The following is a 57,671-nucleotide window of genomic DNA, read 5'->3' on the forward strand; positions in this document are numbered from 1 at the left end:
TGCAGTGAAATCGTCGAACTCCTCACCATTGAGCACATCATTTTCTTTGCGTTGGTTATACTGCTCAACTAAGGCTTGGAAGCGTTTGGAGAAGTTAATCCCTTGCAGCTGATTGACCTTTTGGAAATCACTAATGGCCTTTTGGAGCATCTTTTGCAACAGTTGCATTTTGGTATTCGGCAACTTGATTTTATTGATACGAGCCATGTATTCATCATCAAAAATATCGATATTTTCAGCTTTTTCGTCCCCTAAAGTGAAGATCTCTTCCACGCCTTCGGCTTTGAGGGCTTCCGCTATCATCTCACGTACTTTTTGATTCATCTGCGCCGTATCTGGGGCATCACCTTTGGTTAATTTATAGACTATAGAGCGTACAGCCAAATAAAAATGGATATGTTCACGTTCATCTTGGGTGATATCTTCACTGCCCACGCAAATATCATAAGCGGCTTTCAACCGCTTTACTAAGCCCATAAAGCGCAGTTCAACTTTCTTGGTTTGCAGGACAAACTCAGCCGCCCGATTAAGGCAGTCTAATTGCCGTGTTGGCGAGCCTGAAAAGTAATCGCGACTATCGAATTGATGAAATACCTGTGAAAGCAAATTGAGGTGATTACGGACTTCTACAATGGATTGCTGAACATCTTCAAAGTTAGATTTATCGGCTTTAGAATACATCGCCAGCGCCATATTCATACGGCTTTTAATCCCGATATAGTCAACAACCAGCCCCTTCTCTTTCCCCTCAAAACGACGATTCACTCGAGAAATGGTTTGAATAAGGTTATGCTTTTGCAGCGGCTTATCGATATAGATGGTATCTAGCTCAGGCACATCAAAGCCCGTCAGCCACATATCCACCACAATGGCGATTTTAAAGTTGGATTTCGGGTTCTTAAACTGTTTATCTAACTCTCTGCGGTAGTCTTTTGTTCCCAGTAAGTTGTACATCGCCTCATGATCATCTTTCCCACGAGTCATCACCATATTGACCATTGGTAAAGGCATTAACTCGCTTTTCTCTTGTTCGGTGAGTTCCACACCGTCAATTGCTTGTTTCGCTTCAAACCACTCTGGCCGTTGTAATTTTAGGCTCTGATAAAACGCATAAGCAATATCACGGCTAGCACAAACCACCATCGCTTTCCCTTTGATGGTTGAGCCTTCTTCTACACGTTTTTCATAATGTTGCGCAAAATCTTTTGCTAGCGCATCAATACGATCAGGATCACCCAAAATAGAGTTCATGTTCGCCATGGCTTTTTTGCTTTCTTCTATCTGATATTCGCTAGTGCCTTGGGCTTCACATTCTTGATAATAACGTTCGATCTCATCCAGTTTGCTGTTATCAAGGGCAATTTTAGCCGCACGCCCTTCGTACACAATGCGCACGGTGATTTCATCATTCACCGATTCAGTCATGGTGTAGCTATCGATAGTTTCCCCGAAGACATCTAAGGTGGCGTCAATAGGCGTTCCGGTAAAACCGACGTAAGTAGCATTCGGCAGTGAATCATGTAGATATTTGGCAAAGCCGTAGGTCTTTTTAATCGTACCGTCTTCTTGGTTGATGATAATTTTTTGGTCGAGATTTGATTGGCTACGGTGAGCTTCATCTGAGATACAGATAATATTACTGCGCTCAGAAAGCAGTTGGATATCTTCAGTAAATTTATGAATAGTGGTGAGGAATACCCCGCCACTAGCACGCCCTGCTAGCTTATCACGTAAATCTTGGCGACTGGTGACAGGCACAATAATTTCATCGCCAATAAAGGCCTTTGCATTGCAAAACTGTTTTGCCAACTGTTCATCAAGATCGGTGCGATCAGTGATTAAAATAATCGTTGGGCTGGCAAAATCGACGCTTTTCATCAATAGACGCGCTAAAAACTGCATGGTGTAGCTTTTACCACACCCTGTGGCGCCAAAGTAGGTGCCCCCTTTACCACTACCACCGATATTTTCACCATCCGCAGTGATCTGTTTACGCTCTTTCTCAATGTTGTAATAGAGCTTACGAGCCGCGTAATACTGTGGGTAGCGGCAGCACACTTTCACTTCATGCTTACTGGTATCTGGGAAGAAAACAAAGTTTTTTAGTACGTCCAATAAACGAGCGGGATGGAATAACCCTTCAATTAAGGTGTACAGGCCGTTGATGCCTTGCTTTTCCGTTGATTCGTTGCCGTTAATTTTACGCCATGCGTAGTAGAATTCATAAGGAGCAAACAGGTTACCCATCTTGTTATTCACGCCATCGCTCAAGATACACAAGGCGTTATAGACAAATAACTTGGGAATATCGCGACGATAACGCACACAAAGCTGTGTCCATGCATCAAATAGCGTTGCCTCTTCCTCACGCACTGCCGATTTGAATTCAAAGACCACCAGCGGTAGCCCATTGACGTATAAAATCGCATCAGGGATGCGCAGTTGCACCCCGCCGTCTCGCGCCTGACCTTCTATTTCTAACTGATTAACTAGCCGATAGCGATTATTATCTGCTACGGATAGCACTTCTTCCCCTGCAAATAATTTTACTAATTGGTCGGGCAAGGTTTGAGTATCGATAAGTTCGATATATAGGTCTTTTTGGTTGCGATCTTCACGCTTAAGTAAAAAGCCGTTACTGAGCCAATGGCAGAAGGTTTTGTTGCTTTGGTAGAGATCACTCGCAGGGAGAGATTGCAACTGCTGTACAATCTTAGTGATCTCACCGTCGGTGATGCCATCTGCTTGATACTGTTTAGCAAGATACTGGCGCAAATCATCCACTATCAATACTTCACTGTTGTTTTTGCGAGGAATAGTAATGCCGAGATAATGCGGATAGCAGGTTTGCCCAGCATTGTTTGTATGTTGTCCTAACAGTTCTATTATCGCCTGTTCCAATTTGGCTTCAGTGAAGATATGACTCATATCAGTGGCTTCTTTTTTATTTTTAGCGAATTGTTTTAATTAAGATAGTTTAATTGATTCGATAACAAAAACCGCCTCACAATAAGAAAAATGTGAAGCGGTCGAATAATTTAGATTAAGATTTCTTCTGTAATGTCTGTTTTTATATCACTAAGAGATAATTCGCCGGATATCAGTTTGGGGAGAAGCGTGTCGCGGAGTTTGGTTAGTGTAACAATTTCATCATCTATTAATTTCATTTTTCTAAATAGTGGCTCGACCTTTGTTTTGAAACAATTCAAAATACTTTTTGTCGGCACTAGTATTGGCATATTTTTAATAATTTTTGAATTGACAGCAGTTGCGATCGAAGATGTGCTTCCCAATGAATTGAAATCAAAGCTAGTCAGGTAACAATATAAATATGAAGCACTAATATCATGCTTAGGTTCAACAAAATGAGCTATCGCTTCATTAGTTGTAAGTTCTTCACTTGCAATAGCTACTCTACCTAGAGTTAATTTAAAGCTCAGTAAAATAGAACCTTTTGGTACTAGTTTTATATTGAATTTTTTTACTGCATTTGCAGTTAAATACTCGCGACTACTTCCTGTATAAGTACCAAATTCCCCCATATCCCTGATAGAAACCCACGTAATATTACTTTCTTTTTGTTCACTAAACCATTCACTTTCTTTACGTGGTGGTGTTTTTCCTATCGATACATTTGCAATGTTTTCCGCAGCCTTATACACCCACCCCTTTGGCATCCATCCCCCAAGCCCTAATGCAGACTCTACACATTCTTCAAACGCATTAGGAAATAACCGCCGAATATTCTCTGATAACGGTTTAAAATTATCACTTTTACGCACCGTTTTACGCACTTCAACTCGATGCAGTAATTCTTCAGAAAAGCCTAAATCCTGCTCAAAAAAACCGGCATCTAGCGCGTTATCAACCACAGGATCAAAATCCACAAACCATGATTTAAATAGAGTTTGCGCCATTTGTTCTAGAGTTTGGTTGATTTGGCGGTTGAGGGTAATTTTTTTATCAAAATGGTTAAGAAAGTTGGCAATTCTATGCTGTTCTTCAACATGAGGTACTTTAAACTTCAATCGTTCAAAAGTCTGGAGATTAATATTATCTTGAACAGAGCCAGTTGCTTGCCGCTGAATATCTTTCCTTAACTTTCTAAATACATACTCAATATAGTAGACATCTGCTTTATTTTTATCAGCAATAAAACCAATAACACTATCAGGAAAACATGCGGGATACTGTAGAACTCCCGTCTCTGCTATGTTCGCTGCGATTGTTATACACATTGTACCTGCTGGCCAAAGACGGCTTTGAGCCAAACCAGCCTCAGAGTATGTCTGCTCATGAGAAGAAATACGACCTTCAGAAGCTTTTATATCTCCTGTCTGGATAAAAGGATATTCTCCCCCATATAGGTGTTCAGCATATCTAGGTCGATGTCTTGAACGACCTCGTGCAACCTCACCTAAATCAGATAGTTTTACTTCCCGCCAGCTATTACTCCCCATAACCCAACGCCTCCATATTTTTACGGATAGCCTTATCCAAATTTGCCGCTTCATCCATCTGGCGATAAAGGGTTTGGGTCAGTTCCTGCATCTTGGTTTCAAATGCCACACCATCATCTTTAACCTCCGCAGCGCCCACATAACGCCCCGGCGTTAACACAAAATCATTGGCCTTGATATCATCAAGGGTAGCTACTTTGCAAAAGCCTGCCTTATCTTGATACTGCTCAATACCGATTTCTTTGGCAGCAATACGACGTTTCAATTCACTTTCACTACTGCGCCACGCATGGAAGGTATCAGCGATAGTGGCGATATCCTCTGCGGTAAGCTCTTTTTGGGTACGGCTAATCATAGTGCCAAGGTGACGGGCATCGATAAACAAGGTTTCCCCTTGGCGATCACGATAACCATATTTGGCGCTGGCTTGTTTACTTTTACTGATAAACCACAAGCAAACAGGGATTTGTGTGGTAAAAAAGAGCTGACCGGGTAGTGCAATCATGCACTCAATACGATCATCTTCGATAAGTTTTTGGCGAATTTCACCCTCACCGCTGGTATTCGAACTCATCGAACCGTTGGCTAACACAAACCCCGCAACACCATCTTCACTCAGCTTAGACAGCATATGTAAGATCCACGCATAGTTAGCGTTGCCCGTCGGTGGCGTGCGGAAGCCGGCAAAACGCGGATCATTAGTCAGTTCGGCTTCATTGCGCCAATCTTTTAAGTTAAACGGCGGATTCGCCATAATAAAATCGGCTTTTAGATCAGGGTGTTGGTCGGCAAAAAAGGTATCCGCAGGGCGCTCCCCTAAATTGCCTGTTAGCCCCCTTACCGCCAAGTTCATTTTCGCCAGTTTATAGGTGGTGCTAGTCAGTTCCTGCCCGTAAATTGCAATATCTTTGCTTTTCCCTTGGTGGCTTTCGACAAACTTTAGTGACTGCACAAACATACCGCCGGAGCCACAGCACGGGTCATATACTTTGCCTTGATAAGGTTCGAGCATTTCAGCAAGTAATGTAACTACCGATTTTGGCGTATAGAACTCGCCCCCACCTTTACCTTCGCTGGCGGCAAAACGCCCTAAGAAATATTCATAAACGCGACCAACTAGATCTTCTTCCCCTACCCCACATTCCGTGGCGAGGGTATTGATGTTTTCAATGCTGTCGATAAGTGAAGCGAGCTTTTTCGGCTCTAGCCCTTGGCGGGAAAAATAGTTATCTGGTAATGCACCCGTCAATGATGCGTTACTTTTTTCGATGGTGGATAATGCAGTGTCAATAATCACCGCGATATCGTCTTGTTTCGCACGCTCTTGGACGTAAGACCAACGGGATACTTGTGGCAAAAAGAAAACGTTATCTTGTTGATAGAAAACATCCATATCAACAAAAGCTTCCTGACCATTTTTGATTAATTGGCTGCGTTTGGCTTCGAATTTATCACTGATAAATTTCAGGAACACCAAACTTAGTACCACATGCTTATACTCAGAAGATTCAACACTGCCACGCAGTTGATTAGCAGTATCCCAAAGGGTTTCTTCAAAGCCTTTGGTTGTTTTCTTCGCGGGTGATTTAGCCATGTCGATAGATTCTCTTTTTTATCAGTTATTATCGGCAAGCGCTAAGTTAGCGTCGGTTATTTTTACGCTAACTGCCGATAATATATACAAAATAGGTTTGGTTAAGATTATCTCATAAAATCAGGTTGGTTTGGGTGGTAAAAGCTAAATTATATCAACCTAGATACCCCATATTTATTGCTGAGCGTTAGGAGGGTAAAACTGATAATCAACAATATCTGCACCAATAGGCCCTGTTTTTGCTGTAACCCATACGGTTCCCGTATTTTCCTTGGTTTTCGATTTTGGATCTCTAATACACCAAAAAACCCATTCCCCGGTATAAATTTCTTTTATCCGTATACCATATTCACATTGAGGGGCTTTAAGACGTTCAGGCCCTGGCGAGACGATATGATATTGTGTTTGGTAGTGAATTGTTTGGTCTAATGATAAATAAGCAAGCACATTAAAAGTTGGAATAATTATCATAAGGCCAAGAAAAGCCCCCCAATAATAATCACTGATAACATACTTTGATGGGCGAAAGAAAGGGTGCCATATTCCCCCAATAATCCCTGTGAAAATAGCAAAAATAATAATAATCGTCCATTTAGGAAGCCATTCAAATAATACAATGTTATCGCCTAAATAAAGCGACAAAAATAGATAAGCTAACCAAGAGCAGTACAGGATAACAAAGATGTAAGAAGGTAATGATTTTTTCTTGCTACCTTTACTGTATGATTTGAATTGGTATTCCATAAAAACCTTAATTTATTTCCCTAAATTAATTATTTATAGTTCGAACTATCGACCTATTTATTGCCATAACCTTTCGTGAAAACAATAAGAACTATTATTTCAAACTCTAAAATGGCATCGATTTACTGATTAATTACATAACCAATACTGGAAAGTTTGGTTTATCAATGTCAGATAAAGTAAAAAGTGTGTTGCTGAACGCTAAAAACTATAATAAATCAGATGAAGAAATTCTACATCTACTTGTTCGAGAACTACAGTATGTTGACGGTAGAACATTAGCGAATACGATCCCTCGTAACGGTATTAAATAAGCCGAAATTGTAGATGATGTAGCTAAAAAATTTAAGATTAAATGCCCCAAATGGTTATATATTTATATCTATTTAGCTAAATCTTTTAATGCAAACAGACCTTGTTCTGCTACTATAGCTGTTTTATCGGATGCCAGCAATTGTGCTAGTTTAAACGCATCATCCCCAATATTTTCTAACTGCTTGGCTAGTAATCTAGAACTGGCTAAGGTGTCGGTGGCTAGGGAAAGATAATAATTTTTAGACATCTATCGAAACCATTGGATAATTGGACTCGACTAACTCCCCCAGCAATTGGAGTGAAGCGTTTTAATGCGTTTATTATCTTATCGTTTTTATATTGAAACACAAAACACTCTAAATAAGAGTATTGCATTATAAATTTCAACCATTAAATATAAACATTACATATCTATTAAAAATTAAAATTAAAATTAAAATTAAAACTCCATTTTAAATTATCTTTTTTAGATAACATCTAATATTAAAATATAATCAGTTTAAGAAAGTCTAAATTAGATATATTAAAAATATATTCAATTATCATTAAATAAATAAACAAAAGGTGTAATATATAATATTGCTTTGTTATTTATCCTCTAAAAAAGAATAAAGGAATAATGATATGAAAAAAGTATTACTCAGTCTTGCTATGCTGAGTGTAATATCAACGCCGGTATTGGCTAAAGCTCCTGTAGCTAACTTAAAAATCAATGGTGATATTAAGCCACCAACTTGTACTATTAATGGGGCGACACAGCGTGATGTTATTTTTGATTACGGAGTCATAAGCCCAACACTTATCCCTCAATCGACTGTCTACTCTTATTCTGACATTGGAGTTCAAAATACAGTTACGATTGAATGTGATGCAAAAACATATTTAACATTTACTGCATCTGACACTTATGCTGATACAGAATTAAGTGTTAATAATACATCAGGCTGGTTTCATTTAGTTGATAAAGCAAATCCTGAAACCGCGGTTGGTGCGGCATTCTTCGCATGGGATAATGTGACTGTCGATAGCAAACCTGCGTATATTTCACGAGCAAACGATGTGTCTATTACAGGAACCAGCTACAATAACGCCCTATACAAAGGGCCAACCAATGGTTGGACATCAGAAAAACAAACAAGCGTTGATAAAAACGCCCTGGCTCTAATTTCAGGTGAAATTTTCCAAGCAAGTTTTAGACAAGGAATGACAATGAGTACTTTTATTTTATCTAGAGATGAATTAAGTAAAAAAGGAATAGATTTATCTAATGGTTTAGATTTTATGGGAGAAGCTGTTCTCACTTTTAACTTTGGTGTCTAATTTTAAAGTAATTGATAATCACAATATCATTAATTTTTATATTGTGATTATCTTTTACGTTAAAAATTTAACAGTACTTAACAGTACTTAGCGCGCTATCAATGTTCTGAATATCAAATTAGTACATCATTCAATCAGGAACGATACATCAATACTTCCTTTATAAGTATTCGTAGGTATATTTCCATTGGCACAAAGGTTGAATGATAATGACTTATAAACAGTTCCCCCATTATATTTTCCCAAAGATTGTCCTGCATAAAACTCTAAGGCCTCGGCAGAATTGTTATTACATACTGCATTAGTTATTTTTTTAGCTACATCAGATACCGTGATATAAGGTGCGACTTCTTTATCTTTCAAAGGGATATTGGGAGACATTGTCATCCCCGTTTTACTTGCATTGACTAGCTCATTATAGGGTTTTAATGTCACGTACATATTTCCTGAATGAGGGCAAGAGACAAGCATACTAGCGACACTTTGCTCAAGTAACTTGGCTGACTTAAAATTTTGTGCTAGTTGAGCGGCAAATTGTATATTTGTTGAGCTAGCAGGAGAAACATTACATGTTTTTAAGACGTGAATAGGACCATTACCAAATGAAAAAGGAACTGAAGATAGATCTGGATTAGCCCCGCCTGAGGTTGCTGTTTGAGCTGTAGTAAAATATATTGGAGCTACAAAATCGTAAATACCGGGTTTAACATGGCCTACTGCATAAATAGAATAAGAGCTTATTCTCAAGCTAGTATTACTTACACGTGATAAATTACCATACCAGCACATTGGGTGACGATAGACAAATTGATTAGAATATTCCTCTGTTCTAGAAATTTCTTTTCCTCGACGCAGGGTAATTCTTGTCGGGGAAGGTAATCCATTCTGATAATACAACGCATCGATAGATACTATTCCATTGATAGCTGCAACTAAATAATTTTCCCTATTTTCCTCTTCACTTACGTTTTTATTATATAATTTTAATCCGTACTCCCCCTCTTGACTTCCTGGGAATGGGAATAAAAAATTCTGCCATTGCGCACTGTTTTTACTACAATAATCTACAACATTATTAACACCTACAGCCGCTCCATAGTAATTACCACTACTACGAAGTGACATATATGATTGAGGAGGCGTTAATTCACCTATATACCCCATTCCATTATCTGGAATAACAAGTGCTTTTGTTAGGAGAGGGAAAAACAGTGACAAAACAAAAAGACTGATTTTAATAGTTATCGTTTTCAATTTTCACCACCAAGCATAATGACAGATAGAACCATCTATATATTATTTATTATATGATTATTATTGATTTTTATCTCTAACAATAAGAATAAAAATCATTATTCCATATAAAAACTAAAATAAAAACAAAGTAAAGAAAAGCATTCTAAAAAAGAATCATTCCCGCTATTTTTAGTAAGATAATATTTTCAATAACTGTTAACAAACATCATTTTAAGATTTTCTCCTGCGTTCTTTTTTCACTTTCTATGCTTATTCCATTTCACGTATTCTCACCTTATAGCTTGATTGCTCTGACAATAATCTGCACACAAATGCACTTGAAAAAAAATAAAATAGCTATTAGCGATATAAAAGGTCTATTTTTAATTATCACTTTTAGATAATATTAGACATTAAAATAAACTCAGTTTAAGAAAGTCTAAATTAGATATATTAAAAATATATTCAGATATCATTAAATAAATAAACAAAAGGTGTATTATATAATATTGCTTTGTTATTTATCCTCTAAAAAGGAATAATGATATGAAAAAATTATTACTTAGCCTTACTATGCTGGCGATAATATCTACGCCAGTGTTGGCTAAATCCCCTGTAGCTAACTTAAAAATCAACGGTGATATTAAGCCCCCAACTTGTACTATTAATGGAGCAACACAAAGTGATGTAATTTTCGATTACGGAGTCATAAGCCCAACACTTATCCCTCAATCGAAAATTTATTCTTATCCTGCCAGTATGGTTCAAAATACAGTTACAGTTGAATGTGATGCAAAAACATATTTAACCTTTGTTGCGTCTGATACTTATGATAATACAGAATTAAGCGTTAATAATACGTCAGACTGATTTCATTTAGTAGATAAAGCAAATCCTGAAACTGCGGTTGGAGCAGCTTATTTTGTATGGGATAATGTGACTGTTGATGGCAAACCTGCGTATATTTCACGAGCAAACGATGCTGCTATCACAGGGACTAACTACTATAATGTCCTATATAAAGGGCCAACCAATGGTTGGACATCAAAACAACAGACAGAATCGGTTGATAAAGGCTCTCTGGCTCTAATTTCAGGTGAAATTTTCCAAGCAAATTTCAGACAGGGAATTGAAAGTAATCCTACTCAAACCTTTATTTTATCTAGAGATGAATTAAGTAAAAAAGGAATAGATTTATCTAATGGTTTAGATTTTATCGGGGAGGCTGTTCTCACTTTTAATTTTGGTGTCTAATTTTAAAGTAATTGATAATCACAATATAATTAAAATTTATATTGTGATTATCTTTTGCTATCAATAAGAACCCCTCAAAATTTAATATAATTAAGGACTTCTCATATAACATAAAATTATTTTTGTATTTCTTTTAAATAATCAGCAACACGATATTCAATATTTTTACGCTCAATGTCAGATAAAGAATAAAACATAGCGACATTATTCACATCATAATTTAATAGTAAACCATAATAATATGCTTCTTTCACATCACCTTTGAGTAGAAGTGCTTCATAAAGTTTGTCAAAAGAAGATATTGCAAAATTCATTTTTCCTAATCGAATATTCATATCTAAAATATAATCGTTATGATTTTTTAGTGTAGATAAATACACATTCACGAAAGGATCCTTACTTATGTATTTTGGTGCATTAGTATACATATTATTTAATTCAGAATACAAAAAATCATTTATTTCATATGGATAATCTAACGATAATTGATACCACTCAATAGCCTTATCAAGGTTTCGTTCAACTAAACACGGTGACTCTAAATAATAATCAGCAATGATACTAATACTAGAATATTTGTATTCATTAGAAGAGCTGTATTTACTAGGTTCTTCTCCTGTTGTTAGCCATTCTTTAAGATAGTAGTCTGCTTTATTGATATTATCTTTATCTTCACAGATATTTTGCATATAGTACCAATAAATTAACTCAGCCGCTTCTTTATTTCCTAAATCATATGCTTTTTTGGCATAAATTAAACTTCTTCCACTATCTTCAATACTATAAAATCTTGCTAATTCTAGTTGTTGTTTACTACTCTCTTTTTGGTTTAGTAAATAATCAAGTGTATTATCTCTTTTTTCCTTCCATCTTCTATCTATTTCATATTTTTCTGATTCCAGCTCAAAGTGAGACGAATTGATGCTAATACGTCGTTCATATTCAGATGCTTTCGCAATGTTCTTTCTAACCCCCTCTTTACCGTCTCGATAAATTATAGCTAATTCTTTTAAGCAAATAAAATCACCTAAATCTGCACATTTTTTTCGCCAAGCCAAACGTTCCTTAATAGTGATATTAGTTAACTTATCAAAAGAATAGTCTTGATAAATTTCATCACCAGCACTCTTATCTTTATACTCTTTTGTAATAATAAATTTAATTGCATCAATAGAACCTATTTCAGCTAATTTAAATATATCCTTATAATATTTTTTTAAATTATCTTCATTAATATTGTTAGCTGAGTTCTCATGTATTATATTCTTTATTGTATATTGAAATGCAAGATTTGTATTTTGACTTAATAATGGTTGAATAGCCTTTCTTATTTTATCATCATATAGCGAACGTTCCACAATAAAATCAATTACATACTGTGAATCCATTCCATATCGGAAAAGAATACTATATCCTTCCTGTCGTTTTTTTTCTGTCAACCTTCTGCTTTCTAAATCATCTTTCAATTCTGAAACAATATTAATAAGAGCTTGATCATCTATTATATTTTTATATTTAATAGTCGCAATTGCTTGATGAAAAGTAGCTTCATAGGCATAACCTCGTGCTTTTTGATATAATGAAAAAGCATATTCTTCATTATTGGCGACATCTTCTTCTAAAAGAAGATCTGCATAAAAATGAGCTAAGCTATAGTTTTGATTAAATGTACCAGCTGATTTATTTTTAATTACACTCTCTCTTAAAATATTCACAATCTCTTCTTTTTTAAGATAATCAGAAGCACCAAAATCAAAATATATTTTTACTAATTCTCTTTGGCTTTTACCTGTCAATTTATCACTAGTTATGTTTTCTTGCAGAAAACTAACTGCTTTTCTAATATTCTGATGAACGCCATCACTATTAGAATATAATTTAGCCAATAATTTGCTTTCAGGAGATGGCTGTATATTATATGATCTCTCTACCAGCTTAAGTGCTTTTTCAAAATTATAAAAACTACTATTTGGTTTTAAATAGACATTAGCGAGCGCTAGCATGGCTTGTGGAGAGTTTGGATATTTCAATAATAATGTATTAATATATTTTTCAAGCAAGTTTCTAAAATAATTTGATGATAATGTATCACTATTATTTAATTGCTCTATTATTTTAATTAGTCCATCATGATGCGCTAAATCAGCAGATTTTTTTAAATATATATTAGCTAAAAAAGAATTTTCTTGAAGGGGATAGTTTTTCTTATCACCCTTGTAGATTTGATACAGAAGATATGTTGCCTCAGGATAGTTCAAATATGCTGAATCAAAAAGTAAGTTAATATCTTGACTTATTAACTTATATTTTAAATACATCATTTTAGGATCTTTTTCTTCAATAAAAGGACGTATCATATTTTTAGTCTTTTTTGATTGTTTTACTGAATCCTTATTCTCTAAATATTGATATACAGCTTCTTTATTGCCTTCTTCTGCTAATTTTTCTAATTCTTCAAGTGTTCTTTTTTTTCAGACCAAGATTGCTCACCATAAATAGGGAGTAGCGTATATTCTTTTTGATCATAATAAATCACTGGAAAATTAAGGTCATGTAAAAAATCTTTCGCTATTGAAGAGCCTAAATCAGCAGCTTTAGTTAATGACGTTAATCCTTGAGCATCATCAGTAGGACTTTGGATTAATCCTTTGTTACGTAAATATCCTAAATTATAAAGTGCATTTCTATTTTGTAAGTTTGCTGATTTTATTAACCATTTTTGTGAAGCTAAGGCATTTTTATCAACCCCTATGCCATCCCAATACATCATTGCTAAACTAAATGCTGCTTGCGGATCACTTTCCGCATATTGTGTAAAATAATTAAACGCCTCTTTATAGTCACCTTTTGATAATAGCTATAACCATTTGGCTTTGACTGTGGTTGGATTTGATTTTTATTGAGATAAAACCCCAAGGCCATAAATACTAAAAAAATGGAGATAAGTATATTTTTAATTTTACGAGACATAATATTCCTTTTAAAGCTCATTCTTTTTATATAAATATAGCACAATAGTAAAAATTAAAATCAATATAATTGCTATTCTTTTATTTATATTTTTATATTAATTTATTTAGATTTGTTATAAAAATTGATTGACATTCAATACTCCACTCTATAATCAGCCCTCGTTGTGTCGTATTATTCAGCAGCTTGGGTAGCCAAGGGATTTTGTTAGTCCTCAATAAAAAACTAATAGAGGTCAGCGATTGTTATGGACATTAATCAAGATATTAGACGTTTAGGTGAAAATCTGAAAGGGCGTTTGGCGCCTGATATTGTTGATTTTGACTTAGAATATATAGACCACTCAGAAAGTATTTTAGCTTTTGAAACGTTATGCGATCACATAGCTGACTATGATGTCGTAATAACCAGTGATGAGTATAAGCAGATCATTGGTATTGTAAATAAGCTAAATCTTGAGTTAGATGATAGATATTTATATATAAATCCAGATAATATTAAGTGAATTAGGGTCAATGAAAAGATCCTAGTTCAATACTAGGATCTTTTGTATTTATCTCATCCCTTCAGCCACTTACCGATAATAGTGAGTTGTGGGCTAGGGTTAGGTTACCCCCCTGTTCGGTAAGTAACCCACTGTATATTGTCTGGTTTTACCCCCTTCTTCTTCTTTAGCTGTCTAGCTTTTTACCTTACAACTGCGCACTAATGCCAACCGTCGAAAAGCGAAACCCACACCGACAGCCACCAGTCGCAAGGCAGTACCTTATTTACCGATATGAAGACCGCAGACTGAGTAATAGAAATGGTGTAGCTGCAAATCAAGATAAAATATCTACTTTTATGGTTGAAAGCGATACTCGAATAGTCCTTAATCATGGTTCGTCTACAAATATAAATAGAGTTATCTATAAAGAACAAATATTAATAAATAATTAACTTACCATCATCAAAAAAATAACAATTTAATTTTTAAAATTACTCTACACTTACTCTAAAAAAGATAAAAATTATTTTTATCTTTAGTAATATCTATGATAATTGGATAGCTACAGTTTAAAAATAGAATAAATATAAAATAACAATCACTTTAAGAATATCTTAATTAGATAAATTAAAAATATATCAATTTGTAATTAAATAAAATTATAGATTGTGTATTATAGAGTATTATTTATATTTTTAAATTTATAAAAAGGAATGGCTATATGAAAAAATTGCTATTTAGTCTTGCTACGCTGATTGTAATGTCAACACCAGCATTAGCTACTCCACCAGGCGCTAACTTAAAAATAAACGGTGATATTACTCCCCCTACTTGCACCGTTAATGCTGGTGATAATGATATTATTATTGATTATGGTGTAATATCCCCCTCTTTTATTCCTGCTGAGGAAAATTACGCACTAGGAGCTAAGAGTGCCAATATCAAAATATCCTGTGACGCAAGCAATTATTTAACACTTAAGGTATCAGATACTTATAAAACAAGTTCAACAGATTCAGCGAAAATTAGCGTTTTTGGATTAGTTAATGCAAAAAATACAGAACAAGAGATTGGTGGATATATAATTGATGTCATTGATATCAAAGTTGATAATAAACGAGCTTATTTAGGAAGAGTGGCTGATAAGATTTGGACTGGATCGTCTGCAACTATTTTTAAAGATACCTTAACAGCGTTAACTAGTGAACCTCAAGCCCAGGTTGATAAAAACAATTTAAAACTTATAGCTGGAAAAGTGTTTAATGCAAAAATACAAATAGGAGCTTATAACGAAAGTAGGTATGCGTATATTTTATCAAGAAAAAAATTGGCACAAAACAATATCGATTTAACTGATAGAATTGATTATATAGGTGAAGCTGTTTTTACTTTTAACTTTGGTGTCTAAATTTCAAAATCATTGATAATCACAATATAATATATGTTAATTTTTATTGTGATTATCTTGTGTTATCAACTTATCTATAATGCTGTGTACTGATCGTGCTGATACCTAAAAACCGCCAATCAACCCTTCAGCTAAACTTAATCACATGCCAATAAGAGAGTAATTACTATAACGATAACAAAAAAAGAATCCCCCTCTTTCGTCAAAAGCGTGAGGAAATATCTCTATTTTCGTTAATCCAAACTCTGCACTCTAACTATTTTTATTAATATAAATTATCAGTATTAATACTTAAAATATGACACAACAACCAAAAATAATTAACTTTAAAAAATATCTTTTAGCGAATTATTTTCAATAAAAACAAAACACAAACATATCTATATATCACATCAATAAAAATAAACCTTCCCCTTAAAGTTAGAGACTAAATAGCTATAATAATCAACTATATTATTTAATTACTGCTACGATTATTTTAGTAATAAAAACGCCTAATTGTGATAGTGATTGGAAGAAATAATAAGAAAGTTATCTATACTAAACTAATATCAAATTTTAAGTATCAAAATATTAAAGGAGTTTGACGAAATGATACGATGTGTTCGCTTATGGACCGGAGAAGATGGTAACTCTTTATTTGAAGAAGGTATCATCGAATTTAAGGATAGTTCACGAGGCGATAGTGAAAGTTTGCCAATTGCTGTTTCAGAGTTATCGTTTAGAGAAACAACTTCAGGTGGTTCATATGATTGGCATCAAGATCCCGTTCCTCGTTATGTTATTACGTTATCAGGAACATTAGAGTTTGAAACAAAAGATGGCTCAACTTTTATCATTAAACCCGGTGATGTGTTGTTAGCGCAAGATAACAGTGGCACTGGTCATAAATGGCGTCTTATGGATGATGAACCTTGGCGACGAGCTTATGTTGTTTACAAAGAAGATGCAGGATTATGTTTTAAACCTACCAAAACAACTAAGTAATTGGGGTCTGTATGAATAAAACTATTAGTGAACATGTAGATGTCGCGCTCATTGGTGCTGGCATTATGAGTGCAACACTTGGCACACTTCTGAAAGAACTAGAGCCTAATTTAAAAGTCGCAATGTTTGAAAGACTTAATGATTGTGGTCAAGAAAGCTCTAACTCATGGAATAACGCGGGAACAGGACATGCTGCTAACTGTGAGCTAAATTATACGCCACCAAATCCTGACGGCACCGTTAATATCAGTAAAGCGTTAGAAGTGAACACCGAGTTCGATTTATCGCGCCAATTATGGTCTTATTTAGTAACAAAAGGAAAAATTGCCGATCCGCGTGATTTTATTCATGCTTGCCCTCATATGAGTTTTGTTTGGGGTGCAGATAACGTTAAATTCCTTCATCAACGCTATCGCCAAATGTCTGCCAATCACTGTTATGAAAATATGCAATACAGTGAAGACAAACAGCAAATTGAAGATTGGGCGCCATTAATTATGGAAGGGCGTGATCCGAATCAACAGCTTGCTGTCACCCGAGTAGCTACTGGTACTGATGTCGATTATGGCGCATTAACACATCTATTAGTTAAGCAACTTTCTCAACAAGATAATTTTGAGTTGCACTATAAACATGATGTTATTGATATCAAAAGAAATGAGACTGGTGGTTGGAATATCGAAGTTAAAGATCTCACCACCCATGATAAATACCTCATTACAGCTAAATATGTATTTGTTGGTGCCGGTGGACGCGCTATCGATTTACTCCAAAAATCAGGTATTCCAGAAGGTAAAGGCTACGGTGGTTTCCCTGTTAGTGGTATTTGGCTACGTTGTGATGAAGATAAAATCAGCTCTCGCCATCATGCCAAAGTTTATGGAAAAGCAGATGTAGGCTCACCACCGATGTCTGTCCCCCATCTTGATACTCGTATTATTGCAGGTAAACGCTCCCTACTCTTTGGCCCTTATGCTGGATTTTCAAGTAAATTTTTAAAACACGGCTCCTATTTAGATTTATTTGAGTCAATTCGCCCCAGCAATATTGAACCTATGCTAGATGTCGCGAAAGATAACTGGTCATTAACTGAATATTTAATTGGTCAAGTATTACAAACGTCAGCACATCAATTTGAAATGCTTAAACAGTTCTATCCTCAGGCTCAACATGAGGATTGGCAAGAAGCTGTTGCAGGTCAACGAGTGCAGATTATTAAACCCGCAGCTAAACATCATGGCGTATTAGAGTTTGGTACTGAGCTAATTAGTAGCGCAGATAAATCATTTTCAGTGTTATTGGGGGCATCACCTGGCGCTTCTACAGCAGCATTTATTGCCATCAATATCATTAAATCTTGCTTTAAACAGCAACTTGAAAATGAGGGTTGGGAAGATCGTCTTAAAACGATTATTCCAACTTATGGTATTGATCTCAAAATAGATGCCGATGCTTGTCGTAATATTCGTGCATCAACGGCTAAGATATTAAAATTAGAAACCCCTTAGTTATATCTTACCGATAAAAATAAAACAGACCGGAAATTAAAGGTCTGTTTTATTTTTTATTTGCATCGTTATTATTAATTACCCTTTTCCAAGTAAATATACTTAGAAAAATTACATCATTTCTACAATAGTGATACCACCAATAATAGAAAGTAATGAACATAGCGTACTTAATAATACAGTGCCCGTTGCCATATCAGCATAGGCCTTATTTGTAATAGCTAAAGCAGGCACCGCTGTTGCAGTAGGCAATACACCAATTAGAAAGACGGCTTTTAATAATTCAGTTTCTAATCCAAGTGCAAATCCCGTTCCTAAAATTAATGCCCCTTGTACAACATTCTTTATTATCACATTAAAAACAATTTCAGTATTAACTTTGAGTTTGAGCCCTGAAATTAATAGTCCTAAGAAAAATAATGCTACACCACCAGATGTTTTCCCTATTTCATTCACTGAGTTTTGTAAAATCTCTGGTAGCTTAACGCCGAAAATAGCTAGCATAGCCCCCAAAATAGGCAGGAAAACTAATGGCTGAGAGATAGCATTAAGCAATGACTGTAAAATGCTTTTTCCTTGTTTGGCACCACTAATGATCATGATAGTAAAAGGTAAAATAATTACCGTGTAGATCAAATTTCCCACCACCATAGCAATCAAACCAGATGAGCCGACTGTTGCCAGTAATACTGGTGGTCCACAATAAGCCATATCAGGAAATGAAACCGATAATGCCTGCATTGCTGAGTTCTTTTTATCATGTTTAAAAAAGAACTTGCCGCCTAAAAAACCAATAAGATAAGAAACAATTAATCCTACCGCGAGAGCTAATAGATAGTCGATATTAAAGAAAACCGACGGAGAAGCTTGGGTTGCCGCTAAAAAGAGTGAAAAAGGCAGAGCAATTTTAACGACAAAATCAGCAAAGGCTTGTGAATACTCTCTTTTAATAAATCCATATTTACCGGAAAGCCAGCCAACTAAAAGCCCTAAGATAATAGGGCCCAGCGCTGCTAAAATGGTTTGTAGTAACATATTACCTCTGGTTGCTTAATATAGTGTCCCCACTTTATTCAATGGCTATAACTGATAACAAAATAGTTATCTATTATATGAATAAAGTAAAAATATTCGTATTATTACCTAGTAATAAAAATTAGAACATTTTAATTATCGGATATATTTAAAATCATTCAAATGATAAATAACAATATTACTTCACAATGATCAACAGGATACTTTATCGAGTAAACTAAACAGGGAAGTAAACCAACACGGCAATTAGGATTTTAAGTATTTTTACTTAAAATAAACCTAACAATGGTAATAAACAGATAATAAAAGAATAGTTTTTGAATAAAAAATAAAATAGGTAGCAATAAATTAAACCATATGGAAATGATTAATCGAGCTTATTTTAATATATATGACAATGCTATATTGCATTTTTCAGCCTAAGGACACTGTTTAGGCACATCATTTAGCTGTTGATGCTGTTGCTCAAAGAGCACTTTTTTCTTATCTGCTTCTTTGATTATTTTTAATATATAGATACTATCAAAATCACCACTTTCCCATTTAGGAATAGCTTTTGGATCACCACCAAATTGCGCCATAATATCCCTTACTACTTTAACTAAATTATCATGCTCCCAAGCAATAAAAATGACTGAATTCTGATATTCTTCACTCAGCAGTTTATTACGTAATGGGTCTATCTCTTTGGCATGGTAATTTAAATGGATTGGCAGTGATGTTTTCACCGCAAGAGGTGTTAAAGTTTGAAGAGAGCGTAATGAATTTCCAAGTTTATTTTGTTTTGGTGCTGCAGCAAATAACGCATCAGGCTGACCAAATTGTGTTATCAATCGATTAGGTAGTGCTAGCGCACGATTTAATCCCTGACAACTTAATTGTCCGCTATCATTATCAGGCTTTTCACCATGACGGATAAATACCAGCGTTTGTTCTGAATAAGCCATAAGATTAAATCCATATAAAATGAGGCTCAAAAAGATAATGATATAGCGCATATAACACTCCTTTTGAGCCGTTTAATTTTTAGCCAAAGACTTTGGTTAGATGTGCTTTATATTCTACAATATCTTTCTCAATATTAGGCTCTTTAATGACGTTGTTGGTCATAAAAGTAGGCAGCTGAGATAAACCAAGAAATTGTTGTGATTTATGAAAAGCAAAATAGACACCATCAACCCCTCGCCCATCAAAGAAATTACCAAATTCATTGAAAGCTTCAATAGGGGCATTCCAAGTCACGGAGATCATATATTGCTTACCTTGCAACAATCCCCCGCTACCATATTGTTTGCTTGGATCATGACGAGTACGTCCATCGTTTTCATATAGTTTGCCGTGACCATAAGTATAAACTTCATCCATATACTTTTTCACTTTCCATGGCATCATCATCCACCAGCCCGGCATCTGATAAATAATAGTATCAGCCCAGATAAATTTCTCTATCTCTTCGTTGATATCATAGCCTTCTTCAATTTGTGTTTCTTTTACCTGATGCCCTAATGTCGCCAAATGTGCCAGAGCGATATCATGTAATGTACGGTTTAATTGTCCTGCAGAATGCCCAAATTTTTGTCCACCGTTAATAAGTAGAATATTCATATTTACTCCTAATTTTCTTACTACTGAATATTTAATATGAGCTATTTTAACAGAAAATAAACGGATGCACTTCAGGGCAAAAAATCACCAAAAAGAGACACTGCAGTATTAATCACTTTTATCGAAACAGAATAAACCAACAATAAGTTAAAAATGCTAAAAAAGTAGCCATTAATCACTGTGTATTTCAATAAAGTGGATTATTGCTTTTATCGCAAAAGTCTATTGTTTATTGTCTACTTTATTGCCTATCTAGCGCTAATTAAACTTTTTACCAATTTAACATTACCTTTATACGCTATTTTACTAGGAACAATAATGAAAGCATTTTTTCCTTTATTTGCCCTCGCTACAGGAGCATTTGCCATAGGAGCCACCGAATTTACACCTATGGGATTGCTACCTAATATTGCTAATGGACTGAGTATTTCCATAGCAACCGCAGGTGGATTAATTACTGGTTATGCTGTTGGGGTGATGATTGGTGCACCTATTATGACATTAAGTCTTGGCAAATTAACCAAACGTCATGCATTGGGATTATTGTTATTATTATTTATTGCAGGAAATCTATTAGCCGCACAAGCAGATAGTTATTGGAGCTTAATGATAGCTCGGTTGATCACTAGCCTAAATCATGGTGCTTTTTTTGGTATCGGCTCTGTCGTTGCTGCCAGTTTAGTTGAAAAACATAAACAAGCCTCTGCCGTCGCTGCTATGTTTATGGGATTGACTATCGCTAATTTAGTCAGTGTACCCTTAGTCACTTGGATTGGACAACAATATGGCTGGAGATTAGCCTTTATATTAATTTCAGGTCTGGGTTTTATTACCCTAATCGGATTATTAATGTTTTTACCTGTTATGCCTAAAGGAAATAAGCCTAATATTAAATATGAACTGGGTGTTCTTACTCGCTTACCCGTTGTATTAGCACTATTAACAACCGTATTTGGTGCCTCTGCACTTTTTGCCTTGTATACCTACATTGCTCCTTTTTTAACCAATACCGTTCATATATCTGAAAGCCATGTCGCTGTGGTATTAGTTATTATTGGTCTAGGATTTACTATCGGGAATTACTTAGGAGGAAAACTATCTTCTTACGGTATCGAAAAAACATTAATCCTTTTCTTCATCCTACTTATCGGCTCTATGTCAGTTTTGCCGTTAGTTTCCAATAATGTGTATCTGGCAGTGGCGACTATTTTTATTTGGAGTATCTCAAGCTTTGCACTTGTTCCCGCGTTACAAATTAAAACAATGCAAATCGCCCATGATGCACCCGCCTTAGTTTCATCGGTAAATATAGGTGCGTTTAATTTAGGTAATGCTATCGGAGCCATCATCGGCGGTATCGCATTAAAATACAGTTATAACATTGTGCCTTTAACCGCGGCACTGGTAGGCGTTATTGGCCTGCTTCTCGTCTATTCACAAATCAAAATAAAAAAATCGTTCTCCTCAGAATGTTGCGTTAATTCTTTATAAGCGTAAATAGCTCAATATAATCTCAAACTGCGATTCATAATGAGTCGCAGTTTGATTGCTTTTTGATTTAATCGCTGTTCAACACTGCTAATCACAATCACCATACAGATGCTTTTTATGAACAACATGGCTATTTTTCACTCTGAGCATAAAATAACCTCAAATGTTAAATCCTAAAACATTGCTAACATAACTTATGAGATTATTTATCAACGATAAAGATTTTTATCAGCTGATCTTGCTTTTTATGGGCGTTATTTTCAAACTCTCAGACTTTATAAGCGATCGTACTTAACGCGATTTCAAATAAACAAGCGTCAAAGTCTGTAGAAAAAACAAGCAGCAAAAACAGAATAAACCTGATTGTTAAGTGGCAGAAATTTTCGCTACTTGCACCCGATAACAAAGAAATAATAATAAGCGGAAAAACAGATAAGTGAGTGAAAATGATATGCTGACAATTTTCTAGTGTATGTATTATTTCCCCTTTGTTAATACCCTAACAATAGTCGTCTTAGTCACCATTAAAAATAGAGAGTAATAATAAGACATCCCTTTTTTTGGTATATATGACGATTTTTTATTAAGAAAAAAGCAGATCTCGATCACTATTTTAACTTTAGCTATATTTACTAGCCATTCAATATTTACAGCATTCTTATCTAATCACTTGTTTAAATATTAATTATCACACTGATTTGTAATACAAATAATTTACCTATTATACTAGTAATATCATAATGTAACATAAAAAAGAACTTCATCACTGATAGTAAAGTGTCAACTAAACAATTTGTATAATATTATCTTTTCTTTATGAATTCTGAATGACTAATATATCTAACATTAATCATATTCTTATTTATTGGAACAAAGCAATATAAAATAAATTAGCGTTTATTTTTTATCATCTTTATTTTCCACAAAAAAATAAATAAAAAATCTTAAAATAAAAAACTTTTAAAATTAAAAATAAAAAGAATTAATCTCTATATAAAATTAAAAATAAAACATTATTATTTATTAATTATAATGAAAGATAAAATATAAAAAATAATTAATATCAATAATAAATATATTAAATGGTAACGTACTTTGATTTATAAAACTGATTTTTATAACACAGACAAAAAACATTAGAAAAATTTATGTTTTATAGGTGTCGAATGAGCCGGATACCAATAAAAAAAGCTAAGTTAGGCTTTAATGTATCGAACAAGTTACCAGTATAAGTAATAAAAAACTCTATTTTTACTATCAAAAATCATCTTGATAACAATAACAATAAATTAATTACATTGATAAAAGTCAAAAAACAAGACAAATAATAACTAGTTAGTAACAAAAATAGATTTTTTTTATATTTGTCACACAATTGATTTTATTCTATTACATCTTTCTAAATTTTTCCTACAATAGCCCACAACCTAACCTGACAATAGTTTAAGTAACGAATGCTTATATTATTTCTTTAGGTAACTATCTTTTTTTCTTTATGATTTATCGTTTCAGCAAAATAGAAAACCATCAAACTAAGTGCCCTACACAAAACATAAATGACGAATGAATAGGTTTGCCGGTGCAGTGATAAACGATAAAAAATTGCAAACTTAAGGATAAAAATAATTATGTCAGACTATCTATCATTTTTACTGGGAATTGTTCCTTTAGCCGTTCTGATTTTTATGATTTTAAAAATGAAATCGGCCGTTCATCACGCTGTCCTCGTTTCGCTAATTATCACTGTGGCTCTCGCTATTTTTCATTGGAATAACACCCTACAATTTGCCTCTGTATCTGTACTTTATGGTGCGGTAAAGGGGTTATGGCCGATTATTATCGTTATTCTGGCGGCTATTTACAGCTATAACCTAATGCTAAAAACAGGAGGAATGGAGGTATTAAAAGACGTATTAGCGGGGATCAGCGATGATAAACGCGTACAAGTTTTACTTATCTCTTGGTGTTTTGGCGGTTTTTTAGAAGCAGTTGCAGGTTATGGTACAGCAGTTGCTATTCCTATCGGTATTTTAATCGCACTAGGTTTTGATCCCTTTAAAGCAGCCGTCGCTTCACTAGTCGCAAATACGGTACCTACCGCATTTGGTGCCGTTGGTATTCCAGTGTCTATTTTGGCACAAAATACCGGCCTTGATGTATTGGTGTTAAGTAAAACCATTATTATCCAACTTGGTTTATTCAATATTCTATTACCTTTTGTCATTGTTGCTATTGCTGGTGGTGGTATTAAAGCCATTAAAGGTGTCGGCTTTATTACTTTAATGTGTGGGATCAGCACCTTAATCCCTCAATATATTGTCGCAGCTAATTTAGGTGCGGAATTACCTGCCTTTGCAGGAAGCCTAGTCAGTCTGATTGTGGTTATTTTCTTGGCTAAACGCATGAAAACAGGCCATGATAAAAGTAAACAGCCAACAAAACACTCAGCTAAAGAGCTATTAGTCGCTAGCTCTATCTATCTGTTTACTTTTATTTTTATCTTAGCCTGCTCTCCGCTATTCCCTACAATCCAAACCGCAGTAGGAACTATTGCAACTAAAATTCCTTTTGTATTAAGTGATACTCAAACTGAATATCAAACTATTGCTTGGTTAAGTACGCCTGGGGTATTGATTATTTTAGCGAGTTTTGTTGGTGGCACTATTCAAGGTGCAAGCCTTTCAACGCTCTTTTCTGTATTAGTAAAAACCACAATTCAATTAAAGAACTCCATTATTGCCATTATGGCTATTGTTGCGATGGCAACGGTAATGGATTTCAGTGGCATGATTGGTAGCATTGCGGAAACATTAGTTAACTTTACTGGCGCTGGATTTATCTTTATTGCCCCAGTCATTGGTGCACTAGGAACGTTTGTAACCGGAAGCGATACAAACTCTAACGTACTATTTGGCAAGCTTCAAACCAGTGCCGCGGCAAAACTCCATGTTGATCCCTTTATTCTCGCAGCGGCTAATACCTCTGGGGCGACTGGCGGTAAGATGATTTCACCACAAAGCATCGCGATCGCCGTTTCGGCGACCAAAATGGATGGGCAAAGCAGTGCCATTATGCGAGAAACATTAAAATATTGTATTGCCTATATCATCATTCTAGGTGCCAAAATCGGCATTATTTATCACCTAATGAATTAACTATACAAGATAAGTGATGGCTTATCTTGGCTATCACCTATCGCTTTGACATAACGAAAATAAAGAAAAATAACCAATAAGAATTTTATCTTAAATAAAAATGACAACATCTGAGCGATGTTTTGGAGTTCGGTGAATGAAAGTTAATTTTTATGCAACCTGTCTTGGTGATGTGCTAAAAGCAGATTCGGCACGAGATACCGTATTATTGCTCGAAAAATTAGGTTGCGAAGTATTATTTCAAGAGCGCCAGGGTTGCTGTGGTCAGCCAGCACTTAATAGCGGTTATGTTAATGATGCAAAACCCGCGATGAAATCGTTAATTGAGACATTAGAAGTTAATGATTATCCGATTATTTCCCCCGCAGGCTCTTGCACTTATGCGATTAAAGGCTATCCCAGCTATCTTGCCGATGAGCCTCAATGGGCGCTTCGAGCCCAAGGTGTGGCCGATCGTTTAATTGATCTTACCAGCTTTATCGTCAACACCTTAGGTGTGGTTGATGTTGGCGCCCGCCTTGCGGGTAAAGCGGTTTATCATCCCTCTTGTAGTTTAACGCGAAAGTTAGGGGTTGTTAGTGAACCTTTAACCTTATTAAAACATGTTGAAGGACTCGAAATGTTACCTTTCGCCAATTCAGAAACTTGTTGTGGTTTTGGCGGCACCTTCTCAGTAAAAATGTCAGAAATTTCCGGTGAAATGGTCACTGAAAAAGTAAAACATATCATGGAAGTCAGCCCTGATTACGTCATTGGTGCAGATACCAGTTGTTTAATTAATATTCAAGGCCGTTTAAGTCGTGAAAAGCGTCCTGTCAAAGTGCTGCATATTGCACAAGTTTTAATGAGTCAATAAGGGGGCTGCAATGTCTATTAAAACCAGTAATATCGATTTTAGACCACGCTTAGCGCATGAAATGAATGATACCATTATGCGTAACGCCGTTGTTATGGCACAAGAGCGCATTGGAGCCAATCGCCAAATAATGGTAAAGGAGTTAGGTGATTGGGAAGCGTGGCGTGATCGCGCAGAACAAATCCGTAACCATGTTCTTGAAAACTTAGACGCTTATCTTTATCAATTATCAGAAAAAGTGACTGAAAACGGCGGTCATGTCTATTTTGCCAAAACGGCAGAAGATGCGACACGCTATATTTGTAACGTTGCCAAACAGAAAAATGCCAAGAAAATCGTTAAATCAAAATCGATGGTAACCGAAGAAATCGGTATGAACAAAGCCTTACAAAATGAAGGTATTGAGATTATCGAAACCGACCTTGGTGAATATATTCTGCAACTGGATAACGATCCCCCTTCTCATATTGTTGTACCGGCGATCCATAAAGATCGCTACCAAATACGTAAAGTGCTAAATGAAAAACTAGGTTATCAAGGTAGTGAAACCCCTGAAGATATGACCCTTTTTATCAGGCAACGTATTCGACAAGATTTTCTTTCTGCTGATATTGGAGTCACAGGTTGTAACTTTGCGGTTGCAGAAACGGGCTCAGTCTGTTTAGTAACTAACGAAGGTAATGCACGGATGACGACCACATTACCTAAAACCCATATTGCCGTTATGGGAATGGAGCGTGTTGCACCTACTTTTGAAGAAGTCGATCCGCTGATCACGATGTTATGTCGTAGTGCGGTTGGCTCACGCCTAACCAGTTATAACACTTGGGTAACTGGACCTCGTGAAGCGGGTAATGTTGATGGCCCTGAAGAATTTCATTTAGTGATTGTCGATAATGGTCGCTCTGAAATTTTAGGCTCACAATTTAAAGATATTCTACGCTGTATCCGTTGTGGAGCCTGTCTAAACACCTGTCCTGCTTATCGTAATATCGGTGGTCATGCTTATGGCTCTATTTATCCCGGCCCTATCGGTGCAGTTATTTCGCCACTCTTAGGAGGCTATAAAGATTTTCATGACTTACCTTATGCCTGCTCATTATGCAATGCATGTAATGTGGTCTGTCCGGTCAAAATCCCTTTAGCACAATTGATCCTTAAACATCGTCGAGTCATGGCGGAAAGTGGTTTAACACCAAAAGCTGAGCGTCGTGTAACCGGTATGTTTAATTACATTAATGCGCACCCCACGCTTTGGAAAGTTGGCATGAATGTAGGGGCTAAGATGGCGGGCTTGATGATCAAAAATGGCTCAACTCCAATCAAGATAAGTGTACTCAATGATTGGATGGCATCACGTGATCTCCCAAAACCCGATGGTTATAGTTTCCGTAGTTGGTTTAAGCGCCACAAAGCAGAAGGAAAAAAATAATATGTTAAACGAACAAAATCGTGCTGAGTTTCTGCAAACTATTGCTCAAAAATTAGGACGTGAGGTGACGCATACGCCAAAACCACAAGATCCCCCTATTAATAATTTAGCTAAAACACGCTTAACAAATTTAACCCAAGATGAATTATGCAAAGAATTTACTGATTTTGCACAAACCCAGCAAGTAAGATGCGTTATCACTAAACCAGAACAAGTGATAAATAGCTTAATAGCGCTTTGTGAAAGCTATGATTGTCAAGGCTCAGTGATAATAAGTGGTGATGAGCGCTTAAATGCACTTGGTGTAACACAAGCTATTAGTGAAAAATATGAAACTTATATTTGGGATCCTAAACTCGGTCATGAAAATATTATTCATGCTGAGCGTTCTCAAATAGGGATTGTCTTTGCGGAAGCGGGATTAACAGAATCTGGCGGGATTGTGCTGTTTTCTTCTCCGGAAAAAGGGCGTTCTGTCAGCCTGTTACCTGAAACCTCGATTGTTATTTTACGCAAAAGTGACATTTTACCGCGAGTGGCTCAACTTGCAGAGCGTTTACACAAAATGGCACAAGATGGGATCAGAATGCCTTCATGTATCAATTTAATTGGTGGTGCAAGCTCAACGGCTGATATTGAATTAATCAAAGTATGGGGAGTTCATGGCCCAGTTCATGCCGCTTATCTTATTATTGAAGATTGTTAGTTTAAACGAAACAATATAAAAACGATAACCAAATAACTTAACGTCATGGTCAACGGATTGACCCAAATACAAAACACCTTTTATACAGGTGTTTTGTATTTATGGCTTAATTAGTGAGTAATAATTTAGCTCGCCATTGATTTAATTTTATTTCACAAGCCAGCAGTACTTCATCAGCACCATTGCCCCCCATCATTAAAGCAGATTGACGTTGGCATTCACTACTTCTAAAAAGAATAAACTGCTCTTGTGAACTGACTAATGCATCAATAGCACTTTTAGCCGCGATAAAGTCACTATCTTCAAGGTCGCCTTTGCTTTTATTATAGATAACATTCAACTGCTCTTCAGATAATCTTAGTTCATCTAATAGACAAGCTTTAATGGTTGTTTGGCTTGCATCTGTTGACAACTCATAACATTTGGTCAGGGGATCGTGATTTACTTGAGCAAAGGAGGAAAAAGAGAGCAAACTCATTGTGAGTAAACTGTAAGAAATTAAAAGCGTACCTATCTTCACGTTGGCTCCCAATAATAAATTTTTTACTAAATTTGACTGTCAAATATAAGGTATTAAAGAATTAACACCACATCTATTAGTGCGAAAACACAAATTTAGGATATGTCGCATTAAGTGTAGAAAATAAATCTTAATAAGAAGTAAAACTATAATTAATAAGTCTTTAAATCTATCTATTTTATTAGTATTTTTTATAAAAAAAGGTGTTTTAATAATAATCTTAGTAAGCGTTATATTTATCTACTGAGAGGATAATATACAAAAAATCAGGTTTAGTGTTTTTTCTCGATTTAAGTCAATTTTTTTTGATCCTCTGAAGTTCTATTTTTAGCAATAGATCTAAAAAAATAGACTTTTTTTACTTGATGTCAATAGCAAAACAAAGCGTTTTGCAGTAATCTCATCGCTGATTTTTTGCTACTTTCTCCCTTTAAAACCTCTGGTGGTATGACAAATATGTTGTATAAATTTACCCCCATTATTCTGCTGATAATTTCCAATATCTTTATGACTTTTGCTTGGTATGGCCATTTAAAATATGGTAACAAGCCGTTAATTATAGTGATCTTACTCAGTTGGTTAATCGCTTTTGTTGAATACTGTTTTGCAGTTCCTGCAAACCGTATCGGCCACAACTATTACAGCGCAGCCGAATTAAAAACCATTCAAGAAGTCATCACACTAACCATTTTTGCTGTTTTTTCGGTGACTTATTTAGGTGAAAGTTTCACACTTAACCACTTTATCGGTTTTATTTTAATTGGTGCGGGTGCGTTATTTATTTTTAAGGGGCCATTTTAAAGAATAAAAAATAGTTGCTGATAAAATAAATGAAAATTTTCAAAACCTCATTTCGAAATGAGGTTTTTTGTTTTGTAGAGCCCCGCATCAGTCGAACAAAAAACAATCAAAATAATTGATTGCTATTATTAAGTACTAACCAGTAATTCACGGCAAGATTAAGTTATATCATTCAATAAATTACCACATCCCATATTATGCACTGCATTAGTAGAAATTTGACTACAAAAAGCAAATATTGCTCTTGAAAAAATATTTTCATTCAGCGCATAATAGCTAGCTAAGAGAGGCATTGTTTCTCTTTCTTTCTTTGTTGCTTCTCTTAAGTGAAAACGATTTTCAAAAACTTCTTATATTACTTTAAGGTCAGATAAAACGGTATCTGGTATGAGCAAACATTCTAACGATTTTATTTATATGCAGGATAATCCCTGTATGCATTGTGGTGCATGTTGCGCCTATTTTAGAGTCTCTTTCTATTGGGCTGAAATGAAAAGTGGTGGTGGTGTTGTTCCTGACGAATTTACCGAACCCTTAACCCCTTTTCTATCATGTATGAAAGGAACTAATGAGAAACAACCACGCTGTGAAAAATTGATTGGTGAAGTTGGTGAATGCGTGAGTTGTGCAATTTATGAACAGAGACCATCCCCTTGCCGTGAGTTTGAACAATCTTGGGCTAATGGCGTAAAAAATGAAGCTTGCGATCGGGCAAGAGCCGCTTTTGGGCTTCCTCCTCTTCCTAATATTTCTCTACCGCATTCTGCGTAGAACATCAGAGGGGCTAGCCCCTCCTGAGTCTCTTTGATCACAATTTTGCACTTCTTTGCATAAAATAAAGAATTTTCACCAAAAATAGCATTATAAAATAATAGGTTAGTTTGACTTTATTTATAAATCATCTAGTATAGAGAGTAATCAATTAATAACGTGTATTTAGTGAGGTTTTTTATTTAAAAATAGCAATAAATTAGGAGGTCACTATGATCAGTAGCTCATTTTTCATTCTTTTCCTTTCCCTTATTTGTTCCGTTGCCGTTGTCAGTATGTTACTCGGTGGCTTAGAGGACTAATTATGAATATTTCTGATGAAAATATTCTCCCCCAGAAATAGACGCCCATACCAAAATAATTATTTTTAGTATGGGCGTCTATTAATATTATATTAATTAACTTTCTTTTTATTTTGCTATTACTCGTTATTAGTAAATATTTTTATATTCTATTTAAATCTAATTTTAATAACTGTAATGACCGGTTATTTCCCACGAAAATAAAACATCTTCAGCGACTTGTCCAAAACCAATATTATGCATCACTAAATAGCGCTGATTATCACTGCTTTTCTTGTCTATGACGAGACCAATATGAGGACGCCCATTATCTAAGCGCCAGCTAACAATATCACCAGGCAAGTAGTCTGACGCCTCTTTGCTAATAGGTTTCACCTTTCCCTTACGCGAGAAAAAAACTTCCAAATTGGGTACTCTGCGGTGATCAATATTAGTATCAGGTCGACTAAGTCCCCAGATACGCTTACTAGGGTAAAGTGCAAAATTGGCTTTGATATCTTCATGTAACAATTTTTGTAAATCAATGCCAATTCCTCGGTAACTACGAATAATCACATCACTACACACCCCATAATGAGCAGGCACATCACCATTAGGATAATTAATTTTACGGTAGGCTGGATCATAAATAACGGCTCTAGGTAGATCCGTTGCATAAGCCACCAGCTGTTTATTTTGTGTCGGTGTTATCGCTTGGGAAACAGAAATGGGTAAGATAATCAGAGAGATAAAGCTAAATATGAATATTTTCAAAGAATTATTTCCATGTTGTATCAATCGATGATAATTAAAATCATCTTTATTTAATGACTTTATCATTTGCTAAATAGTGGGGTAAAAATATGAGAAGGATCTTAATTAACCATGACGCATCAATAAAAAAAACCGAGTTACTCTTAAAAGCAACTCGGTTGATATCAAAGAATGAAAGTGTTTAACGCAATTAGTTAAGCACAATATGGCTTTTGCGTCGTAAACTGGCAAATAACATATATACAGCTGTCGCTAATAACACGACAAAGAAAAAGTTCATAATGCCGTTACTTGCTTGTGACATAAACATACCTGCGCCTAATGGCCCCATTGCTGAACCCACGCTGTAACTTAATAACATCACCTGAGTAATTGCCACAATATAGCTCGCATTAACATGATCACAAGCTAATGTGATGGCAATAGGATAAAGTGCAAAAGATGACATTCCTAATAAAGCTAATGCAATAATTAACACCACATAGTCATTAGACAGATAAGTCATGCCCATCGCAAATACCCCAACTAAGCACATCATGGCTAATAATAGGGTTTTACTCATCATCACCGACAATTTGCTAATAATAGGCTGAACAACCATACCACCTAAAATAATTGCTGCCATCAACACCCCAATTTGGTCGGTGTTAAATTGTCCTTGATTTAAAGCCAATGGCATCATGCCATAAATACTCCCCATCACAACGCCAGAAACCATACAACCTACTAAAGAAGCTTTATTCAGCCGGCTAATCTGTTTAAGTGACAAACTTTTATGCTCGTGGCATTGGGGTTGTCCTTGTTTAAAAAACAAAGGAGGTAACACTGCAATTAATAGCAATGCCAATACCGCGATAAAAGGAATTGCCCCTTGCGTACCAATGGCACCAATAGCAAGCTGACCTAATGTTGTGCCACCATAAAGTGATGTCATATAAAAGCCCAAGCGTTTAGCTCGCTCTTTAGGATTATCACCAATTAATAACCATGATTCGACTACAACAAAGATACCCGCAACCGCCATACCACCGAAAAAACGAGATACTAGCCATACCGATAAATAAGGTAACAGTGGCAAAATACTCACGGTGAATGCTAACAACAATAAAAACAGCACAAAAGAGAGCCTATGCCCTATTTTTGCAATAATAGGTTCGATCATCACTGAACCTATAAGTAATCCAATAAAGTAAATGCTTGCTAACCAGCTAGCATAAAAAGTATCAATACCAAAACTATCCATAGATAGTGGAATTAAACTCATTAAATAGCCTGATGCGATAGCAAATACCGTTAAACCCGCGACAGGTACTAATGTACTGTCACCTTTGCGTACCAAAGTAGTGTTCTGTTTCACTACCCTCGTCTCCACAATCAAAACGGTTAATCATGCGCTGTTTTCTCGAAGCCAGACATTGGCACTCCTTTCATCTAGAAAAGATGAAAGCAATAGTGATGAAAACAGTGGGTGGCGTCCCTAAGTTAGGGGTGCGTGAATATAGCTCGTTACTAAAAATAAATAAAATTATAAAATCTAATGCTAGCGAGTAATTTTATTTATCCTATCCGTTATTATCGTCCTTTCACGGTAAAAAAGTAGTCCTTGGCGCAAATTATTTTTTAAAATTGAGAATAATCTATAACCTTTGTGATAACAGCGCACAGAGCAGAATAGCGGCTATTTTATTAAATAAAACAGCCGTTAATAACAACGCTTATTCTGTACTTTGTTCTAAAGCGGTTTTGATTGCATCAGGGATTGAACTGCCATGTCCTTTACCCGTAAAGAGGTAAAATTGGCATGTTTTGCCGGCATCAGTAAGATAATCACAGAGTTGTCGAGGAGTAAGCCAGCTACTACGCGTTTGATAGCGCAAGCGTTGCTCTTCGCTCATTTGAGAAAAATCAGGGGTTTCTTCTAATTCACCTAATGTAATGGTCACCGCAACATTATTGGGGATCTGTTGCCATTTATCTTGAGTGATCCACTCACCTTTTCCCCACCAAAGAGATGGGCTAGCGGCAATATAACGTTGAAAAGCGTCTGGATGGTTAAATAATACATATAGCGTAAACACGCCACCAAAGGAGTGTCCAAATAGTGATTGCTCAGTAATAGTGATGTTTTCTTGCGCCGCCTGTGCTAGTACATAGGGTTTTAATTGGCTTACCATAAACTGATAAAACTGTTCAGCATTACCGCCTTTTGCAAAGGCTTCGCCATGTACTCTTGGGGTATAGTCGTGAGTTCTTTCCGCTATAAAATAGGCCTTTTCACCTACATAGCCTAGGCTTGCAATAACAGGCAATGGCTTTTTCGCTTGCGCTAGTGCTTCATTCACAATAAGTGGAAATTGTGCATTTCCATCAACACTATACAGCACTGTTGTCTTAGGCGTATTTTTGGGGATCGCAAGAAAAAAGCGATACTGCTTTCCTTGATGCTCAACCTCTTTTTCCATAATGTGATAATAGGTTGATACTTGTGGTGTGAGTTGAGGAACTTGTTGATTAGGTCTTGCTTGCACAATAGAAGATAACATTATCATTCCACATAACATTAGTATTCTCATCAATCAGATACTCTGTAAGTTATTATCAAATGATGGCAGTAAGCCCCATAATAAATGAGGCTTACCTTTATTGAGATAGATTAAAAACTATATTTGATATTTGCCCAATAACGACGGCCTTCATCAACGACCCAGTTCCCCCCTTTATCGTTGACCGCAGGACCCGTTTCATCAGTAATATTCAATACGGCTAAATTTAGCATGGTATTTTTATTAAAGTTATAGGTCATTCCTAAATCAAAGGTTGTATAACCACTACGATAACGAGCGCCAGTATAACCATTTCGTTGAGCCGCCCAAATTTGCTTACCAGTATAGGCAGTATTGGCATAGAAACTGGTGGCTTCATCGTATTGCCAATCAACACGCGCATTGGCGCTATGTTTTGGTGTCATATCCAATGGATAACCTTTTAATGATTCACCAGAGCCTAATTTTTCGTCATCACTTTTACGCTTAGAGTTGATATAAGTGTAATTAGCACTTACTCGCCAATTATCAGCGACAGGGAATGCAACCGCGGTTTCAATCCCTTTAATATTAGCTTTACCCACATTATCATATTGGTACAGTTTTAATCCGGTAATAGGATCGATTTCACCGGTATCGTAGTTGGTAAGCTTATCTTTAAATTCTGTATTAAAGAAGGTCACATTGGCGGTAAAACCATCACCATTGTCATAACCAACACCAATTTCTTGGCTAACCGAAGTTTCAGGTTTTAAGTCACGATTACCATACATAATCGCTCGCCCTTTTTCCGTTGATGTACCATATTGAGGGCTAATTTCTCGTAAACTCGGGGCTTTAAAGGCCTTAGCAATCCCCCCTTTTATGGTAAATTCGTCGGTTAAATGGTAAACCGCGTATGCTCTTGGGTTCCAGTGCTTACCATAGTATTCATGATCATCAAGACGTATTCCCCCAGTTAGGGCTAAATTATCAGTGACACTAAATTCATCTTCTAAAAATAACGCTTTTTGATCAGCGGTGATCGTAGATTGTTTGACCTCTTTACCGCCGACTGAAGATTCGTCTTTTAAACGTGCATATTGGTATTGACCACCAAAAGTCATCACATTATCAGGAAGGAATGCGGTAAATTTAGCATCGAAAACAGTATTAGTGATTTCAGGGCGGCGATCTTCATAATATTTGTAGCTATTTCCTGTCGCTTTATCTACACCTTCCGTCTTTTGAACACGCTTGGTTTGCTCTTGATAAACACTTAACTCAGAGTGCAAAATATCAAACTGATTTTTATAAGTTAATGCCCAATGGTTACGGTCATTATTCGTTTCTAGCATTTTGTTTTTATCAAGACGTCCACCACGATTGGTAAATTCGCTCATCGATTTACCCGGTGTTGTCGTGCGTTGTAGCGAATTGCGTCCAGCTTCTAATAAAATGGTTTGGTTATCTGTAGGAGTAAAAGCTAATTTGGCCGTAATATTTTTATTATCGTTACGCCCTTGCCCATACGTAATTTTATCTTCTGCACGTAAGTAGCTACTACCATAAAGTTGTAAACCTAATTTATCTTCAATTAATGGGCCTGAAAGATAAAAATCACCATTGATAGAATCTCCCGCGTCACGGTTATGTTGCAATGTTCCCCCCATGGAAACTGCACCATGCCACTCTTTAGTAACAGGCTTAGTAATAATATTAATCACACCGCCCATCGCATCTGAGCCATAGAGTGATGACATTGGCCCACGTATTACCTCGATCCGTTCAATGGCATCCGCAGGAGGAATAAATCCACCTTCATATCCACCACTCCCATTAGGGCGTGATTCACGACTATTTTGACGTCTGCCATCAACCAAAATCAGTGTGTATTCTCCGGGTAAGCCACGAATAGTAATTTCTTGTTTATTTGCATTACCATTCACACTGACGCCTTCAACCCCTTTTACGGCATCAGCAAGATCGTGTATCGGTTTTTTCTCTAATTGTTCTTTGTTGATTACCGTAATGCTAGCGGGTGCATCTGTTTGTTGCTGTGCAAACCCTGAGGCTGATACAACTAATCGTTCTACTTTATCTTCTTGTGCATGTAGTGAATAAGAAGTCATTAAAATACAGGCTGTTAAAGCACTTATTTTAAATTTCATAACAAATCCCTGAAGTCAAATAATGGTTATAGTAATGAGAATGATTAATATTATCTTAATCAATTGACTGTGAGAATAATTTTCTTTTGCAATTTAGTGATATTTTTTAATCTGCATCAAAGCAATTTAGAGCAACAAAGATAAGAAGATTTGAATAGGCATTGAAGTGACAAAAAAGCAGAGCTATTGGCTCTGCTTTTTTTTGTAATACATTGATAAATAAAATTAATTACTAATTACCAAAATACAGCATAAAGCACACAGAGGATGATCATAATGATATAAGAAGCAATATTGAACCCACTTTGGGTTTTAAATGTTGCATCAGTTAATACAATCGCCCCTACGCTATCATCACTTTTCGTTGAGGTTAAGCTGACCAAACCAATAACAACCGCGGTGAAAATAAAGGTATACATCATTTGGTCAAGGAATGGCATTCCTAGTGGCATTAATTTTAGGAATAAAGCAAAAGGAATAGAGAGTACAACCCCTATAATTGCCCCTTTAGCATTAGTTTTCTTCCAAAATAGTCCTAACAAGAATACAGCTAAGATACCAGGGCTCACTAAACCTGTGTACTCTTGGATATATTGGAATGCCTGATCAATGCCCCCTAACAGTGGCGCAATAAAGCAAGCAATAATCAATGCAATCACCGCACTAATACGTCCCACATTAACTAAGCGGGTTTCTGAGGATTTTGGCCCAATATATTCTTTATAAATATCCATCGTGAAAATAGTCGCGATAGAGTTAAGCATGGAAGCTAAAGAAGAAACGATAGCTGCTGCCAGTGCTGCAAACACAACCCCTTTAGCCCCAATAGGTAAGAATTGTGTTAACCAAGGATAGGCTTTATCCGCTTGCGCTAAGGTTGGGATATGCTCCTGTGCCATTGTTCCTAATCCTGCCATCAGCGTAGGATCGGTTGTGATAACAAAAGCTGCGATCCCCGGCACAACAACTAAAATAGGCACAATCAGTTTTAAGAAAGCGGCAAACACTAAACCTTTTTGCGCTTCATTAATAGATTTAGCAGCTAAAGCACGCTGAATAATGTATTGGTTAAAGCCCCAGTAATAGAGGTTAGCAACCCATAGCCCACCGATTAGCACAGCAATTCCTGGCAAATTCATAAATTGTGGGTTTTCTTTTGCTAAGATCATTTTAAAGTGATCTGGCGCGGCGGCTGTCATCTTACTTAAGCCTTCCATTATTCCGCCATCACCACCGATATAGCTAACAGCAAGTACGGTGGTGAAAAGTCCACCGAGGATCAGGAAGAAAACTTGTACAACATCCGTCCATGCAACCGCTGAAAGTCCACCGTAAAGCGAGTAGATAACCGCAAATAGTGCCAGACCAATAATGGCATACATCATCGGCACACCAAGAATGGTTTCTAACGCCAATGATCCTAAATACAATACAGATGTTAAGTTAACGAAAATAAAGAGTGCTAACCAGAATACGGCGAGGATCGTCTTTAAATTACGACTTTTAAAACGATTCTCAACAAATTCAGGAATGGTATAAATGCCTTTTTCAATAAAAATAGGTAAAAAGTATTTAGCAACAATGATTAACGTCAATGCTGCCATCCATTCATAAGATGCAATAGCAAGACCTATCGAAAATCCTGAGCCAGACATACCAATGAATTGCTCAGCTGAGATATTAGCAGCAATAAGAGAAGAACCAATCGCCCACCAAGGCAGTGTTTTACCCGCGAGGAAGTAATCCTTTGTTCCTTTTTTAGCTCCATCTTTTGAACGAGAAACCCATAATCCAAGGCTAATAATAATGATGACATAGAGGGCAAAGATTGCATAATCTATTGTGCTTAATCCAACACCTTCTGTATGCATAATATTTTCCTTTCAGACCCATAGAGAGAAGAGAATATTAATGTAAACGTTTCCACTTGCTTTTTCCGTTACTCCGTTCACAATTTTATCGCCTATGTTAAAAATCGGATCGATAAAGCACATAACAAACGATTACCTTAACTAATAAATCAACAAAATTCGCTGATTTCACTTTATGCTCTTTTAATTGAGAAAAAAGTCATCGCTAAAAATAAACAAAATAGAGAGAGTTTGATAACGATTACAAGAAATAACCAGGTAATAATAAGAATATTTTTAAGCGATAAAACAGATAAAAAAGGCGCTTAAACAAACTGTTATAAACTTCTGAGCCTAGCATCAGAAGTTTGTAACATGTTTAAAGTATAATGGATGATTAAGAAAGATGGCTTAAATTATAAACGGAGTTGCGCTGAACCAGAGTGGGTGAGTAAATACGCTGCTTTTGGGTTAGGACTTCCCCTTGAGAAAGCTTTAACGCTAATGTTGCTGCTTGCTCTGCCATCATATGTATCGGATAACGTACCGTGGTTAGTCGAGGATGAATATAACGAGCGATAAGTACATCATCAAAGCCAATCACTGAAATTTTTTCAGGAACAGGGATCTCATTTTCATCAAGCACCGATAATGCCCCAGCAGCCATAAAGTCGTTATAGGTGACCACTGCTGTAAAATCTATCGACTTGGTTAATAGACGCATCATCGCTTGCTCTCCCCCTTCGCCTTCTGGCTCGCCATATTCAACATAGCTTTCAGGCAAACTAATATTATAAGCCGCTAAAGCAGCTTTATATCCCGCAAGCCTTTGGCTGGTATCTTCAATATGGTGAGTGGATGAGATATAGGCGATTTGAGTATGGCCTTGGCGAATAAGGTGTTCGGTAGCAATCCATGCCCCTTTATAGTTATCTAAGGCGACACAACGTTCCGCAATTTCTGGGATAAAACGGTTAATTAATACCATGCTATTAACTTCATTGGCATAAGCTAACAACTCTTCATCAGAAAGTGCCTTAGAGTGGATCACTAAACCATCACAACGGCTGTTGATCAAGAGTTCAATAGATTGGCGTTCATCTTGCGCATCATGGTAACCATTACACACCAGAATATGTTTTCCCGCTTTTCTGGCGATATTATCGACCGCTTTGACCAAGGTCCCAAAAAAGGGATCGGATACGTCATGCACCAAAACACCTAATGTTTGGGTACTTTGACTGACCAGCGCTCGCGCAGCAGCATTGGGGCGATAACCTAATTTTTGCATTGCCGAATTGACAATCTCTATCGATGCTCGGCTCGCTTTTGGTGAGTTATTAATGACCCGAGATACCGTAGCAACAGAAACACCCGCTTCTTTTGCCACATCCTTGATAGTTGCCATATCCACCTCATAAATAACTCTTATTCTGCATTAAAAACCTTGTGTCATTAATCGATGGCTAAGAAAAAGAGTAAGTTATAAAACAAGTGGCATGATTATCAGTGAAGATAAGAAATTTAAAAAGTAAAATGATCAAATAAACAGTAAAAAAGGAAAGCGTTTACACTTTCCTTTATCTATTACTGATAAAATTTATATATTGTTTGGCTATGCCACGGAGTATTTGCAGCTAAAATACCTTGGTTCTCACCCCATTCAGGATGATTCGGCCCATCAGGAAAATATTGTGTCTCTAAAGCCAGCCCCGAATAATTACCATAACGACGAGTTTTTCCTTTACTCTGTGCCAAAAAATTTCCTGTATAAAACTGTATAGAAGGCATGGTAGTAAAAACATCCATTTTAAGCTCACCTTCAGGGGCAATAACTGTGGCAATCGATGCTTTATCTGCTATTTTTTGTTTGTCTAAAATAAACGCATGATCATAGCCATTAGCGGCTTTTTGACATTCATCTCGCATAAAATCGATGCCAATACGTTTTAATTGACGAAAATCGAACCCCGTCCCAGTCACATCGACAATTTCCCCTGTAGGAATATTACCCGCGCCATTTTTTAAGTAGTGAGAAGCGTGGATAACTAAATCATGTTCAAGAGCCGTTCGCTGAGTATGCTCCCCAGCTAAATTAAAATAGGCATGATTAGTTAAACTCAGCGCTGTCGTTTTATCACTAATAGCCTGATAATTGATATGAACTTCATTATCATCCGTTAATGTATATGTCACACTGGCTTCGACGGTACCGGGAAATCCTTGTTCGCCATCTGCGGATAGCAAGCTTAAAGTGACCGACTGTGTGGATTGCGCCACAATACTCCAGCGACGATGGCTAAAATTTTGTTTACCACCATGTAGCGTATTGTTGCCTTCATTAGCAACAAGGCGATACTCAGTTCCGGCGATGGTGAATTTAGCCCCTGCAATACGATTAGCAAAACGCCCTACCGTTGCGCCAAAATAGGCCGTTTGCTGTTGATGGGCTTTCATATCTGCAGATCCTAAAAGCACATCGCGACGATAGCCATTCACAGGGACAATACAACTTAACCATGTTGCACCAATATCCATAATGGAGATAGACATACCAAAACGGTTTGTCAAAATCACGACTTGAGCAGGCAAACCATCAAAAGCGGCTTGTGTGGTCATCTGTTCAGGCTTAAAAAAACGGTTTTCATTTAATGCCATTAGTTATCTCCAGATAGCCCGCCCCTTGGCTTGCAGAGCAGACATAAATAGTTTCTTTTAAACCTGTTTGGGTTTTATATTGGGCTTCAACCGCTTGTGTCACTTTTGCAACTAAATCAGGAGTCACCAGCGCCACCACACAGCCGCCAAAACCTCCGCCAGTCATTCTAACGCCACCTTGCGAACCAATCACTGATTTAACAATTTCTACCAGTGTATCCACTTCGTTAACGGTTATTTCAAAGTCATCACGCATAGAGATATGTGATTGTGCCATCAACTCACTAAGTTTAGTAAGATCGCCTTGTTTTAACGCCTCAGCCGCTTGTAAAGTACGCTCATTTTCGGTGATCACATGACGAGCACGTCGATATACTTTATCATTCATCAGTGCCTTTTTCGCTTGCAATTGCGCTAAGGTCGCATCTCGTAATGCAGTAACATTTAATATTTTTGCCGCTTCCTCACACTGTTGACGACGCGTATTATATTCGCTATCGACTAACCCTCTTTTTTTATTTGAGTTAATGATCATCACTACCGCACTTTCTGGCATTTTTACCGCCGTAGTGGCTAATGAACGACAATCAATTAATAGTGCATGGCTCTCTTCACCACATGCAGAAATAAGCTGATCCATAATACCGCAATTGCATCCAACAAATTGGTTTTCTGCTTTTTGACCGTTAAGGGCAATTTCTTTTTGACTAATAGGAAGTTGATAAAGTGTTTTTACTGTTTGTCCTATAGCCACTTCTAATGCAGCTGAAGAGCTTAAGCCAGCCCCTTGAGGCACATTCCCTGTAATGGCAATATCCATACCCTGAAATACATATTTGGCTTGTTGTAAAAAATGAATAACGCCACGAATATAGTTAGCCCACATTTTATTAGGTAAAAACTCAATGGGATGTTCGAGAGAAAATTGATCTTGCGCATTCTGATAATCAACCGCAATCACACGAATAAGATTATCATCTCGTTTGGCGGCAGCAACTACCATTTGATAATCAATGGCACAAGGAAGAACAAAACCATCGTTATAATCAGTATGCTCACCAATCAGATTAACTCTGCCTGGAGCTTGAATAAAATGTGTTGGGGCATAACCAAAAATAGAGGTAAAAGAATGAGTCACATTATTAATCAGTGCCTGCATAATAAATCCTTAACTTAAAATTAAGTAATAACAACCTGTTACATCAATATAATAGTGATGCATCCTAGGCTAGGTAGTGATTTAAAAAGCGTCCGCCATCAACCCGTTAAGCTAATTTTCTTGCTCTTTATAATGGATATCGCTTACTTGGCGTAAATTATAAGCAGCTTGCTCTGGCGTTAAGTCGCGTTGCGATTCAGCCAACATTTCATAACCCACCATAAATTTACGTACTGTCGCAGAGCGTAATAACGGCGGATAATACAGGGCATGTAATTGCCAATGCTCGATGCTTTCGCCCTCTTTAAAAGAAGGTGCAAAATGCCATCCCATTGAATAAGGAAATGAACAATGAAATAGATTATCGTAACGACTGGTTAATTTTTTTATTGCCAAGGCTAAATCATCACGTTGTTCAGCCGTTAATTCACTCATTCTGCGAATATGGCTTTTTGGTAATAGCATGGTTTCATAAGGCCATGATGCCCAATAAGGCACGACAGCTAACCAGTATTTAGTTTCAACCACGGTTCGACTACCGTCTTCAGATTCAGCTTTAACATAATCCATTAATAGATTACGGCCATATTGATTAAAATAGTCTTTTAATTGGCTATCTTTGCGTGCTAATTCATTAGGTAAAAAATCACTCGCCCATATTTGCCCATGAGGATGAGGTTGAGAGCACCCCATTGTTTCACCTTTGTTTTCAAATACTTGTACCCATAGATACTCTTTACTTAGCGCTTCTATTTGGTTATCCCAAGTATCAATGATTTTACGTAGGCTACTAATAGGTAATTCGGGAATAGTTTTACTATGATCGGGGGAAAAACAAACAACACGACTGATCCCTCTCACCGCTTGAGTCTGGAAGAGTGGATTATCGGATACTTCAACACTATATTGGTCTGTCAATAATGCAGAGTGATCGTTATTAAAAACATAAGTGCCTGTGTAATCAGGATTTTTATCACCCGAAACTCGGGTATTCCCTGGGCACAGATAACAATGTGGATCATAAGAGGGAAGTGTCGCTATCTGAGGTTTTTCATCTTTGCCATTCCATGGTCGTTTTGCTCTATGGGGTGAAACTAATATCCACTGCCCAGTCAAAGGGTTATAACGACGATGAGGATGCTCAACGGGATCAAAAATCAGTTTTGACATAATCTTCTCTCTTATTTATTAAAGATTATCTGATAGCGTTTTTATGATCTATTTCAGATAACCGTTAGGATTTTGTGATTGCCAACGCCAAGCATCGGCTGCCATATCATCAATAGAGCGAATGGCTTTCCAGTGTAAGTCTTTTTCTGCTTTGGCAGGACTTGACCAACATTGTGCGATATCTCCCGGGCGACGTGGCTGAATTTCATAAGGGATTGCTTTACCACTGGCTTTACGAAATGCTTCAATCATTTCAATCACACTGGTGCCATTCCCTGTGCCTAGGTTATAGATATGTAACCCTGCTTTTTCTCCTAACGCATTTAAGGCGGCAATATGACCATCAGCTAAATCCATAACATGGATATAGTCACGTACACCAGTACCGTCTTTTGTTGGGTAATCATCACCAAATACCGCGACTTTTTCACGACGACCTATCGCAACTTGCGAGATATAAGGCGTTAAATTATTAGGAATACCCTTAGGATCTTCCCCCATAGTGCCAGATGGATGAGCACCTACTGGATTGAAGTAGCGCAGTAAACTGATAGACCAACTCTCATCTGCAATATAGAGATCAGACAAAATACGCTCGACCATATATTTACTGGTGCCATAAGGATTGGTAGTGCCACCAACAGGTGACTCTTCAGTAATAGGCACAGTTTGAGGATCACCATAAACCGTGGCTGATGAGCTGAAAATAATACTTTTTACGCCCGCATCACGCATACAACGAACTAACACCAAAGTACCGTTAACATTGTTGTCATAGTATTCGATGGGCTTTTCAACAGATTCACCTACCGCTTTTAATCCAGCGAAATGGATCACTGATTGAATAGAGTGCTGAGTAAAAATTGTGGCCAGTCGTTTTTCGTCACGAATATCCCCCTGATAAAACAGTGGGCGTTTTCCTGTTAATGCTTCAATTCGGTTAAGTACCTCTTCATTTGCATTACTGAGGTTATCCAAAATAATAGGCGTCATGCCTGCTTCTAACATTTGCACGCATGTATGACTACCGATATATCCCATTCCACCCGTAACTAAAATTTCCACATTCACCTCTTTTGATTTATTTCAAATGAAAAGCGTCAAGCGGTTTTGTTGATTGCCTCAGAGTTTAACAAGTTCAACAAACTAATTTCGTGATCAAACCGACATTTAGTGTAAACGTTTACACGCTTTTCTTATTCCTTAACCATTAAATAAAAACGACCTAATATAACCGTATTACAGCAAATTATTGTTAATAATCGTTATATAGTTATTTTAGAGAGAAGTGCCCTCTTCACCATAAAAGTAAACGATTACATTATACTGAATACTTTAATTATATGATAAAACTGATATTAATTGGTTTTTATCATACCTTATTAACATCCACGCTAATATGCTTTACAGTGAAATTAAGAGTAGCCTCAATAGATGAATTGAAGAGAAGAGAGTGTGATTTATATCTATTAGTTAATACCAATTAGGAGAACGCTATGAAACCCGTTGTAATACTTTATCAACCGCTTCCAGAAAAACTGCAACAAAAATTATCTGCCGTTGCTGAGGTAAAACAGTTTAACGCGCTCTCTCTCGATTGTGCCGATTTTAAAGCCACCCTCGCTCATGCTGAAGGATTGTTAGGCGCCGGCGGTAATATCGATAAACACTTTATTGAAAGAGCACCAAAATTAAAAGCCGTATCAACGATTTCTGTCGGTTATGATAATGTGGATGTTGCCGCGCTCACTGAACGTCATATCAAATTGATGCATACACCTACGGTATTAACTGATACTGTCGCTGATACAATGATGGCGCTTGTTCTTGCCGTCTCTCGTCGTATTCCTGAACTAGCCGATAATATAAAACAAGGTTTATGGGTAAAAAGTATTACGCCGGATTGGTATGGTACTGATGTTCACCATAAAACCATGGGGATTATTGGTATGGGGCGTATCGGTAAAGCATTAGCACAACGCGCCCACTTCGGTTTTGATATGGATATTATTTACCATTCTCGTACTGAATATAACGATGTTAACCAGCATTTTAATGCTAAATTTTGTTCCCTAGAGATGCTTTTACAACAAGCCGATTTTGTCTGCATTACTTTACCGCTAACACCAGAAACTCATCATCTGTTAAGCGCAAAACAGTTTGCATTAATGAAAGCTGACGCCTATTTAATTAATGCCGGACGCGGTGCCGTGGTTGATGAAAAAGCATTAATTAACGCATTAGAGCAGCGACAAATAGCTGGAGCCGGATTAGATGTGTTTGAGCAAGAGCCACTGCCAACCTCTTCACCACTTTTAACCATGAAAAATGTTGTCGCCTTACCCCATATTGGCTCTGCGACTAAAGAGACTCGCTATGCAATGGCTGAATGTGCCGTTGACAATCTGATTGCTGCATTAACCGATAATGTAAAAGAAAACTGTGTTAATTTTTAATTAAGCAAAGAATAAAAAAAAAAGGTAATAAATACAATTTATTACCTTTAAACTATCAAATAGTTAACGCTAAATTAAGCAGGATCGACGTGTATCATCACACTTAAAATCTGTGCATGCTGTTTAAGTACTCTATCATGGGCATTGACCACAATATCATGACTTTGATTGACCGTTAATTCGCCTTTAATTTCTAAATGGACATCAACTAATAAATAATCACCTGCACGACGGGTTTTTAAATCATGTACCCCTTGTACTCCTGGTGTGGTGATTAATGTATTGGTGATCTGTTCAAGTGTTTCTTCATCAGCACCTCTATCCATGAGATCTTGCAAAGCTTGATAGGTAAAACGCCATCCCATACGGCCAACAAATAGCCCGACAATAAGTGCTGCTAGTGGGTCAAAGAATTTAAATCCAGCAAGGCTACCAATGATCCCTATTGCAACCACTAAAGAAGAGGCGGCATCTGAACGCGCATGCCAAGCATTGGCCACTAACATGCTAGAATCGACTTTTTTGGCCACAGCTAACATATAACGAAATAACCCTTCTTTAGCCGCTAATGCCAATAAAGCCACATAAAGCGCGATGCTATGAACATCAGGAATGATTGAAGGATCTAACATTTTATGGATAGCAGAAAATATCATTCCCAAACCAACAATCAATAAAATCGTCCCTAACACTAATGAAGCGGCATTCTCATAGCGAAAATGTCCATAAGGATGATCGGCATCGGGTTGCTTTTGACTGCCTTTATTCGCAATTAACACCACGAAGTCAGCAATTAAATCAGACAGTGAATGAATACCATCAGCAATTAAGCCTTGGGAATGTGAGAAGAAACCAATTGTGATTTGAAATATGGATAAAAAGATATTAACAAAAACACTGACCAACGTGCTTTTCTTGGCCGCTTTGAATTTGTCAGATTGTGTTTTCTCAGCCATATTCAACTCAATATCATCAATGTGATTATGTGTCATAATAATAATCTTATTCTGTATAAATAGCCTACCCTATTTGTTTATAACGAATAGAGTTCCATAGGTTATTTCAGGTTCCATAACTCATTGGTGAGGATAAAGGACGACTCTGAATAACAATCCTGTTTAGGGACTAAGATTGCTGTCCAAACATCATATTGAGATGCTATTAACGGTTAATATGCCATACTTTATTGATTAAGTCTCTAAAAAATTACCAATAAAATCCTATAGATACAGAACAATAATATAATTGATAATCATTCTTTTGTGCATTTTCCTCTAGATGGCTAATTAAAATACTTTTATTTTAAATATCATCTTATTTAACTCATTCCTGTCAATAAGTTAAGATTGATATAGTTTTATTCTGCCTTTTTAGCTTTTTATTTTAAAAGCACTAATTATTACTATAATATAAATAATTAAGTGATAGAATAATCATTCTCACTCTTATTTAGAACGTAGATCACAGCTATATTTTTTATATTCAGTGATAATAGAGTTATATTTTAAAACTAACGTTAAGTGAGGTTTGTAATGTACAAAAAAATTCTAGTTCCTATCGATATTCTAGAAGATGAGCTTTCTCAGGAACTGATCACTCACATTGAACAAATTGCTCAAGTTGGCAAACCCGAGATCCACTTCCTCACCGTTATTCCAAATGCAGAACTTTTCTTTGGTATTGAGTTTGCCGCTATTCCTGAAAAATTTAAAGACTCTTCAGAGCGCACTCGCCTCGCTTTTATTGCTCTGCAAGATATGATCAAAGATGCGAAAATTCCCGATGAGCAAATTGTTTGCAATGTCGGTGTTGGTAATGCAAAAGATGAAATTTTAGAGTATGCACGTCAAATCGATGCAGATTTAATTGCTATTGCTTCACATCGTCCTAATGTTTCTTCCTACTTATTAGGCTCAACAGCATCATCTATTGTTCGCCATGCAAAAATGTCGGTATTGGTGATCCGTTAGTTGTAAAAAAAGCCCTTTGAAAACAAAGGGCTTTCCACTCAATAATCATTAAAGATCAATCATTATTTCTTTATTGAATCTTTAACCTCGTCAGAAGTAGACCACACACGATATTTCACATCTACATCTTTTGGTGCATAGACAACAATAGGTAATTTGCTGTTATAGCGGATAAATGCCGCTTGCCCCATATTAGCTTGAACAAAGGCGGGTTTTTTAGTGTTATCAAGACAACCCATCATCGTAGACATTGGGCCATTTAAGTCGCTTACGATATAGTAATCATAACCCCAACCTTCGAGATCTTTTTTATCTAACTCAGCACCAAACCATTGACGATTACAATCAACCATCATCTCTTTACCCACGATCAACTCAACTTGGTAATTGCCTTCGTTTTCTTTTTGTTCTAACTCAATAACATGACGAATTTGATTTTCCTTTGCTTTAGGATAAGGAGCGACTTTTTCTAAACTATCAACCGCTTGTGCGCAAGCAGACAAAGACATCGCTGCAACCAAAGATAAAATTACTTTATTCATCATTTTCTCCATATTCACAGCGCCAAATCGCTGTTAACAAATTTTGCTTAGATATTTTTATTAGTAATCATCTTAATACTAGCATTTTATAATATAGATGCTAACACTTTAGCAGATCTCTCTCTGAGAGGATTATTCTGATAATTTTTAAAGAACTCATTCTTTTATTGATGAAATGTAAATTTGTGATGCACTAACGTGCAGATCAGCTATCTATGATTATACTGAAATAGAGATCGCAATTTCTTTCATTAGGAGGTTATATGTTCTCAGAAAGACAATCACTGGTTTCTCAGTTAAAAAATACCCATCCTCGTTTCCAAGCTCTCTATGATAAACACCATCGACTTGATCAAGAAATTGCTAAATTAGAAGGACCTAATGGCGCAGGCTACAATGATGAAGTTGCAAAACTAAAAAAAGAAAAACTCTATCTAAAAGATGAAATGCAAAAAATACTTCAACAAGCTGAGAAATAAACCGTTCTTTACTACGGCGCAAATATTATTTATCAGCGACCTGAAGCGATGACCTTTTGTCATCGCTTTTTTATGATTAAAAACAAAGTTTCCCTCCTAAAAAGATGCATAATAAATACATCTTATATGATTAAGGGCTAACAAATGGCATCTATACATGGTCATGAAGTATTACATATGATCCTTTCATCAAAAGTGGCGTTTACGCAAAGATCACTTATCGAGGCAATTCATCAACGTTTTGGGGAAGAAGCGCGCTTTCATACCTGTTCTGCTGAGAATATGACAGCGGCCGAATTAGTGGCATTTTTAGAAAAAAAAGGAAAATTTATTGCTGCTGATGGCGGTTTTACTACCAGTGAAAACAAAATTTGTCGCCATTAGTAATATCAATAAGTAGATTGCCAGTAAGCAACATGTTTGGCATGTTGTTAACTATCTATCTAATCAATAAAAGTAAGATGCTCTGGCAATCTCTGTTTAACTTAATTGGTCGTTAATCATCATTCGTTTGGAGCCAACTATCATCTTCCCAAACACTTTGAATTAACTCCATAATATGCTCATGCTTAGCTTCATCTTTTACGCCCGTGACTTGGATCGTATTCATGCTACTAAAAGCGATACGAAACTGCATATCAGGATAAATAGGAATAATTTTTTTTCTTAGTTCATGTTCTAACAGCGGAAATAGTGAGTCAGTGACATTAGATTGTTTGTTAAATAAAATTTCCACACGCATTATTTTCACCATACCAAGGCAAATAAACTGTATATAAACACAGTATTATATAATCAAAAAAAAGAAAAGTATTTTTGCAAAATTTTTTCTTTTTTTGCCTTAAAAATAGCCAATTAATTTATCATCCCAGTAATGCGTTATGATAAAATGCATTTTAAATGCAATAATAAGTGAGAGTACCATGTCAGGTAAAAGAATTAATCGAGAGAAGCAAACCATCCAAAAAATGGTTGCTCTGTATGAACGAGCGCATCCTAATACCGACCCCGAGTATTATCAGCAATTAGTGACATATGCTTATAAAAGACTAGATAAATGTCGCTATGGTGAGGAAAAACCCGCCTGCAAACAATGCCCAATTCACTGCTATCAGCCAGTAAAAAGAGCAGCAATGAAACAAGTCATGCGTTGGGCGGGGCCTCGAATGCTAATTTATCATCCCTATTTAGCAATTAGGCATCTTATTGATGATAAGAAACCCGTTCCTGCATTACCGGCTAAAAAATCTAAACGTTTATCGGGAAAATAAAGTCTGCTTTTTTTTAATCGGTATAATACATGTTGTGCTAAAGGGTGTGTTTTATCTAGAGATGGATGCATAAAATATTCAGACTTCTTCATACCGAGTTTTTTCATCACCCCTTCTGAGGGTAAATTGGTCACGGCGGTAAATGCCACCACTTCTTCCAGTTTCAACTGTTCAAAAGCATATTTTAATACTGTTAAGGCCGCCTCATAAGTGTACCCTTTACGCCAATGAGATTGTGCAATACGCCAACCTATTTCAACACACGGATTAAAAGGCAAAGGGGCATTAGGAATATTTAATCCAACAAAGCCAATAAGCTCTTGCGTCTCTTTTAATTCAACGGCCCAAAGTCCCCAACCATTTTGCTGAATAAATTTATCACGCAATGTATCAACCATTGCATCGCTTTCTGCGCGGGTAAGTGGTGAAGGGAAATAACGCATCACCGATGCTGAGGCGTTAATATGTAAAAAAAATGGCGCTTTATCACTTTCACGCCATTCTCGTAAACGTAATCGAGGAGTAGCCAATTCCATCATTATTCTCATTCTAATTAGTTAGGATAATAATGATAAAATAAAACAGATCATAAGTAATAAAAAAAGAATCGCTTTTATTTTTTATTTTCTTTTAGTTTACTTTCTGCAGTTACAGACTCTTTATTGGTATTAACTGTACCTTCTTTAATAGATACAACACGTTGCTGTGCAACGGCTTTAGCTTGGTGTTCAACCTGTTCAGATTGTCCAGTAAAGACACCGCCACGTTTAATTGACATACTGCCACAACGACTAGTGCCACGTAGTTCACCATGCTCTAGAATATCAAGATTGTTTGCGGCACAAATACCTTTAACAAAACCATCAATAATGATGTCTGGCGCCGTTAATTCCCCTTCAACTTGGCCTGCATGCATAACACGGATCACGCCATCTTTTACATTGATATTCCCTGAAATTTTACCCCAAATTTGAATATCACCATCAACGTTAATATCACCTTGAAATACAGTGCCTTTAGCAATAATGGTATACAATTTTTGCTCCGGCATAGGCTTTTTTTCTTCTGCCATAACTGGAGCAATAGGCTCCGCGGCTTTTGGTGTTTCTGTTTTTCGACTAAACATTGCCGTTTTTTTTAACCTCAAAGTTATAGAGTAAATAATAATGCTAAAAATTAGGATAAGGGTGATCAAAAGCTCACCAGCTATTTGATATCGCCAAAAAGCCATTAATGCACATGACCAAATAATCCATATTATGCTAAATATAATATCCCGCTGTGTTCGCTTATTATCCATAATTAGCTATATCTGAACCTCCCTGATAATAAATACACCAGCTCTACTTATTATTTTAATAAATAATTATTCAAGTCGATGGCGATAATAACGCCATATATCATCCCCAATTTTGGGCTTTGCTTTTTAGGGAAAAGGTCGATTTATAAGTAGATACAAAAGAGATAACAATTAATTTTTTGCTAATTTATGAATAAGATGCACACTTTCCCATCCTATAATGATGATAATTTATAACACGAATTAACATATAGCTAATCGCATCTATTGATAACAACTTGATTATTCAAAAATCTTCAACAAATGGAGGAGAGCTAACAAAACAACAATAAAACCATCACAGATAAAATATGAGACATTAGTCACAAAAATAAACCACCGTCTATTTTTAAGACTAATTTCTTGATACATTACTGGCCATTTTTATGATAGACGTTAATTTTTATGTTTTCATAATGTTAAAACTATATAAAGACGAAAAAATATACTTGGGGAAAATTTATAGCAAGTTTATTTGCTTCTTTGCCATACTAAAAAAGATAATAATATATAGTGAAAATAACCTATAAAAATTACATTTTATTTTTTTTATCAAATAAATTCATTGCAAAAAACACTCATTTAATATACAAAATAAAAACATATACACAAAAATTTATTAACAACTCATATTAAACAACTTTATAGTGTTTAAAAAACACCCTTATTATGCTTTACAGTGTAAATTTTAAAATGAAATATAACTAATTGTTATTTATAGAATAAATAACTCTATTTCATTATCTGTCAATATATTATTACAAAATTCTACTAAATTTTGTCGCATTCTTTTCATTAAATGACTAGCTTAATTAAATTGTTTTTGCAATCTATAAAAAATGACATTAAATTAAACAAATGATTTATCTTAAATTAGAAATGGCAACTTCAATGTCTAATATCTAAAAAAAAACCACATCATAATAAAGAAAACATTCTATTTTTTATTTTTAATACTCTTTAAATAATAAAGAAGCTACTACTTTATATTCTTTTTATTTATTGGTATTAAATACAGTGATACTTATATAATAATTTTGGGCGAAAAATGAATACAATACAATGTGGTGAAAACACTAAACAAGATTGCGTTATTCAAAAACTCTCTTATTTTTATCCGCAATATCAAATATTAGAAAATAACCAAAAAGCTTTATACATAATCAGAAATAATGCGCTGGTATTACAAAACTGCACAAATACAATAACTATTAACAAAGATCAGATTATTTTCTTACAACAAGGAAATTATACCATAAAAACGCTAGGCAATGAGCCTTGTGAAACAATTTATATTCCTCTTTCTGATGATTTCTTAAGAAATTTCATGTCAAAAAATAGTGATATTCTCAGTAATATCGATAGAGAGGAAAATTTCTCATCGGCTTTTATCTGTTTTGAAGATTCACCTCTGATCCATTTTTGTAGTAATGGTTTTGATTATCTTTCTTCACAAAATTGTCCAGATACTTTTACTCAATTACGTATTGAAGAAATGCTCATTCTATTACTTTCTTCCGAGCAAGGTGCCAATCTTATGGCGTTACTACGCCAATTAAGTCATAGGCAAGTTGATCGCTTGAAAATATTTATGGAAAAAAACCATCTAAAAAATTGGAAGCTAAAACAGTTTGCTCGCGAGTTTGGTATGGGTCTCACCACATTTAAAGAGTTATTTAATCATGTTTATGGAACATCGCCAAGAACATGGATATGCGAAAGAAGAATTATTTACGCACATCAATTATTATTAACAACAGAAATGAGTATTGTCGATATTTCTATGGAGTCAGGATTCTCTAGCCAATCTTACTTTACACAAAGCTATCATCGACGTTTTAATATGACACCGAGTAAAGCGAGACATCTTAAATTAAAATTATAAAAAATCCGACCTATTATCATAATATCATCGTTCAATTCATCGCTAGAATATGCAAAATTTGTTCTGATGAGTGAAACTATTGTGATAAAGCGACAAACTAATACTAGCAAATACCAATATTATCGTTATTTTAATTTGCTAAAAAAAATGATGGCAGATGAAAATAAGAAAACTGTTGATAATTTATTTAATCTTCAGTTTTCTTTACTTATTACAAATAATGATATAAATGAGAAACAAATTAAAATATTATCTCGTATATTATGCCGTGAAGCTGTAGACAGTTTATTGCAATCCACATGGTTTTTACGCAAAAAACATTGCTCAGTGCCATTAACTAAAGAAAATATTAATGCCGTAGTAAATTTGGCTGATAAATACCAATCTAATATATCAGATATTAATTGGAACGCTTTAAATGCAAAAATCAACATTGCTGATCAAGCACGTTTAATTCAAGCTATCATAAAACCCATTTTTATTTGGTGGGTTGAGCATATAACACCGCATATATTTACACTTTATGAGATAAAAAAAGAGCTCGAATATCAAATTAATCAATGTGAAAACATTAAATTATTTGAAGAAAAGGAACCATCAAATATAGCCTCTTCTTTTTTATCTTTAGAAGATATAAAAACAAAATTAGAAGCTGATAAAGCACGGATCGTTGTGATAGATGATTTGCTGAAAAAGGATATTAAATTAGTTATAGAAGCTTGGGAAAAAGAGCCGGTATTCAATAAAAAAATAAATAATACATTAGAGTACTTACAAAATACACAACCGCATTCTGAGTTATTACAACCATTATGGGATATTTTAATCACTATTCCACAACACCCTGAAAATTGTAAAAAACTAAAACACTGGCTAGTAGAACACTCTTTATGTTTAATTAATGATGAATTTATGTGGCATGTATAAAATATCAGCTCTTCATTATTTATAGAAGAGCTGACAACGGTAATTTATTAAAGGGTGCTATTTGATAGCTAAAATTTCAATTGTCACTATAGACATCGATTCTGGAGGTACTTGCCCTGGGATACCATCTTTCCCATACCCGCCATCAGGTTTAATATAAATTTTAGCTTTGCCATTTAAGCCTGCTTTAGCAACAAAAGTATTAAGAGGCAGTGGAAGTTGACGGTATGGTAAAATTAACGGCTTAGCTTTGTCATAATTAAGTGTTACTGTACCATCGGTTAATTGTTCATGCATAGCGAAAACAACTGTTTTACCTGCAATTGAATCCACAGGTTTCCCTTGTTTTAGGATTTTAAAGTAAGTGTTATCATCGTATTGCACATAGTTCTGTTTTTGTATTTCCGACAGAATTGATTTATTTCGTTGGGCATTATCTTTACCGATAATTGAATAGGCATATGCAAGCTGACTTGCAATAATCTGCCCTTCTCCCATAGCTTTATCCAATTGCTGTTTTAATGTTTTATTCTCTTTTTGAACACTCGCACTTTCGCTATTTATTTTTTTAATTTCACTTTCTTTTTCTTTTAGTTGCTCACTTAATTTTAATTCTTTTTCTTCAAGTGTTTTCGTTAGCGTACGCTGAGCTTCAAGCTGCTTAGAGACTTCATTAAACTCTTTTTGAGCATTCGCATTTTCGCTATTTATTTTTTTAATTTCACTCTCTTTTTCTTTTAGTTGCTCACTTAATTTTAATTCTTTTTCTTCAAGTGTTTTCGTTAGCGCACGCTGAGCTTCAAGCTGCTTAGAGACTTCATTAAACTCTTTTTGAGAATTCGCTAAAACACTTTCTTGTTGCTTAAATTGAGCCGTCGATTCTACTTGCTGCTGTTTTAATGAAGCAATTAGTTGGTTACTTTCAGAATTTTGTTTTGCTAACTGATCTTTAGCTTGTGTTAATTGTGTCGTTAATTTATCAGTAAGCGATTGTTTTTCTGCTAGTTGTTTCTCTAATTGAGCATAAGCGTTATCGTTCGCTATTTTGCTTTCTTTAAGTTGCCCAATGGTGGTATTGTTCTCTTTAAATTGGGTATCCAATGCTTGATACTTATTGGCAAGATCTGCCTGAGCTTTCTCTAATTTAGCGATTACACCATTTTTTTCTGAAATCAAAGCATCAAAAGCTTTCTCACCCGTAGATAAACTTTTTTTCAGCTCAGCTAATTCATTAACCTTATTTTGTAACTCAAGCTTCAACGCTGGGATCTGTGTTAATTGATCATCTGCTTGTGCTTTTTGTTGTTGAAGAGTCACTAACGAATGATTTAACTGTTGTTGCTCTTGGTTTATTTTTTTTATGTGATCGTTAAGTTGAGCTATCTGTTGGCGTTGGGTATCAATTAACTGATTATTCTTAGCTAGAGTAGCTTCAAAAGAGGCTTTGTTTTTAGCTAATTGATTTTCTAAAGATTGGCGCACTGCTGATAAATTAGTTAAAGAATTTTGTAGTACCTCAATCTCTTTTTTAGCACTGTTATTTGTTAATAAGCGTTGAGCCTGCCCATATTGTGATTGTAGCTGCTGTTTTTGTTGCTCAAGTTGAGCAACATGAGTAGTCAATTGATTTAATTTTTGTGCCTGAATATCAAAATCTTCTTGCTGTTTAGTTAATACTTTATTTTTTTCTGTCACATCAAACAGCAACTGATCTTTTTCAGCTAATTGTGCAAGCAACGTATCCTGCTCTTTTTTAGACTGTGCTAATTCATTTTGTAACTTAGCCACAGACTGTTTTAGGCTATCATCATTAAGTAAATTATTCGCTACAGCCAGTTTATCTTGCGTTTTTGCCAATTCCGCTGTTAATTGTTGAACTTTTTCTTCTGCGGTTTGCAGTTTAGTTAAACTTTCAGTTAATAACGCGGTTTGTTCAGTAAATTTCTGATACAGACGTTGATATTTTTCGCGAGTATTTGCTAAACGATTTAATAGCTCTTTATTAAAGAGAGGTTGCTTATGGTCAAGCAAAGAACGTTTAAATTGATATAAAAAATGAAAAGGTATTTCAGTCACTGAATACACTGTATTTGGAATGAAATCTAATAAAGTATTATCAGTAGACTGATATGGCTGCCCTGGATAACGCTTACGCGTATAAAGCATTAGAGGATTATAGACCACGGATTTACTTTGATAATACCGATTCAAGTCCTCAGGGGTAAATTGCGGTTTAATCGGTACAAACGAAAGCAGTGGTGTTAAATAATGAGTGTAATCACTGTTTATTTTGTTGGTATTTGTAGATACCACAGAGCATTGTTCAGACAAAGTCACCTGAGGTACAGAGGGAGTCGCCACTACTGGCCGATGCTCATTGCGTACCACGGTTTGATGTTCATTCCGTACAACAGGCTGTTTAGGCTGAATTTTTTGTTGTGGTTTTTGTGGTGGCTTTTCCTTTAATGTCACAGTGGAACGCACCGTTCCACTACGCTGATCGGGAGTAGATGAAGATGAAATTGTTGCAGAGGGTTCAGGCTTAATATCAACGGGCTGTTGTGCTTCTAAATAACGGTCAAAATCTTCAATGACAAAATTAAACTCATTATTAGCAAAAGACAGCGCCGGAAACATCATAAAAGCGAGACAAGCACTCTGCTTTAATTTCATAGTAATTATTCACCTAATTTCTTCAGTGTCGAATTCACAGACATAACCGAAAGATAGCGCACTTTAGCACATAGTACTTCGGTCTTAGATTCGATACTCATTTTTAATAATGCTAAGCTATCTTTACTGGCGGTATTTTCAACACTACGGTATAACGCATTAATTTCACTGATTTCCTTAAATTCATCCACCATAGATTTATACTCTGCTGGTGAAAATGTTTTTAAAGAATCAAGTTGCTTGATACATGCTGTTTGTGATGCCAGTTTTTGCTCCCCTACGTTCATCTGTTGATAATTATTATCAGCAGGTGAAGTTACCGTGGATTGCACCTGTGTTGGCACCACCTCCACAGGTTGGCTATCACCAGATAAAATGCTACATCCCGATAGTGTGAGAACAGTAACTGCCATAGACAGAGCTAAAACATTGTTTTTATTTTTCAATAAGGACATCATTTTTCCTTAATTCCGATCAGTCTAAATAAGAGCGTATGTAGTATCGCATTTTAAGCTATCTTATTATAATTTTCTATTGTCTATTGCGTACTAAGTCAATAACCTAGCGCATAAATGACAATAACGGCTCCTATCCTTTCATTTCATTATTTTTTCTTACAACATTGCATCCGTCACATTAAAATCATCATTAAATGAGTATCGGTATTTTTAATTGGAAAAATGTTGTCGTGTTAGAAGCAGTTATTTCTACACAATGAAGATAATAGCAGATAATCAGAAAAATAATAACATCTAATTTTATCATTTAATTACCTTTATAAGGTGTAAAATAATACTCTTTTAATGTGTTATAATTACTTTTATTTTGTTGCTGTTTTCTATTATCAGGATAAAATCAAAATATGAATATCAAAATAGTAATTGATATT

49 protein-coding genes and 1 pseudogene (1 of these 50 running past the window's edge) are annotated in these 57,671 nt (G+C 35.8%); 21 read left to right on the forward strand and 29 right to left on the reverse strand.

Annotation, left to right across the window (positions count from 1 at the left end; all coding sequences use genetic code 11):
• The 4 genes from AACQ49_RS10035 to AACQ49_RS10050 all read right to left on the reverse strand — a co-directional run.
• On the reverse strand, nucleotides 1-2,928 hold the 5' portion of the coding sequence (locus tag AACQ49_RS10035; protein WP_129623469.1) for a type I restriction endonuclease subunit R. It extends 351 nt beyond the left edge of the window; only the first 2,928 of its 3,279 coding nucleotides appear in the window; the start codon lies at nucleotides 2,926-2,928; its stop codon lies beyond the left edge, outside the window.
• Nucleotides 2,929-3,038: 110 nt separating this feature from the next.
• The gene (locus tag AACQ49_RS10040; RefSeq protein ID WP_063108449.1) at nucleotides 3,039-4,460 is read right to left on the reverse strand and encodes a restriction endonuclease subunit S; all 1,422 of its coding nucleotides are present in this window, start codon (nucleotides 4,458-4,460) and stop codon (nucleotides 3,039-3,041) included.
• Nucleotides 4,450-6,054, reverse strand: coding sequence for a type I restriction-modification system subunit M (locus AACQ49_RS10045; RefSeq protein ID WP_049256770.1), 1,605 nt, complete (start codon nucleotides 6,052-6,054; stop codon nucleotides 4,450-4,452). Before AACQ49_RS10045 ends, AACQ49_RS10040 begins: the two co-directional genes overlap by 11 nt.
• A 174-nt stretch (nucleotides 6,055-6,228) precedes the next feature.
• A complete protein-coding gene (locus tag AACQ49_RS10050; protein ID WP_004243941.1) occupies nucleotides 6,229-6,798 on the reverse strand; it encodes a hypothetical protein in 570 nt (189 codons plus the stop codon).
• A gap of 188 nt (nucleotides 6,799-6,986) precedes the next feature.
• Between AACQ49_RS10050 and AACQ49_RS10055 the strand changes: the two genes are divergently transcribed.
• The gene (locus AACQ49_RS10055) at nucleotides 6,987-7,112 is read left to right on the forward strand and encodes a hypothetical protein (RefSeq protein WP_263281902.1); all 126 of its coding nucleotides are present in this window, start codon (nucleotides 6,987-6,989) and stop codon (nucleotides 7,110-7,112) included.
• A gap of 68 nt (nucleotides 7,113-7,180) precedes the next feature.
• Here AACQ49_RS10055 and AACQ49_RS10060 read toward each other — a convergent pair whose 3' ends face one another.
• Nucleotides 7,181-7,360, reverse strand: coding sequence for a hypothetical protein (locus AACQ49_RS10060; RefSeq protein WP_004243943.1), 180 nt, complete (start codon nucleotides 7,358-7,360; stop codon nucleotides 7,181-7,183).
• Between the two features lie 377 nt (nucleotides 7,361-7,737).
• On the opposite strand from AACQ49_RS10060, the gene AACQ49_RS10065 reads away from it, so the two are divergent.
• A complete protein-coding gene (locus AACQ49_RS10065) occupies nucleotides 7,738-8,433 on the forward strand; it encodes a DUF1120 domain-containing protein (protein ID WP_132587741.1) in 696 nt (231 codons plus the stop codon).
• A 126-nt stretch (nucleotides 8,434-8,559) separates the two neighbouring features.
• Here the strand turns inward: AACQ49_RS10065 and AACQ49_RS10070 are convergent, their stop codons facing one another.
• Entirely contained in the window at nucleotides 8,560-9,687 is a 1,128-nt protein-coding gene (locus AACQ49_RS10070; protein WP_161779027.1) for a hypothetical protein, read from the reverse strand.
• Between the two features lie 528 nt (nucleotides 9,688-10,215).
• Between AACQ49_RS10070 and AACQ49_RS10075 the strand changes: the two are divergent.
• Nucleotides 10,216-10,923: pseudogene (locus AACQ49_RS10075) on the forward strand (fimbrial protein).
• A 116-nt stretch (nucleotides 10,924-11,039) separates the two neighbouring features.
• Here AACQ49_RS10075 and AACQ49_RS10080 read toward each other — a convergent pair.
• On the reverse strand, nucleotides 11,040-13,280 hold the full coding sequence (locus AACQ49_RS10080) for a sel1 repeat family protein (protein ID WP_237612816.1): 2,241 nt from the start codon (nucleotides 13,278-13,280) through the stop codon (nucleotides 11,040-11,042).
• A gap of 89 nt (nucleotides 13,281-13,369) precedes the next feature.
• Nucleotides 13,370-13,693, reverse strand: coding sequence for a hypothetical protein (locus AACQ49_RS10085; RefSeq protein ID WP_237612817.1), 324 nt, complete (start codon nucleotides 13,691-13,693; stop codon nucleotides 13,370-13,372).
• A gap of 447 nt (nucleotides 13,694-14,140) precedes the next feature.
• Between AACQ49_RS10085 and AACQ49_RS10090 the strand changes: the two genes are divergently transcribed.
• From AACQ49_RS10090 to mqo, 4 genes are all read left to right on the forward strand, one after another.
• A complete protein-coding gene (locus tag AACQ49_RS10090; RefSeq protein ID WP_004248486.1) occupies nucleotides 14,141-14,398 on the forward strand; it encodes a MafI family immunity protein in 258 nt (85 codons plus the stop codon).
• A gap of 703 nt (nucleotides 14,399-15,101) precedes the next feature.
• Entirely contained in the window at nucleotides 15,102-15,788 is a 687-nt protein-coding gene (locus tag AACQ49_RS10095; protein ID WP_036969478.1) for a fimbrial protein, read from the forward strand.
• A gap of 591 nt (nucleotides 15,789-16,379) precedes the next feature.
• Nucleotides 16,380-16,775 (forward strand): cupin domain-containing protein, encoded by a 396-nt coding sequence (locus tag AACQ49_RS10100; protein ID WP_004243954.1) that lies wholly within the window; start codon nucleotides 16,380-16,382, stop codon nucleotides 16,773-16,775.
• Nucleotides 16,776-16,786: 11 nt separating this feature from the next.
• On the forward strand, nucleotides 16,787-18,283 hold the full coding sequence (mqo, locus tag AACQ49_RS10105; RefSeq protein WP_004250418.1) for a malate dehydrogenase (quinone): 1,497 nt from the start codon (nucleotides 16,787-16,789) through the stop codon (nucleotides 18,281-18,283).
• A gap of 111 nt (nucleotides 18,284-18,394) precedes the next feature.
• Here the strand turns inward: mqo and AACQ49_RS10110 are convergent, their stop codons facing one another.
• From AACQ49_RS10110 to AACQ49_RS10120, 3 genes are all read right to left on the reverse strand, one after another.
• Nucleotides 18,395-19,318 carry an AEC family transporter gene (locus AACQ49_RS10110; RefSeq protein ID WP_004243956.1) on the reverse strand — a complete coding sequence of 308 codons (924 nt, stop codon included), beginning with the start codon at nucleotides 19,316-19,318 and terminating at the stop codon, nucleotides 18,395-18,397.
• A gap of 419 nt (nucleotides 19,319-19,737) precedes the next feature.
• The gene (locus AACQ49_RS10115; RefSeq protein ID WP_012368162.1) at nucleotides 19,738-20,316 is read right to left on the reverse strand and encodes a hypothetical protein; all 579 of its coding nucleotides are present in this window, start codon (nucleotides 20,314-20,316) and stop codon (nucleotides 19,738-19,740) included.
• Nucleotides 20,317-20,344: 28 nt separating this feature from the next.
• Nucleotides 20,345-20,923, reverse strand: coding sequence for an NAD(P)H-dependent oxidoreductase (locus tag AACQ49_RS10120; protein ID WP_004243958.1), 579 nt, complete (start codon nucleotides 20,921-20,923; stop codon nucleotides 20,345-20,347).
• Between the two features lie 318 nt (nucleotides 20,924-21,241).
• Here AACQ49_RS10120 and AACQ49_RS10125 point away from each other — a divergent pair, with 318 nt between their 5' ends.
• The 5 genes from AACQ49_RS10125 (at nucleotide 21,242) to AACQ49_RS10145 (ending at nucleotide 28,563) form a co-directional block, all read left to right on the forward strand.
• Nucleotides 21,242-22,414 carry an MFS transporter gene (locus AACQ49_RS10125; RefSeq protein ID WP_074561493.1) on the forward strand — a complete coding sequence of 391 codons (1,173 nt, stop codon included), beginning with the start codon at nucleotides 21,242-21,244 and terminating at the stop codon, nucleotides 22,412-22,414.
• Between the two features lie 1,628 nt (nucleotides 22,415-24,042).
• The gene (locus AACQ49_RS10130) at nucleotides 24,043-25,569 is read left to right on the forward strand and encodes an L-lactate permease (protein WP_004243961.1); all 1,527 of its coding nucleotides are present in this window, start codon (nucleotides 24,043-24,045) and stop codon (nucleotides 25,567-25,569) included.
• Between the two features lie 136 nt (nucleotides 25,570-25,705).
• A complete protein-coding gene (locus AACQ49_RS10135; RefSeq protein ID WP_004243963.1) occupies nucleotides 25,706-26,425 on the forward strand; it encodes a (Fe-S)-binding protein in 720 nt (239 codons plus the stop codon).
• Nucleotides 26,426-26,435: 10 nt separating this feature from the next.
• Nucleotides 26,436-27,857: a LutB/LldF family L-lactate oxidation iron-sulfur protein gene (locus AACQ49_RS10140; protein ID WP_004243964.1), complete on the forward strand. Its 1,422-nt coding sequence runs from the start codon at nucleotides 26,436-26,438 to the stop codon at nucleotides 27,855-27,857.
• A gap of 1 nt (nucleotide 27,858) precedes the next feature.
• A complete protein-coding gene (locus AACQ49_RS10145; protein WP_004250409.1) occupies nucleotides 27,859-28,563 on the forward strand; it encodes a LutC/YkgG family protein in 705 nt (234 codons plus the stop codon).
• A gap of 106 nt (nucleotides 28,564-28,669) precedes the next feature.
• On the opposite strand, the gene umoC is transcribed toward AACQ49_RS10145, so the two are convergent.
• A complete protein-coding gene (gene umoC, locus AACQ49_RS10150; RefSeq protein ID WP_161779028.1) occupies nucleotides 28,670-29,083 on the reverse strand; it encodes a flagellar biogenesis regulator UmoC in 414 nt (137 codons plus the stop codon).
• A 456-nt stretch (nucleotides 29,084-29,539) separates the two neighbouring features.
• Between umoC and AACQ49_RS10155 the strand changes: the two genes are divergently transcribed.
• Nucleotides 29,540-29,884 carry a DMT family protein gene (locus tag AACQ49_RS10155; protein ID WP_004248496.1) on the forward strand — a complete coding sequence of 115 codons (345 nt, stop codon included), beginning with the start codon at nucleotides 29,540-29,542 and terminating at the stop codon, nucleotides 29,882-29,884.
• A 387-nt stretch (nucleotides 29,885-30,271) separates the two neighbouring features.
• Nucleotides 30,272-30,655, forward strand: a complete 384-nt coding sequence (locus tag AACQ49_RS10160; protein ID WP_004243972.1) for a YkgJ family cysteine cluster protein — start codon at nucleotides 30,272-30,274, stop codon at nucleotides 30,653-30,655.
• 467 nt (nucleotides 30,656-31,122) lie between these two features.
• Here the strand turns inward: AACQ49_RS10160 and AACQ49_RS10165 are convergent, their stop codons facing one another.
• The 10 genes from AACQ49_RS10165 to galE form a co-directional block, all read right to left on the reverse strand.
• Entirely contained in the window at nucleotides 31,123-31,776 is a 654-nt protein-coding gene (locus AACQ49_RS10165; protein WP_004248500.1) for a DUF1287 domain-containing protein, read from the reverse strand.
• Between the two features lie 124 nt (nucleotides 31,777-31,900).
• The gene (locus AACQ49_RS10170; protein ID WP_004248501.1) at nucleotides 31,901-33,067 is read right to left on the reverse strand and encodes an MFS transporter; all 1,167 of its coding nucleotides are present in this window, start codon (nucleotides 33,065-33,067) and stop codon (nucleotides 31,901-31,903) included.
• 358 nt (nucleotides 33,068-33,425) lie between these two features.
• On the reverse strand, nucleotides 33,426-34,253 hold the full coding sequence (locus tag AACQ49_RS10175) for an alpha/beta hydrolase (protein WP_023843601.1): 828 nt from the start codon (nucleotides 34,251-34,253) through the stop codon (nucleotides 33,426-33,428).
• A gap of 110 nt (nucleotides 34,254-34,363) precedes the next feature.
• The gene (locus tag AACQ49_RS10180; protein WP_004243977.1) at nucleotides 34,364-36,403 is read right to left on the reverse strand and encodes an IreA family TonB-dependent siderophore receptor; all 2,040 of its coding nucleotides are present in this window, start codon (nucleotides 36,401-36,403) and stop codon (nucleotides 34,364-34,366) included.
• A gap of 236 nt (nucleotides 36,404-36,639) precedes the next feature.
• Nucleotides 36,640-38,274, reverse strand: coding sequence for a sodium/sugar symporter (locus AACQ49_RS10185; protein ID WP_004243978.1), 1,635 nt, complete (start codon nucleotides 38,272-38,274; stop codon nucleotides 36,640-36,642).
• A gap of 376 nt (nucleotides 38,275-38,650) precedes the next feature.
• Nucleotides 38,651-39,661, reverse strand: coding sequence for a substrate-binding domain-containing protein (locus AACQ49_RS10190; protein ID WP_004243980.1), 1,011 nt, complete (start codon nucleotides 39,659-39,661; stop codon nucleotides 38,651-38,653).
• 179 nt (nucleotides 39,662-39,840) lie between these two features.
• Nucleotides 39,841-40,911 carry a galactose-1-epimerase gene (gene galM, locus AACQ49_RS10195; protein WP_161779029.1) on the reverse strand — a complete coding sequence of 357 codons (1,071 nt, stop codon included), beginning with the start codon at nucleotides 40,909-40,911 and terminating at the stop codon, nucleotides 39,841-39,843.
• Nucleotides 40,898-42,070 carry a galactokinase gene (gene galK, locus AACQ49_RS10200; protein WP_004248506.1) on the reverse strand — a complete coding sequence of 391 codons (1,173 nt, stop codon included), beginning with the start codon at nucleotides 42,068-42,070 and terminating at the stop codon, nucleotides 40,898-40,900. The genes galM and galK overlap by 14 nt, the downstream gene beginning before the upstream one ends.
• Nucleotides 42,071-42,181: 111 nt before the next feature.
• Nucleotides 42,182-43,240: a UDP-glucose--hexose-1-phosphate uridylyltransferase gene (locus AACQ49_RS10205; RefSeq protein ID WP_004243985.1), complete on the reverse strand. Its 1,059-nt coding sequence runs from the start codon at nucleotides 43,238-43,240 to the stop codon at nucleotides 42,182-42,184.
• A 48-nt stretch (nucleotides 43,241-43,288) separates the two neighbouring features.
• A complete protein-coding gene (galE, locus tag AACQ49_RS10210; protein ID WP_004248507.1) occupies nucleotides 43,289-44,305 on the reverse strand; it encodes a UDP-glucose 4-epimerase GalE in 1,017 nt (338 codons plus the stop codon).
• A gap of 431 nt (nucleotides 44,306-44,736) precedes the next feature.
• Between galE and ghrB the strand changes: the two genes are divergently transcribed.
• Complete coding sequence (gene ghrB, locus AACQ49_RS10215; RefSeq protein WP_004248508.1) at nucleotides 44,737-45,696, forward strand: glyoxylate/hydroxypyruvate reductase GhrB; 960 nt, start codon at nucleotides 44,737-44,739, stop codon at nucleotides 45,694-45,696.
• Nucleotides 45,697-45,770: 74 nt separating this feature from the next.
• Here the strand turns inward: ghrB and AACQ49_RS10220 are convergent, their stop codons facing one another.
• Nucleotides 45,771-46,688, reverse strand: a complete 918-nt coding sequence (locus tag AACQ49_RS10220) for a cation diffusion facilitator family transporter (protein WP_004243988.1) — start codon at nucleotides 46,686-46,688, stop codon at nucleotides 45,771-45,773.
• 540 nt (nucleotides 46,689-47,228) lie between these two features.
• Here AACQ49_RS10220 and AACQ49_RS10225 point away from each other — a divergent pair.
• Nucleotides 47,229-47,666, forward strand: coding sequence for a universal stress protein (locus AACQ49_RS10225; RefSeq protein WP_004248510.1), 438 nt, complete (start codon nucleotides 47,229-47,231; stop codon nucleotides 47,664-47,666).
• 62 nt (nucleotides 47,667-47,728) lie between these two features.
• Here AACQ49_RS10225 and eco read toward each other — a convergent pair whose 3' ends face one another.
• Entirely contained in the window at nucleotides 47,729-48,208 is a 480-nt protein-coding gene (gene eco / locus AACQ49_RS10230) for a serine protease inhibitor ecotin (RefSeq protein WP_237612818.1), read from the reverse strand.
• A gap of 263 nt (nucleotides 48,209-48,471) precedes the next feature.
• On the opposite strand from eco, the gene AACQ49_RS10235 reads away from it, so the two are divergent.
• Complete coding sequence (locus AACQ49_RS10235; protein ID WP_004243991.1) at nucleotides 48,472-48,687, forward strand: DUF465 domain-containing protein; 216 nt, start codon at nucleotides 48,472-48,474, stop codon at nucleotides 48,685-48,687.
• A gap of 144 nt (nucleotides 48,688-48,831) precedes the next feature.
• On the forward strand, nucleotides 48,832-49,071 hold the full coding sequence (locus AACQ49_RS10240; RefSeq protein ID WP_004248513.1) for a YecH family metal-binding protein: 240 nt from the start codon (nucleotides 48,832-48,834) through the stop codon (nucleotides 49,069-49,071).
• Nucleotides 49,072-49,183: 112 nt separating this feature from the next.
• On the opposite strand, the gene AACQ49_RS10245 is transcribed toward AACQ49_RS10240, so the two are convergent.
• A complete protein-coding gene (locus tag AACQ49_RS10245; RefSeq protein WP_012368173.1) occupies nucleotides 49,184-49,429 on the reverse strand; it encodes a DinI-like family protein in 246 nt (81 codons plus the stop codon).
• Between the two features lie 181 nt (nucleotides 49,430-49,610).
• Here AACQ49_RS10245 and AACQ49_RS10250 point away from each other — a divergent pair, with 181 nt between their 5' ends.
• Nucleotides 49,611-49,958, forward strand: a complete 348-nt coding sequence (locus tag AACQ49_RS10250; RefSeq protein ID WP_004248514.1) for a nitrous oxide-stimulated promoter family protein — start codon at nucleotides 49,611-49,613, stop codon at nucleotides 49,956-49,958.
• Here the strand turns inward: AACQ49_RS10250 and AACQ49_RS10255 are convergent.
• Together AACQ49_RS10255 and AACQ49_RS10260 are read right to left on the reverse strand one after the other, a co-directional pair.
• Nucleotides 49,871-50,494, reverse strand: coding sequence for a GNAT family N-acetyltransferase (locus tag AACQ49_RS10255; RefSeq protein WP_161779031.1), 624 nt, complete (start codon nucleotides 50,492-50,494; stop codon nucleotides 49,871-49,873). The two genes, AACQ49_RS10250 and AACQ49_RS10255, sit on opposite strands and share 88 nt — an antisense overlap.
• Before the next feature lie 77 nt (nucleotides 50,495-50,571).
• On the reverse strand, nucleotides 50,572-51,084 hold the full coding sequence (locus tag AACQ49_RS10260) for a bactofilin family protein (RefSeq protein WP_004248516.1): 513 nt from the start codon (nucleotides 51,082-51,084) through the stop codon (nucleotides 50,572-50,574).
• 1,261 nt (nucleotides 51,085-52,345) lie between these two features.
• Here AACQ49_RS10260 and AACQ49_RS10265 point away from each other — a divergent pair.
• Entirely contained in the window at nucleotides 52,346-53,182 is an 837-nt protein-coding gene (locus tag AACQ49_RS10265) for a helix-turn-helix domain-containing protein (protein ID WP_004244000.1), read from the forward strand.
• Nucleotides 53,183-53,263: 81 nt separating this feature from the next.
• Nucleotides 53,264-54,109 carry a T3SS regulon anti-activator ExsD domain-containing protein gene (locus AACQ49_RS10270; RefSeq protein WP_275340491.1) on the forward strand — a complete coding sequence of 282 codons (846 nt, stop codon included), beginning with the start codon at nucleotides 53,264-53,266 and terminating at the stop codon, nucleotides 54,107-54,109.
• Nucleotides 54,110-54,166: 57 nt separating this feature from the next.
• Here the strand turns inward: AACQ49_RS10270 and AACQ49_RS10275 are convergent, their stop codons facing one another.
• Complete coding sequence (locus AACQ49_RS10275) at nucleotides 54,167-56,782, reverse strand: sugar transporter (RefSeq protein WP_161779033.1); 2,616 nt, start codon at nucleotides 56,780-56,782, stop codon at nucleotides 54,167-54,169.
• 5 nt (nucleotides 56,783-56,787) lie between these two features.
• On the reverse strand, nucleotides 56,788-57,240 hold the full coding sequence (locus AACQ49_RS10280) for a hypothetical protein (protein WP_004244003.1): 453 nt from the start codon (nucleotides 57,238-57,240) through the stop codon (nucleotides 56,788-56,790).
• Nucleotides 57,241-57,671: the final 431 nt, after the last annotated feature.

It is taken from the genome of Proteus sp. G2675 (genome assembly GCF_963886535.1).
In the GTDB taxonomy this organism is placed as follows: Bacteria; Pseudomonadota; Gammaproteobacteria; order Enterobacterales; family Enterobacteriaceae; genus Proteus; species Proteus mirabilis.

What these genes read in the sequence shown, in the direction of transcription:
- AACQ49_RS10040 (WP_063108449.1), bottom strand. Translation starts at nt 4,460, where the DNA reads ATGGGGAGTAATAGCTGGCGGGAAGTAAAACTATCTGATTTAGGTGAG.
- AACQ49_RS10045 (WP_049256770.1), bottom strand. Translation starts at nt 6,054, where the DNA reads ATGGCTAAATCACCCGCGAAGAAAACAACCAAAGGCTTTGAAGAAACC.
- AACQ49_RS10050 (WP_004243941.1), bottom strand. Translation starts at nt 6,798, where the DNA reads ATGGAATACCAATTCAAATCATACAGTAAAGGTAGCAAGAAAAAATCA.
- AACQ49_RS10060 (WP_004243943.1), bottom strand. Translation starts at nt 7,360, where the DNA reads ATGTCTAAAAATTATTATCTTTCCCTAGCCACCGACACCTTAGCCAGT.
- AACQ49_RS10065 (WP_132587741.1), top strand. Translation starts at nt 7,738, where the DNA reads ATGAAAAAAGTATTACTCAGTCTTGCTATGCTGAGTGTAATATCAACG.
- AACQ49_RS10080 (WP_237612816.1), bottom strand. Translation starts at nt 13,280, where the DNA reads ATGATACGTCCTTTTATTGAAGAAAAAGATCCTAAAATGATGTATTTA.
- AACQ49_RS10085 (WP_237612817.1), bottom strand. Translation starts at nt 13,693, where the DNA reads ATGATGTATTGGGATGGCATAGGGGTTGATAAAAATGCCTTAGCTTCA.
- AACQ49_RS10090 (WP_004248486.1), top strand. Translation starts at nt 14,141, where the DNA reads ATGGACATTAATCAAGATATTAGACGTTTAGGTGAAAATCTGAAAGGG.
- AACQ49_RS10095 (WP_036969478.1), top strand. Translation starts at nt 15,102, where the DNA reads ATGAAAAAATTGCTATTTAGTCTTGCTACGCTGATTGTAATGTCAACA.
- AACQ49_RS10100 (WP_004243954.1), top strand. Translation starts at nt 16,380, where the DNA reads ATGATACGATGTGTTCGCTTATGGACCGGAGAAGATGGTAACTCTTTA.
- mqo (WP_004250418.1), top strand. Translation starts at nt 16,787, where the DNA reads ATGAATAAAACTATTAGTGAACATGTAGATGTCGCGCTCATTGGTGCT.
- AACQ49_RS10110 (WP_004243956.1), bottom strand. Translation starts at nt 19,318, where the DNA reads ATGTTACTACAAACCATTTTAGCAGCGCTGGGCCCTATTATCTTAGGG.
- AACQ49_RS10115 (WP_012368162.1), bottom strand. Translation starts at nt 20,316, where the DNA reads ATGCGCTATATCATTATCTTTTTGAGCCTCATTTTATATGGATTTAAT.
- AACQ49_RS10120 (WP_004243958.1), bottom strand. Translation starts at nt 20,923, where the DNA reads ATGAATATTCTACTTATTAACGGTGGACAAAAATTTGGGCATTCTGCA.
- AACQ49_RS10125 (WP_074561493.1), top strand. Translation starts at nt 21,242, where the DNA reads ATGAAAGCATTTTTTCCTTTATTTGCCCTCGCTACAGGAGCATTTGCC.
- AACQ49_RS10130 (WP_004243961.1), top strand. Translation starts at nt 24,043, where the DNA reads ATGTCAGACTATCTATCATTTTTACTGGGAATTGTTCCTTTAGCCGTT.
- AACQ49_RS10135 (WP_004243963.1), top strand. Translation starts at nt 25,706, where the DNA reads ATGAAAGTTAATTTTTATGCAACCTGTCTTGGTGATGTGCTAAAAGCA.
- AACQ49_RS10140 (WP_004243964.1), top strand. Translation starts at nt 26,436, where the DNA reads ATGTCTATTAAAACCAGTAATATCGATTTTAGACCACGCTTAGCGCAT.
- AACQ49_RS10145 (WP_004250409.1), top strand. Translation starts at nt 27,859, where the DNA reads ATGTTAAACGAACAAAATCGTGCTGAGTTTCTGCAAACTATTGCTCAA.
- AACQ49_RS10155 (WP_004248496.1), top strand. Translation starts at nt 29,540, where the DNA reads ATGTTGTATAAATTTACCCCCATTATTCTGCTGATAATTTCCAATATC.
- AACQ49_RS10160 (WP_004243972.1), top strand. Translation starts at nt 30,272, where the DNA reads ATGAGCAAACATTCTAACGATTTTATTTATATGCAGGATAATCCCTGT.
- AACQ49_RS10165 (WP_004248500.1), bottom strand. Translation starts at nt 31,776, where the DNA reads ATGATAAAGTCATTAAATAAAGATGATTTTAATTATCATCGATTGATA.
- AACQ49_RS10175 (WP_023843601.1), bottom strand. Translation starts at nt 34,253, where the DNA reads ATGTTATCTTCTATTGTGCAAGCAAGACCTAATCAACAAGTTCCTCAA.
- AACQ49_RS10180 (WP_004243977.1), bottom strand. Translation starts at nt 36,403, where the DNA reads ATGAAATTTAAAATAAGTGCTTTAACAGCCTGTATTTTAATGACTTCT.
- AACQ49_RS10185 (WP_004243978.1), bottom strand. Translation starts at nt 38,274, where the DNA reads ATGCATACAGAAGGTGTTGGATTAAGCACAATAGATTATGCAATCTTT.
- AACQ49_RS10190 (WP_004243980.1), bottom strand. Translation starts at nt 39,661, where the DNA reads ATGGCAACTATCAAGGATGTGGCAAAAGAAGCGGGTGTTTCTGTTGCT.
- galM (WP_161779029.1), bottom strand. Translation starts at nt 40,911, where the DNA reads ATGGCATTAAATGAAAACCGTTTTTTTAAGCCTGAACAGATGACCACA.
- galK (WP_004248506.1), bottom strand. Translation starts at nt 42,070, where the DNA reads ATGCAGGCACTGATTAATAATGTGACTCATTCTTTTACCTCTATTTTT.
- AACQ49_RS10205 (WP_004243985.1), bottom strand. Translation starts at nt 43,240, where the DNA reads ATGTCAAAACTGATTTTTGATCCCGTTGAGCATCCTCATCGTCGTTAT.
- ghrB (WP_004248508.1), top strand. Translation starts at nt 44,737, where the DNA reads ATGAAACCCGTTGTAATACTTTATCAACCGCTTCCAGAAAAACTGCAA.
- AACQ49_RS10220 (WP_004243988.1), bottom strand. Translation starts at nt 46,688, where the DNA reads ATGACACATAATCACATTGATGATATTGAGTTGAATATGGCTGAGAAA.
- AACQ49_RS10225 (WP_004248510.1), top strand. Translation starts at nt 47,229, where the DNA reads ATGTACAAAAAAATTCTAGTTCCTATCGATATTCTAGAAGATGAGCTT.
- eco (WP_237612818.1), bottom strand. Translation starts at nt 48,208, where the DNA reads ATGAATAAAGTAATTTTATCTTTGGTTGCAGCGATGTCTTTGTCTGCT.
- AACQ49_RS10235 (WP_004243991.1), top strand. Translation starts at nt 48,472, where the DNA reads ATGTTCTCAGAAAGACAATCACTGGTTTCTCAGTTAAAAAATACCCAT.
- AACQ49_RS10240 (WP_004248513.1), top strand. Translation starts at nt 48,832, where the DNA reads ATGGCATCTATACATGGTCATGAAGTATTACATATGATCCTTTCATCA.
- AACQ49_RS10245 (WP_012368173.1), bottom strand. Translation starts at nt 49,429, where the DNA reads ATGCGTGTGGAAATTTTATTTAACAAACAATCTAATGTCACTGACTCA.
- AACQ49_RS10250 (WP_004248514.1), top strand. Translation starts at nt 49,611, where the DNA reads ATGTCAGGTAAAAGAATTAATCGAGAGAAGCAAACCATCCAAAAAATG.
- AACQ49_RS10255 (WP_161779031.1), bottom strand. Translation starts at nt 50,494, where the DNA reads ATGGAATTGGCTACTCCTCGATTACGTTTACGAGAATGGCGTGAAAGT.
- AACQ49_RS10260 (WP_004248516.1), bottom strand. Translation starts at nt 51,084, where the DNA reads ATGTTTAGTCGAAAAACAGAAACACCAAAAGCCGCGGAGCCTATTGCT.
- AACQ49_RS10265 (WP_004244000.1), top strand. Translation starts at nt 52,346, where the DNA reads ATGAATACAATACAATGTGGTGAAAACACTAAACAAGATTGCGTTATT.
- AACQ49_RS10275 (WP_161779033.1), bottom strand. Translation starts at nt 56,782, where the DNA reads ATGAAATTAAAGCAGAGTGCTTGTCTCGCTTTTATGATGTTTCCGGCG.
- AACQ49_RS10280 (WP_004244003.1), bottom strand. Translation starts at nt 57,240, where the DNA reads ATGATGTCCTTATTGAAAAATAAAAACAATGTTTTAGCTCTGTCTATG.